Annotated in this window: 45 protein-coding genes (2 of these 45 cut by a window edge); 32 read left to right on the top strand and 13 right to left on the bottom strand. The window is 68.0% G+C overall.

Going from position 1 to position 57671, the window contains the following annotated elements:
- The 3 genes from AB0M22_RS35430 to AB0M22_RS35420 all read left to right on the top strand — a co-directional run.
- Positions 1-11190 carry the 3' portion of an amino acid adenylation domain-containing protein gene (locus tag AB0M22_RS35430; RefSeq protein WP_364736306.1) on the top strand. 5613 nt of this gene lie to the left of the window's left edge, so only the last 11190 of its 16803 coding nucleotides appear in the window; its start codon lies beyond the left edge, outside the window; the stop codon is at positions 11188-11190.
- A gap of 259 nt (positions 11191-11449) precedes the next feature.
- A complete protein-coding gene (locus AB0M22_RS35425; protein ID WP_364736626.1) occupies positions 11450-12442 on the top strand; it encodes an alpha/beta hydrolase family protein in 993 nt (330 codons plus the stop codon).
- Between the two features lie 114 nt (positions 12443-12556).
- Positions 12557-13804 carry an Nramp family divalent metal transporter gene (locus AB0M22_RS35420; protein ID WP_364736303.1) on the top strand — a complete coding sequence of 416 codons (1248 nt, stop codon included), beginning with the start codon at positions 12557-12559 and terminating at the stop codon, positions 13802-13804.
- 1504 nt (positions 13805-15308) lie between these two features.
- Here AB0M22_RS35420 and AB0M22_RS35415 read toward each other — a convergent pair.
- Together AB0M22_RS35415 and AB0M22_RS35410 are read right to left on the bottom strand one after the other, a co-directional pair.
- On the bottom strand, positions 15309-16334 hold the full coding sequence (locus AB0M22_RS35415) for an SDR family oxidoreductase (protein WP_364736301.1): 1026 nt from the start codon (positions 16332-16334) through the stop codon (positions 15309-15311).
- Positions 16335-16386: 52 nt separating this feature from the next.
- Positions 16387-17208 carry an enoyl-CoA hydratase-related protein gene (locus AB0M22_RS35410; RefSeq protein WP_364736299.1) on the bottom strand — a complete coding sequence of 274 codons (822 nt, stop codon included), beginning with the start codon at positions 17206-17208 and terminating at the stop codon, positions 16387-16389.
- A 130-nt stretch (positions 17209-17338) separates the two neighbouring features.
- Here AB0M22_RS35410 and AB0M22_RS35405 point away from each other — a divergent pair, with 130 nt between their 5' ends.
- Positions 17339-18556 (top strand): helix-turn-helix domain-containing protein, encoded by a 1218-nt coding sequence (locus tag AB0M22_RS35405; protein ID WP_364736297.1) that lies wholly within the window; start codon positions 17339-17341, stop codon positions 18554-18556.
- Between the two features lie 104 nt (positions 18557-18660).
- On the opposite strand, the gene AB0M22_RS35400 is transcribed toward AB0M22_RS35405, so the two are convergent.
- Entirely contained in the window at positions 18661-20187 is a 1527-nt protein-coding gene (locus AB0M22_RS35400) for an aldehyde dehydrogenase family protein (RefSeq protein ID WP_364736624.1), read from the bottom strand.
- Between the two features lie 369 nt (positions 20188-20556).
- Here AB0M22_RS35400 and AB0M22_RS35395 point away from each other — a divergent pair, with 369 nt between their 5' ends.
- Genes AB0M22_RS35395 through AB0M22_RS35385 form a run of 3 tightly spaced genes read left to right on the top strand, consistent with a single transcriptional unit; the run spans position 20557 to position 23227 of the window.
- Positions 20557-21540 (top strand): ATP-binding cassette domain-containing protein, encoded by a 984-nt coding sequence (locus AB0M22_RS35395; protein WP_364736295.1) that lies wholly within the window; start codon positions 20557-20559, stop codon positions 21538-21540.
- Positions 21541-21581: 41 nt separating this feature from the next.
- Positions 21582-22361 carry an ABC transporter permease gene (locus tag AB0M22_RS35390; protein ID WP_364736622.1) on the top strand — a complete coding sequence of 260 codons (780 nt, stop codon included), beginning with the start codon at positions 21582-21584 and terminating at the stop codon, positions 22359-22361.
- Positions 22358-23227 carry an ABC transporter permease gene (locus AB0M22_RS35385; protein ID WP_364736293.1) on the top strand — a complete coding sequence of 290 codons (870 nt, stop codon included), beginning with the start codon at positions 22358-22360 and terminating at the stop codon, positions 23225-23227. The genes AB0M22_RS35390 and AB0M22_RS35385 overlap by 4 nt, the downstream gene beginning before the upstream one ends.
- Here AB0M22_RS35385 and AB0M22_RS35380 read toward each other — a convergent pair.
- Positions 23197-24387: a lycopene cyclase family protein gene (locus AB0M22_RS35380; protein ID WP_364736291.1), complete on the bottom strand. Its 1191-nt coding sequence runs from the start codon at positions 24385-24387 to the stop codon at positions 23197-23199. The genes AB0M22_RS35385 and AB0M22_RS35380 overlap by 31 nt on opposite strands.
- 234 nt (positions 24388-24621) lie before the next feature.
- On the opposite strand from AB0M22_RS35380, the gene AB0M22_RS35375 reads away from it, so the two are divergent.
- Together AB0M22_RS35375 and AB0M22_RS35370 are read left to right on the top strand one after the other, a co-directional pair.
- A complete protein-coding gene (locus AB0M22_RS35375; protein WP_364736289.1) occupies positions 24622-25626 on the top strand; it encodes an alpha/beta hydrolase family protein in 1005 nt (334 codons plus the stop codon).
- A gap of 1 nt (position 25627) precedes the next feature.
- Positions 25628-26563: an alpha/beta fold hydrolase gene (locus AB0M22_RS35370; RefSeq protein ID WP_364736287.1), complete on the top strand. Its 936-nt coding sequence runs from the start codon at positions 25628-25630 to the stop codon at positions 26561-26563.
- Positions 26564-26582: 19 nt separating this feature from the next.
- On the opposite strand, the gene AB0M22_RS35365 is transcribed toward AB0M22_RS35370, so the two are convergent.
- On the bottom strand, positions 26583-27059 hold the full coding sequence (locus AB0M22_RS35365) for a hotdog fold domain-containing protein (RefSeq protein WP_150404055.1): 477 nt from the start codon (positions 27057-27059) through the stop codon (positions 26583-26585).
- A 487-nt stretch (positions 27060-27546) separates the two neighbouring features.
- Between AB0M22_RS35365 and rpsJ the strand changes: the two genes are divergently transcribed.
- The 17 genes from rpsJ (at position 27547) to AB0M22_RS35280 (ending at position 38753) form a co-directional block, all read left to right on the top strand.
- Entirely contained in the window at positions 27547-27852 is a 306-nt protein-coding gene (rpsJ, locus tag AB0M22_RS35360; protein WP_003938093.1) for a 30S ribosomal protein S10, read from the top strand.
- Positions 27853-27866: 14 nt separating this feature from the next.
- Positions 27867-28532 carry a 50S ribosomal protein L3 gene (gene rplC, locus AB0M22_RS35355; protein ID WP_040731331.1) on the top strand — a complete coding sequence of 222 codons (666 nt, stop codon included), beginning with the start codon at positions 27867-27869 and terminating at the stop codon, positions 28530-28532.
- Positions 28529-29203, top strand: coding sequence for a 50S ribosomal protein L4 (rplD, locus tag AB0M22_RS35350; RefSeq protein ID WP_364736285.1), 675 nt, complete (start codon positions 28529-28531; stop codon positions 29201-29203). The genes rplC and rplD overlap by 4 nt, the downstream gene beginning before the upstream one ends.
- The gene (rplW, locus tag AB0M22_RS35345) at positions 29200-29505 is read left to right on the top strand and encodes a 50S ribosomal protein L23 (RefSeq protein WP_040731336.1); all 306 of its coding nucleotides are present in this window, start codon (positions 29200-29202) and stop codon (positions 29503-29505) included. Before rplD ends, rplW begins: the two co-directional genes overlap by 4 nt.
- Positions 29506-29538: 33 nt before the next feature.
- A complete protein-coding gene (gene rplB / locus AB0M22_RS35340; protein ID WP_357386115.1) occupies positions 29539-30378 on the top strand; it encodes a 50S ribosomal protein L2 in 840 nt (279 codons plus the stop codon).
- Positions 30379-30393: 15 nt separating this feature from the next.
- A complete protein-coding gene (rpsS, locus tag AB0M22_RS35335; RefSeq protein WP_107654114.1) occupies positions 30394-30675 on the top strand; it encodes a 30S ribosomal protein S19 in 282 nt (93 codons plus the stop codon).
- Positions 30672-31073, top strand: a complete 402-nt coding sequence (rplV, locus tag AB0M22_RS35330; protein ID WP_107654115.1) for a 50S ribosomal protein L22 — start codon at positions 30672-30674, stop codon at positions 31071-31073. The genes rpsS and rplV overlap by 4 nt, the downstream gene beginning before the upstream one ends.
- Complete coding sequence (gene rpsC, locus AB0M22_RS35325; RefSeq protein ID WP_040731339.1) at positions 31074-31877, top strand: 30S ribosomal protein S3; 804 nt, start codon at positions 31074-31076, stop codon at positions 31875-31877. It begins immediately after the preceding gene.
- Between the two features lie 4 nt (positions 31878-31881).
- On the top strand, positions 31882-32298 hold the full coding sequence (gene rplP / locus AB0M22_RS35320) for a 50S ribosomal protein L16 (protein ID WP_025347180.1): 417 nt from the start codon (positions 31882-31884) through the stop codon (positions 32296-32298).
- Complete coding sequence (gene rpmC / locus AB0M22_RS35315; protein ID WP_039822417.1) at positions 32298-32537, top strand: 50S ribosomal protein L29; 240 nt, start codon at positions 32298-32300, stop codon at positions 32535-32537. The genes rplP and rpmC overlap by 1 nt, the downstream gene beginning before the upstream one ends.
- Entirely contained in the window at positions 32534-32806 is a 273-nt protein-coding gene (rpsQ, locus tag AB0M22_RS35310) for a 30S ribosomal protein S17 (protein ID WP_364736281.1), read from the top strand. Before rpmC ends, rpsQ begins: the two co-directional genes overlap by 4 nt.
- A 118-nt stretch (positions 32807-32924) precedes the next feature.
- On the top strand, positions 32925-33179 hold the full coding sequence (locus tag AB0M22_RS35305) for a DUF6364 family protein (protein WP_364736280.1): 255 nt from the start codon (positions 32925-32927) through the stop codon (positions 33177-33179).
- A complete protein-coding gene (locus tag AB0M22_RS35300) occupies positions 33176-33613 on the top strand; it encodes a PIN domain-containing protein (RefSeq protein WP_364736278.1) in 438 nt (145 codons plus the stop codon). Before AB0M22_RS35305 ends, AB0M22_RS35300 begins: the two co-directional genes overlap by 4 nt.
- 115 nt (positions 33614-33728) lie before the next feature.
- On the top strand, positions 33729-34532 hold the full coding sequence (locus AB0M22_RS35295; RefSeq protein WP_364736620.1) for a phosphatase: 804 nt from the start codon (positions 33729-33731) through the stop codon (positions 34530-34532).
- Positions 34533-34692: 160 nt separating this feature from the next.
- Positions 34693-35868 (top strand): MFS transporter, encoded by a 1176-nt coding sequence (locus AB0M22_RS35290; RefSeq protein ID WP_364736276.1) that lies wholly within the window; start codon positions 34693-34695, stop codon positions 35866-35868.
- Positions 35869-36097: 229 nt separating this feature from the next.
- Positions 36098-36532, top strand: a complete 435-nt coding sequence (locus AB0M22_RS35285; RefSeq protein ID WP_364736275.1) for an EXLDI protein — start codon at positions 36098-36100, stop codon at positions 36530-36532.
- 34 nt (positions 36533-36566) lie between these two features.
- Entirely contained in the window at positions 36567-38753 is a 2187-nt protein-coding gene (locus AB0M22_RS35280) for an MMPL family transporter (protein ID WP_364736273.1), read from the top strand.
- 88 nt (positions 38754-38841) lie between these two features.
- Here the strand turns inward: AB0M22_RS35280 and AB0M22_RS35275 are convergent, their stop codons facing one another.
- The 5 genes from AB0M22_RS35275 to AB0M22_RS35255 form a co-directional block, all read right to left on the bottom strand.
- Positions 38842-41160, bottom strand: a complete 2319-nt coding sequence (locus AB0M22_RS35275; RefSeq protein ID WP_364736271.1) for a hypothetical protein — start codon at positions 41158-41160, stop codon at positions 38842-38844.
- Positions 41161-41391: 231 nt separating this feature from the next.
- On the bottom strand, positions 41392-42135 hold the full coding sequence (locus AB0M22_RS35270) for a CPBP family intramembrane glutamic endopeptidase (RefSeq protein ID WP_364736269.1): 744 nt from the start codon (positions 42133-42135) through the stop codon (positions 41392-41394).
- Positions 42136-42342: 207 nt separating this feature from the next.
- Positions 42343-43272: an RluA family pseudouridine synthase gene (locus tag AB0M22_RS35265; protein ID WP_364736267.1), complete on the bottom strand. Its 930-nt coding sequence runs from the start codon at positions 43270-43272 to the stop codon at positions 42343-42345.
- Positions 43273-43332: 60 nt separating this feature from the next.
- Positions 43333-43785 carry a TIGR03667 family PPOX class F420-dependent oxidoreductase gene (locus AB0M22_RS35260; protein ID WP_364736265.1) on the bottom strand — a complete coding sequence of 151 codons (453 nt, stop codon included), beginning with the start codon at positions 43783-43785 and terminating at the stop codon, positions 43333-43335.
- Between the two features lie 37 nt (positions 43786-43822).
- Positions 43823-44017 carry a hypothetical protein gene (locus AB0M22_RS35255; protein WP_364736263.1) on the bottom strand — a complete coding sequence of 65 codons (195 nt, stop codon included), beginning with the start codon at positions 44015-44017 and terminating at the stop codon, positions 43823-43825.
- 428 nt (positions 44018-44445) lie between these two features.
- On the opposite strand from AB0M22_RS35255, the gene AB0M22_RS35250 reads away from it, so the two are divergent.
- Complete coding sequence (locus AB0M22_RS35250) at positions 44446-46293, top strand: ABC transporter ATP-binding protein (protein ID WP_364736261.1); 1848 nt, start codon at positions 44446-44448, stop codon at positions 46291-46293.
- Positions 46290-48026, top strand: coding sequence for an ABC transporter ATP-binding protein (locus AB0M22_RS35245; RefSeq protein WP_364736259.1), 1737 nt, complete (start codon positions 46290-46292; stop codon positions 48024-48026). Before AB0M22_RS35250 ends, AB0M22_RS35245 begins: the two co-directional genes overlap by 4 nt.
- Before the next feature lie 10 nt (positions 48027-48036).
- Here AB0M22_RS35245 and AB0M22_RS35240 read toward each other — a convergent pair whose 3' ends face one another.
- From AB0M22_RS35240 to AB0M22_RS35230, 3 genes are all read right to left on the bottom strand, one after another.
- Positions 48037-49425 carry a hypothetical protein gene (locus AB0M22_RS35240; RefSeq protein WP_364736257.1) on the bottom strand — a complete coding sequence of 463 codons (1389 nt, stop codon included), beginning with the start codon at positions 49423-49425 and terminating at the stop codon, positions 48037-48039.
- 167 nt (positions 49426-49592) lie between these two features.
- Positions 49593-50300 (bottom strand): siderophore-interacting protein, encoded by a 708-nt coding sequence (locus AB0M22_RS35235; protein WP_364736255.1) that lies wholly within the window; start codon positions 50298-50300, stop codon positions 49593-49595.
- A 102-nt stretch (positions 50301-50402) separates the two neighbouring features.
- Complete coding sequence (locus AB0M22_RS35230; protein WP_364736253.1) at positions 50403-50936, bottom strand: hypothetical protein; 534 nt, start codon at positions 50934-50936, stop codon at positions 50403-50405.
- Positions 50937-51076: 140 nt separating this feature from the next.
- Between AB0M22_RS35230 and AB0M22_RS35225 the strand changes: the two genes are divergently transcribed.
- The 4 genes in view from AB0M22_RS35225 to AB0M22_RS35210 are tightly spaced (at most 42 nt apart) and all read left to right on the top strand, a layout consistent with a single transcriptional unit that may run on beyond the window.
- Entirely contained in the window at positions 51077-52363 is a 1287-nt protein-coding gene (locus AB0M22_RS35225) for a SidA/IucD/PvdA family monooxygenase (RefSeq protein WP_364736251.1), read from the top strand.
- Positions 52364-52405: 42 nt separating this feature from the next.
- Positions 52406-53359, top strand: coding sequence for a methionyl-tRNA formyltransferase (locus tag AB0M22_RS35220; protein WP_364736249.1), 954 nt, complete (start codon positions 52406-52408; stop codon positions 53357-53359).
- Between the two features lie 7 nt (positions 53360-53366).
- Positions 53367-57575, top strand: coding sequence for an amino acid adenylation domain-containing protein (locus tag AB0M22_RS35215; protein WP_364736247.1), 4209 nt, complete (start codon positions 53367-53369; stop codon positions 57573-57575).
- Between the two features lie 7 nt (positions 57576-57582).
- Positions 57583-57671, top strand: the 5' end (the start) of a protein-coding gene (locus tag AB0M22_RS35210; RefSeq protein WP_364736246.1) for an ABC transporter substrate-binding protein. The gene runs 901 nt beyond the window's last position; only the first 89 of its 990 coding nucleotides appear in the window; the start codon lies at positions 57583-57585; the stop codon falls past the right edge of the window.

Here is a 57671-nt window from a genome sequence, read left to right as displayed (position 1 = left end):
GGCGACGAGTCCGACCCGGAGTCGATTGCCGCGCAACAGATCCTGTTCTGGCGCAGGCAACTGGCCGGACTGCCGGACCTGCTGGAGTTGCCGACGGATCGACCGCGTCCCGCGATCGCCACCATGGCCGGTGCGCGGGTGGACGTGCGGATCGACGCCGCGACCCATGCCGGTCTCGTGGAACTCGGTCGCGCGCATCGTGCGACCCTGTTCATGGTCGTGCACACCGCGCTGGCGGTGCTGCTGGCCCGGCTGTCGGGTTCCGGCGATATCGCCATCGGCACCCCGGTGGCCGGTCGCGGCGAGCGGGAGCTGGACGACCTGATCGGCATGTTCGTCAACACGGTGGTCTTCCGGGCCACCTTCGACGGCGGCGAATCGTTCGCCGATGTGCTTGCGCGACAGCGTGATACCGATCTCCAGGCGTTCGCGCACGCGGACATTCCGTTCGAGCGCCTGGTCGAGGTGCTCAACCCGCCGCGCTCGACCGCGCACCACCCGCTGTTCCAGGTCGGGTTGTCCTTCCAGAACATCGCGCGCACCGCCCTCGAACTACCCGGTCTCACGGTGGCCGGGGTCGACGCGGATCTCGATGTGTCCCAGTTCGATCTGCACCTCATCGTCGGCGACGGCTACGACGAGTCCGGCACGCCCACCGGCATCGGCGGGTTCTTCACCTACGCCACCGATCTTTTCGACGCCGCGACCGTGCAGGGGTTCGCCGATCGGCTCGCGCGCATTCTCGCCACCGTGGTCGCCGATGCCGCGACGCCCGTCGGCGATATCGACCTGCTCGCGTCCGACGAACGCGACTCGGTCCTGGTGCGCTGGAACGAGACCGCGCACCCGGTCGACGACGCCGCGACGCTGCCGTCGTTCCTGCAACGCGCGGTGCTGGCCGCGGCCCCCGAGGCGGTCGCCGTGGTGGCCGACCTGCCCGACGGCGCCCGCCACGAGCTGAACTACGTCGAGCTGGACACCCGGGTGAATCGCCTTGCCCGGTACCTGATCTCGATCGGCGTCGGACCGGAATCGCGGGTGGCGCTCGCCTTCCGCCGTTCGGTGGACCTGGTCGTGGCGATGTACGCGGTGGCGAAATCCGGTGGCGTGTATGTGCCGGTCGACCCGGACCAAGCCGCCGAACGCACCGACTACATCCTCGCGACCGCCGCACCGGTGTGCGTGCTGACCAACGCGGACGCCGAATTCGACACCGAGATCGCGCCCGTGGTGCCGATCGACGAGCTGGTCCTCGGTTCCTTTGCCAGCGGACCGCTCGCGGACACCGAGCGGGTCGCGCCGCTGCGGCCGGCGAACACCGCGTACGTGATCTTCACCTCCGGCTCGACCGGCCGCCCGAAGGGCGTGGCCGTCTCGCACGCCGCGATCGCCAACCAGTTGCAGTGGAAGACAGCCGAATTCGGGCTGTCCGACGACGACGCCGTGCTGCTCAAGACCGCCGCGACGTTCGACCTGTCGGTCTGGGAGTTCTGGTCGGCGGTGGCCTGCGCGGGCAAGCTGGTGATCGCCGAACCGGACGGGCATCGCGACCCGGCCTACCTCAACGACCTGATCACCCGGGAATCGGTGACGACGCTGCACGTCGTCCCGTCCATGCTGGACGCCCTGCTGGTGCACACCGGCACCGCCGCCGATCCGGAACCGTCGCCGCTGCGGCGCGTGCTCGCCATCGGTGAGGCGCTGCCCGCGGCGCTGGCCCAGCGATTCCGGTTGGCGCACCCCGACGTTCGCCTGGACAACCTCTACGGTCCGACCGAGGCCGCCGTGTCGATCACCCGGCATCGAGTGATCGAGGCGGACCAGGGTTCCGTGCCGATCGGCGCGCCCGAATGGAACAGCCGGACCTACGTGCTCGACGGCCGCCTGCGCCCGGTGCCGGTCGGCACCTTCGGCGAGCTGTATCTGGCGGGCAGTCAGCTGGCCCGCGGCTATTTCGGCCGCCCCGATCTGACCGCGGATCGGTTCGTGGCCGACCCGTTCCAGACCGGCGCGCGCATGTACCGCACCGGCGACCTGGTGACCTGGAACCGCGACGGCGAGCTGGAATACCAGGGCCGCACCGACTTCCAGGTGAAGGTCCGTGGCTTCCGGATCGAGCTGGGCGAGATCGAGGCCGCACTGCTGGCGCTCCCCGAGATCGCGCAGACCGCGGTGGTCGCCAAGTCCGATCTCAAGACCGGCGATCGCCTGGTGGCCTATCTGGTTCCCACCGCTGACGCCGTCGCCCCGGCAGGGCCGGCCGGCTCCTTTGCGGTCCAGGCGGCGGCCTTCGCCGCGCAAGCGGCCGCCGAGGCCGGCGGGCCCGAAGAACCCTCCGGTCTCGATGTGGCACAGGTGAAGTCGGCGCTGAGCGAGGCGTTGCCCTCGTACATGGTGCCGTCGGCGTTCGTGGTGCTGGATGCGTTGCCGCTCAACGTGAACGGCAAGCTGGACCGAAAGGCGTTGCCGGAGCCGGAGTTCGAGGCGCTGGTGTTCCGGGCGCCGTCGACCCCGATCGAGGAGATCGTCGCGTCGGTGTACGCCGAGGTGCTCGGCGTCGAACGCGTCGGCGCCGACGACGACTTCTTCGCCCTCGGCGGTAACTCGTTGCTGGCCACCCAGGTTGCCGCGCGGATCGGCGCGGCCCTCGATTCACGGGTGCCGGTGCGCGCGCTGTTCGAGGCGTCCACCGTCGCCGGGCTCGCGGTCAAGGTCGAGCACACCACGACCGAGCACACCCGCAACCCGCTCGTCGCGCAGCCACGCCCCGACCACATTCCGTTGTCGTCGGCGCAGCAGCGGATGTGGTTCCTCAACCAGTTCGACACCGCGGCCGCCGTCTACAACATCCCCGCCGCGATCCGCCTGTCCGGCGACCTGGACGTGGACGCGTTGCAGCAGGCGGTCGCCGACCTGGTCGCCCGCCACGAGATCATGCGCACCGTCTACCCGGAGACCATGGCCGGTCCGGCGCAGCGCATCGTTGCGCCGCACGAGGTTTCGGTGGATCTGGCGCCCGCGCAGATCGGCGAGGAACGGGTCGCGCACGAGGTGCAGCGCATCGTGTCCGCCGGTTTCGACGTCACCATGGAGGTGCCGTTCCGGGCCCGGCTGTTCCAGCTCGCGGCCAGCGAATACGTCCTGGTGTTCGTCGCGCACCACATCAGCGCAGACGGCTGGTCGATGGGCCCGCTGACCCGGGACCTGATGCTGGCCTACGCCGCCCGCAGCGGCGGCGAGGCGCCGTCCTGGGCGCCGCTGCCCATCCAGTACGCCGACTACGCGCTGTGGCAGCGCAGCGTGCTCGGCAGCGACGACGATCCCGAATCGCTCGCGGGCGCTCAACTCGCCTACTGGACAACCGAACTCGCCGGCCTGCCGGACGAGCTGAACCTGCCGACCGACCGGCCGCGCCCCGCCGCGCAGAGTTTCGCCGGCGGCAAAACGGATTTCGTCATCGACGCCGACGTGCACGCCGCGCTGGTCGGACTGGCCAAGCAGCACAACGCGACGCTGTTCATGGTCGTGCACACCGCGCTCGCGGTGTTCCTGGCGCGCATGTCCGGCACCGAGGACGTGGCCATCGGCACCCCGATCGCGGGCCGCGGCGAGGCCGAACTCGACGATCTGATCGGCATGTTCGTCAATACCCTGGTGCTGCGCACCCGGGTGGCGGCCGACCTCGGCTTCACCGACCTGCTCGCCGCCAACCGGGAGACCGACCTGCGGGCGTTCGCCAACGCGGACACCCCGTTCGAGCGGCTGGTCGAGGTGCTCGACCCGGAGCGTTCCGCGGGCAGGCACCCGCTGTTCCAGGTGGCGCTGTCGTTCGAGAACCTCGCGGCGACCAGCTTCGAACTGCCCGGCCTGAACTTCGCCGCGCTCGATCCGGCCGCCGACACGGCCAAGTTCGACCTGCTGCTGACCATGCGCGAGCAGCGCACCGAGGCGGGCGCCGAGGCCGGCCTCGCCGCCGAATTCACCTATGCCCGTGACCTGTTCGACGAGCAGACGGTCAGCGAGTTCGGCCGTCGCTTCCGCGGCATCCTGGCCGCCGTCGCGCAGGACCCGGCCACCGCGGTCGGCGACCTGGAGATCCTGGACGAGTCCGAGCGGGCCGACCTGGTTTCGCGAGCAGGCGCCGAAGCCGCCGCGCCGCGCAGCCTGCCGGAGCTGATGGCGTCGGCGGTCACCCGCAATCCCACCGGGGCCGCGCTCGTCGTCGGCGGGCGTTCGTTCAGCTACGTCGAACTCGACGCCGCCTCTTCGCAATTGGCGCGCACGCTGATCGATCGCGGTGCGGGCCCGGATGTGCTGATCGCCCTGGCGATCCGGCGGTCGGTGGAATCCTTGCTCGCGCTGTGGGCGATCGCCAAGACCGGCGCGGCGATCGTGCCGATCGACCCGACCTACCCGGCCGACCGGATCGCGCACATGGTGGCCGATTCCGGTGCGGCACTGGGCGTCACACTGACCGCCGAGCTCGGCGGCCTGCCCTCGATGGCGGGCGGGCGGCCCTGGTTCGTGCTCGACGATCGCGACTTCACCTTCGATGTCGCGTCCCGCTCGGACCGCCCGATCAGCCTCACCGAACGCCACGGCCCTATCCGCAGCACCAACGCCGCGTACGTGATCTACACGTCGGGCTCCACCGGCCTGCCCAAGGGCGTGGTGGTCACGCACGCCGGTCTGGCCAACTTCAGCGCTGAGCAGGTGGAGCGCTACGAGCTCGACCAGACCACGCGCGCACTGGCTTTCGCGTCCCCCTCGTTCGACGCGTCGATGCTGGAGCTGCTGCTCGCGCTCGGCTCGGCGGGCGCGCTGGTGGTCGCGCCGCCGCAGACGTTCGGCGGCGACGAACTGGCCGAACTGATCCGGACCGAGGGCGTCACGCACGCGTTCCTGACCCCGTCCGTGCTCGCCTCGCTCGACCAGGACGCGCTGTCCGGCATGCAGGCCATTGTGGCGGGCGGCGAAGCGGTGCCCGCCGACCTGGTCGCCAAGTGGGCGGTGGCCGAGAACCGGCGCTTCCACAACGGATACGGGCCCACCGAGACCACGATCATGACCAACATCAGCGACCCGCTGCGGGCCGGGGAGCCGGTGACCATCGGCGGCCCGATCCGCGGCATGCGTTCGCTGGTGCTGGACCGCAGGCTGCGCCCGGTGCCCGAAGGTGTTGCGGGTGAGTTGTATCTGGGCGGCATCCAGCTGGCGCGTGGCTATCACGCCAGGTCCGGGCTGACCGCCGCGCGGTTCGTCGCCGACCCGTACGGCAGGCCCGGCGAGCGGCTCTACCGCACCGGCGACGTGGTGCGCTGGGCGCGCGCCGAGGGCAAGCCGGTGGTGGAGTATGTGGGCCGCAACGACTTCCAGGTGAAGGTGCGCGGCTTCCGGATCGAACTCGGCGAGATCGACGCCGCACTGACCGCGCAGCCCGGCGTCGAGTTCGCCGCCACCCTCGGCCGCGAATCCGGGGCCGGCGCAACGATGCTCGTCTCCTACGTACTGCCCGCCAAAGGCGCGACGCTCGATGTCGCGGCGCTGACCGAACAGCTCGGCACCACGCTGCCGGAGTACATGGTGCCGACGGCCATCGTGGTGCTCGACGAGATCCCGCTGACCCCGGTCGGCAAGCTGGATCGGCGCGCGCTGCCCGAGCCGGCCATCGAGACCACGGCTTACCGGGCCCCGCAGACCAAGGCGGAGCTGACCATCGCCGAGGTGATCGGCGAGGTACTCGGTATCGACCGGGTCGGGCTCGACGACGACTTCTTCGCCCTCGGCGGCGACAGCATCGTCTCCATCCAGGTGGTGTCGCGCTCGCGCGGCCGCGGCGTGACCTTCACCCCGCGTGACGTTTTCGAGTCGCGCACCGTGGCCGCGCTGGCCAAGGCCGCCGTGGTCGAGGACGGGCCGGGCGACGAGTCGGGCGACCTGCCGCTGACCCCGCACGCGGCCCGGCTGCTCGAGACCGGGGTAGAGGTTCGCGCCATCTCGCTCGACGTGCCGGAGAGCTGCGCCGTCGAGGCGGTGCACACCGCGGTCGGCAAGGTGCTCGATCAGCATCCGATGCTGTGGGTGCGGCTCGATCGGGAGGGCGACGTCCCGGTGCTGCGGATTCCGCCGGCCGACGAGCGCACCGGCGAAGCCTTCCGCCGCCTGGACGCGCAGCACGGCGAAACCACGTTGCCCATCGACGATGTGGTCCAGGCCGCCGCCGCGGCGCTCGATCCCGAGCAGGGCCGCAACATCCACTTCGTGCTGACCGGCGGACCCGAGGGCCGGTCGACCCTGATCGTCGTCGCCAACGGGCTTGTCGTGGACGACATCTCGTGGCGGACCATCGTCGATCAGCTGACCGCGGCGTGGAGCCGCGGCAGGCACGCCGCCCCCGCGGCGCCGGAATCCGGTCTCGGCGTGCTCATCCGCGCCCTCTCGGCCAAGGCCCACGACCTGCGGACCGTCGGCGAATTGGGCTGGTGGGAGCGGGTTCTGGCGACCATCCCGGAGGGAAATGTCGCGGACGGGCGCGATCTGCGTGCGCGCAGCCGGGTTTCGCTGGCCATCACCGCGGAAGGCGCCGCCGCGGTGGCCGCCGCGGCAGCGGCCTATCACGCCACCGTGGACGACGTCCTGCTCACCGCGGTCGCGCTGGCCCTGCAAACCGCGGCCGGTGATCCGGTCACCCAAGCGCTCGGTTCGGTGATCCGGTTGTCCGCCGACGAGCGGTCCGCGACCGCGGCCGACGAGAACATGGTCGGCGGCTTCACCACCGAATTCCCGCTTCCGTTGCGGCTCAGCCGGATCGACGCCGACGACGCGCTCGTCGGTGGCCCGGCCGCGGGCGCCGCGCTCGCGCAGATCAAGGAGCTGCGCCGGTCGGTGCCCTCGCAGGGCGTCGGCTATGGCCTGCTGCGCTACCTCAACGCGGACACCGCCGCCGAACTGAGCGAGCTGGGTCGTGGCCGATTCGCGCTGCGCTACCGGGATCTGCGCCCGGCGCGGGTACACACCGACACTACGGCCGACGACCTGCTGCTCGACCTCACCGTCGACGCCGCGGACGACGGCCTGGTCGCCCGATTCGACTACGCCTCCGCCGCATTCGCCGGCGACGCGGTGAAAACCTTTGCTGAGCACTGGATCTACGCGCTCGGCGGCCTGGCCGAGCACGGGTTGCGCGCGGAGGGCGTCACCTTCACGCCGTCGGACTTCACCCTGGTCCGGTTGAAGCAGGCCGACATCGACCGGCTCGCCGCCACCTATCCGAACCTCACCGACGTGTGGCCGGTGACGCCGTTGCAGTCGGGCATGCTGTTCCACGCGCTGCTCGCCGAGTCCTCGGTGGACGTCTACACCACCCAGTTCGTCCTCGATCTCGGCGGCGACGTCGACCCGGGCCGGATGCACCGGGCCGCGCAGGCCGTGCTGGACCGGCACGACAACCTGCGCGTCGCCTTCGCCGAGGACGCCGCGGGCAATCCGGTGCAGATCGTGCAGGACTCGCTCGAAGTGCCTTGGCGGCTCATCGATCTCAGTCGGCTGGAGCCGGAGTCCGCGACCGTGGAGCTGGCCGAGATCAAGGCGGCCGATCTGGCCGATCATTTCGACATGCGGTCCGCGCCGCTGCTGCGGTTCGCGCTGATCCGTTCGTCGGCCGATGCCTTCCACCTGCTGGTCACCAGCCATCACATCCTGATCGACGGCTGGTCGATGCCGCTGCTGATGAAGGATCTGCTGACGCTGTACGCGCTCGGCGGCAATTCCCGGCATCTGCCCAAGGTTCCGTCGTATCGGGGCTACCTGGCCTGGCTGGTCGCGCAGAAGGCGGACTCGGCACGCGAGGCGTGGCGCACCGCGCTGAGTGGAATCACCGAGCCGACGCCGCTGGCCCCGGTCGATCCGGGCCGCGAAATCTCCGCCGGCGTAGGCGAAGTCGGCTTCGAGCTGGCGCAGTCCGACACCACCGCGCTCACCCGGCTGGCGTCAGGTCTCGGCGTCACGGTGAACACGGTCGTGCAGGCGGCGTGGGGTCTGCTGATCGGGCGCAGTGTCGATCGCGACGATGTGGTGTTCGGCGCCACCGTGTCCGGCCGCCCGCCGCAGCTGGACGGCGTCGAGAGCATGGTCGGGTTGTTCCTCAACGCGATCCCGGTGCGGGTGCGCCTCGGCGCGACCGACACGCTCGGCGGTCTGCTGCGCCAGCTGCAAGGCGAGCAGGCGGGCCTGCTGGATCACCACTACCTCGGGCTGAGCGATATTCAGGAAACCATCGGTGTGGAAGGGCTTTTCGACTCCCTCGTGGTGTTCGAATCCTTCCCGGTCGACCGCGACGGGCTGGACAAGGCCAGCGACATCGACGGTTTGAGCGTCACCGGTGTCGGCGCGGTGAACGGCACCCACTACCCGCTCACCGTGATGGTGGTGCTGGACAGTCAGCTGCGGGTCTCGGTGAAGTACCTGCGCGACCTGTTCGACGAGCCGGCGGCACAGGCGCTCGCGCAACGGCTTTCGGCCTTGATCCGGCGTTTCGTGACCAACCCGCAGGCGCGGATCGCCGACATCGACGTGCTGCTCGACACCGAACGCGCCGAGCTGGCCGCCCGCAACGCCACCGAAGTGCCGGAGCTGCTGGACGACGCGACGCTGCTGTCGCTGTTCGACGCGCAGGTGGCGCGCACGCCGGACGCGCCCGCGGTGCGCTACGGCGACGTCACGCTCAGCTACGCCGACCTCGACCTGCGCTCGCGGGCGCTGGCCGGGGAGATCGGCCGCTGGGGCATCGGCGCGGAATCGCGGGTCGGCGTGGCCATGCGGCGCGGTATCGACCTGCTCGTCACCATCTACGGCGTGCTGCGGGCCGGCGCGGGTTACCTGCCGATCGACCCGGATCATCCGGCCGAACGCAACGAGTACGTGCTGGCCAGCGCCAACCCGGCGTGCGTGCTGACCACCACCGCCGACGCGTTCGAGACCGACACCGATATCGCGGTCGTCGCGGTGGACACGCTCTACCTGCCGCTGGAGTCGGTCGCGTTCACCGACACCGACATCCACCCGGACAACGTCGCCTACGTCATCTACACCTCCGGTTCCACCGGCCGGCCCAAGGGCGTGGTGATCACGCACCGGCAGATGGTCAACCAGTTCCGCTGGGCGCAGCGGGCCTACCCGCACGACACCGGCGACGTGGTGCTGCACAAGACGCCGATCACCTTCGACATCTCCACCTGGGAACTGTTCTGGCCGTTGCAGACCGGCGCCTCGATCGTGGTCGCCGAACCGGACGGTCATCGCGATCCGGTGTACCTGGCCAAGACCATCGCCGAAAACGCGGTCAGCACGGTGCATTTCGTGCCGTCGATGCTGGACGCGTTCCTCGGGCCGGAGTCGGCGGCCGACTACCCGAGCCTGCGTCGCGTGTTCGCGGCGGGCGAGGCGCTCACCGCCGAGACCGCGACCGCCTTCGCCGCCGCGCTGCCGAGCACCGAGCTGGTGAACTGGTACGGACCGGCGGAAGCGACCGTCGTCACCGACTACGCGGTCGAAGACGTTGCCGCCCTGGCGATTCCGATCGGCACACCGGTGGCCAACACCCAGGTGCACGTGCTCGACCGGCAGCTGCGCTCGGTGCCGCCCGGCTCCGCGGGCGAGCTGTACATCGCGGGCGTTCAGCTGGCTCGCGGGTACCTCGGGGCACCCGCCCTCACCGCGGAGCGTTTCGTCGCGCACGAGGGCGGTGTGCGCCTCTATCGCACCGGTGACATCGTCCGCTGGCGGGCCGGTGCGCTGGAGTACCTGGGCCGCAGCGACTTCCAGGTGAAACTGCGTGGGCAGCGGGTCGAACTGGGCGAGATCGAAACCGTGCTGCTCGGCCTCGATTCGGTGCGGCACGCCGCCGTCAGCCTGGTCGGCGGCAGCACCGGCGACCGGCTCGTCGCCTACCTGGTCGCCAGGCCGGGGGAGACCATCGACCAGACCGCGGCCCTGCTGCACGCGCGGGCCGCGCTGCCGTCGTACATGGTGCCGTCGGCGTTCCTGGTCCTGGATGCGTTGCCGCTCAACGCCAGCGGCAAGCTCGATCGCAAGGCGCTGCCGGTGCCCGAACTCGCCGCCCGTCCGTACCGGCCGCCGACCACGCCGCTGGAGCGGACCATCGTCGAGGTCTTCGCCGAGATCCTGGGCGTCGAGCGGGTCGGGCTCGACGACGACTTCTTCGACCTGGGCGGCAATTCGCTGGTCGCGACCCGCGCGGTCAGCCGGTTGCGCACGCTCACCGGCGCCGAGGTCCGGGTGCAGTGGTTCTTCACCGATTCCACCCCGGGCTCGCTGGCCACCCGCATCCTCGCCGCGCTGGCCGGTGACCACGACTACGACCTCGATTCGAACGCCGCGCTCGGCGTGCTGCTGTCCATCCGGACCCGGGTGCCGCACGACATGGCCGCCGCCGAGCCGCTGTTCTGCATCCATCCGATGTACGGATTGTCCTGGTGCTACGCGGGTTTGGCCCGCTACGTGCCGGCCAGCAGGCCGATCTTCGGCTTGCAGTCGCCCGCCTTGTCGGAGGACGGCTACCTGCCGGCCTCGCTGGCCGAGATGGCCGCCCGGTACGTCGCGGAGATCCGCGCCGTCCAACCGCAGGGGCCGTACCGGCTGCTCGGCTGGTCGCTCGGCGGTGTGCTCGCGCACGCCATCGCGACCGAATTGCAGGCCACGGGTGAGCAGGTCGCGCTGCTGGCCATGTTGGACAGTCATCCCGACATCGACGTGACCGACTTCCGCGCGGCTATCCGGGAGGCGCTGAGCGAACTGGGCATCGGCGCGGACGCGCTGCTGCCCACCGACGGCGACATCCACGACCTCAGCGACGAGGCGCTGGCCGCGCTGCACGCCACCATCCCGCCGGACATGGCCGTGCTCACGCCCGAGCGGGTGCGCCGGATCTACCGCAGCGCGGTGCGTTCGGCCGAGCTCATCGCCGAGCATCGCCCAGAGGTGTTCTACGGCAGGCTCGATTACTACAGCGCGGCTGGTCACGACGCCGCGGCAGCCAACTGGCAACCGTTCGTCGACGGTCGTGTCGAAGATCACCCGGTCGGCGTCGCGCATGATCAGATGACCACGCCGGAGGCGCTGGCCGAGATCGGCCCGAGTCTGTCGGACCTGCTCGATCCGCGGGCGCACTAGGTGGGTCGGGCGCGCCCGAAACGGGGTAGCTCAGGCATGATGGGGCAACGCTGCGGTAACGATCACCTCTTTTGCCGCGACAACATAGCCCGTATGGTCTGCCGTGGTGTGTCCAGGGCCTCCGCCGCAGGGCACGTGGGGTAATGCAGATGGAATCTCGAGACGAAGCGAAGGTGCGAAATTGATACGTCGACAGACCCGGCGCAGCGGCCTGCGTGCCGCCGCAGCGATCGCGGCCACTGCGGTCCTCGCGGGAGTGATGACCGGCCTCGGCGTAACCCCCGCCTCGGCCGCTGACCCGATCATCGACGGCAAGAGTCTGCTGGCCAACCCGACCTCGCCCGACGGCTCGAAGATCACCAAGGCCGAGTACAAGGATGCCCGCAACATCCGGCTGTACGTGTACTCGGCGGCGATGGATCAGAAGGTCATCATCGACGTGCAGCGCCCGGCCGACGCGTCGGTCCCGCGCCCGACCCTGTACCTGCTCAACGGCGCGGGCGGCGGCCAGGACGATGCCTCCTGGCAGGCGAAGACCGATGCGCTGGCGTTCCTTTCGGACAAGAACGTCAACGTGATCCAGCCGATCGGCGGCAAGTGGAGCTACTACACCGACTGGATCAAGGACGACCCGACGCTCGGCCGCAACAAGTGGAAGACCTTCTTCACCGAGGAGCTGCCGCCGCTGGTCGACGGTGCGCTGGGCACCAACGGCGTGAACGCGATCGCCGGCCTGTCCACCTCGGGCACCACCGTGCTCGCGCTGCCGATCGCCAAGCCCGGCCTGTACAAGGCGGCCGCGGCCTACAGCGGCTGCGCCCAGACCAGTGACCCGGTCGGCTCGGAGTTCGTCAAGCTCACCGTCGAGACCTGGGGCGGCGGCAACACCGAAAACATGTGGGGCCCGCCGGGAGCGCCGGACTGGGCGGCCAACGATCCGTATGTGCACGCCGAGGGCCTGCGCGGACTCGACCTCTACATCTCGACCGGCAACGGTCTGCCCGGCCAGTACGACACGCTCGACGGCAAGTACGCGCTGCCCGGCGCCTACGGTCTGGCCAACCAGATCATCATCGGCGGCGTGATCGAGGCAGGCACCAACTTCTGCACCAACAACCTCAAGGGCAAGCTGGATTCGCTGGGCATCCCGGCGACCTACAACTTCCGCAACAGCGGCACCCACTCGTGGGGCTACTGGCGCGACGAGTTCCAGCTGTCCTGGCCGGTCCTGGCCCGCGGCCTGGGGATCTGACCGACCCACTAAATACCGACCGACCGCCTGGTTATACCTTCGGGTATGACCAGGCGGTTGCTTTTTACGGGTAGGACTAACGAAAAAGTTCGGGAACCCGTAAAATTCTGTTCTGTGAGTACGACGATGGCGGAGTCCGCTAAAGCTGCGTCCCAGCGGGCCCGTGCGGCCAGCCTCCTGCTCGGCCCTGCCTTTGTGGCGGCGATCGCGTACGTCGACCCCGGCAACGTGGCGTCGAACATCAGCGCGGGCGCGAAGTTCGGGTATCTGCTCGTGTGGGTCATCGTGATGGCCAACGTGATGGCGGGACTCGTCCAATTCCTTTCGGCCAAGCTGGGATTGGTGACCGGCATGTCGCTGCCGGAGGCGGTGCGGGAACGGTCGGGGCGGGGTACCCGGCTCGCCTACTGGGGGCAGGCCGAGACCGTCGCGATGGCCACCGACCTGGCCGAGGTGGTCGGCGGTGCGATCGCGCTCAACCTGCTGTTCCAGCTGCCGCTACTGGTCGGCGGCGTGATCACCGGCGTGGTCTCGATGGGCCTGCTGCTGGTGCAGGACCGGCGCGGGCAGCAGCCGTTCGAGCGGGTGATCACCGGGTTGCTCGCGGTGATCGCCATCGGCTTCCTGGCCAGCATCTTCATCTCACCGCCCTCGGTCGGCGGCACCCTCGGTGGCCTGCTGCCCAGGTTTCAGGGATCGGAGAGCGTGCTGCTCGCCGCGGCCATGATCGGCGCGACGGTGATGCCGCACGCGGTGTACCTGCACTCCGGCCTGGCCAGGGACCGGCACGGGCACCCGCCGGTCGGGCCGCTGCGGGTTCGGCTGCTCAAGATCACCAAGGTCGATGTGGTGCTGGCGATGCTGCTGGCCGGCACGGTCAATCTGGCGATGCTGCTGATGGCGGCGAATACGTTGCGCGACCGCGAGATCGAGACGTTGCAGGACGCGCACACCGCCGTCGGCGACGCGCTCGGTCCGGTCGCGGCGCTGCTGCTCGCCATCGGCCTGCTCGCCTCCGGCCTGGCCTCGACCTCGGTCGGCGCCTACGCGGGCGCGATGATCATGCAGGGCCTGCTGCGCCGCCACATCCCGCTGCTCCTGCGCCGCCTGGTCACCCTGATCCCCGCCCTGGTGATCCTCGGCGTGGGCATCGATCCCACTCGCGCACTGATCATTTCGCAGGTGGTGCTGTCCTTCGGCATCCCGTTCGCGCTGATCCCCCTGGTGCGCTTCACCAGCGATCGGGTCCTGATGGGCAACGACGTCAACCACCGCGTCACCACCATCCTGGCCTGGCTGATCGCCGCCATCATCTCGGCCCTCAACGTAGCCCTGATCTACCTCACGGTCACCGGCGCCTGAAACCCGAACGGCGGCCGAACCATTCGCCGGCAGACGGCAAGTGCAGCCTGCCGCAACACGTCAAGCGGCCGGGCTGAGACTGCACACCCGTTGCCTAAGCTGCACACCCGTTGTAGAGGGTGTGCAGCTTATGTAAACGGTGTGCGGCACCCACTCTCTGCACAGACGCGCGGAATCTGCACTCTAACTATGGATTTGCACTGACTTTAGGGCCCTATTGTCGGTGCGGATCCCGAGAGAGGGTGCGTATGTTGGGGATGTCGGCGAGGGGGAGGTTTCGCGGGCAGGCCTCATCGGTGACGTGACTATCAGCTGCCACGAAAGTGCTGCTGTGGGCGATCCTCGCCCCGCAAACGGCGGAATCCGCACTCTCACTAGGGATCTGCACCGACTTTAGGGCCGTATTCCCGGTGCGGATCCCGAGAGGGAGTGCGGATGTTGGGGATGTCTGCTCGGGGGAGGCCTGCGGGTAGGCCGCACCGGTGACACGACTACCTGTCGCCACGAAAGTGCTGCTGTGGGCAATGAAAATGCTGCTGTGGGCAATCTGGCGATCCTCGCCCCGCCGACGGCGGGATCTGCACTCTCACTAGGGATTTGCACTGACTTTAGGGTCCTATTGTCGGTGCGGATCCCGAGAGCGAGTGCGGATCTTGGGGATGTCTGCGAGGGGAGGTTTCGCAGGCAGGCCCACCGGTGACGTGACTACCAGCCGCCACGGAAATGCTGCTGTGGGCAATCTGGCGATCCTCGCCCGGCCGACAGCGGAATCCGCACTCTAACTCGGGATTTGCACCGACTATGGGGCCCTATTGTCGGTGCGGATCCCGAGAGAGGGTGCAGATCTTCGAGGGGACCGGCTGCAGGGGCGCTTCGCAGGCAGGTTCACTATCTGGACCCCTTTTCGAACCACCACGAAACCGCCGGCCGACCACGCTCTTGTCCGAAGCGCTTGTGACGGGACCACAGCCAGATGACCACGCTGGAACGCGACATCGCGTGCCTGACTGATAACTAAAGCCGGGTACGGCACACGACGTGCTCAGCACTACTTCAGTGAAAACCGGTGTAGGTCTTCAGTTTTACTGGCCAGGTCACTCTGGGATGTCCTTAGTTGTACCTATCGGGTAGGTGTACCTGCTCCAAGGGGAAAGATTCGCGGTGCGGGCCTGGTTCGTAGTTCTGAAGACTTGTCCCAGGTTTTCACTGGAGCAGTGCTGGGCGCGTCAGGTGGGGTACCCGGCTTACCTCCCGCTGTTGGTATGGGCAACGTGGGAGTTCCGGCGTGGTCACTTGGCTGTGGTCCGGTTCAGAGAGGCTTGGGACAAAGACGGCTCGGGTCATGTCGTCGCTGGGTGTATTCGAGGTGAGTCAAATGGTGGTTGGGTGCGTCGAGGGGAGTCATAAGGTCGTTCCAGTTATTGAGGGGAGTCATATGGTTGCTGTTGAAGATCATTTAGCGACCATTTGACTCACCTCGATGGGAGGTGGGCTAGGTTGGGACTCAGACCCAGTTCTCGATCCAGTACTTCCAGATCAGGGGGGCGTAGCCGGCTAGCGGTGGGACCTTGATATCGGTGCCGGACAGGGCGGCGGCGGTGTGGCGGCAGTCGAACCAGCAGCTGAATTCGCTGTGCTCCAGGATGTCTCGGGGGACGCCGACGCGGGGGAGGACCCAGGAGGCGCCGGGCACCTGGCGCACCAGGTCGAGGGTGCGCTTGGGCATCACCTCGACCAGGTGGGGTGCGCCGGCCTCGTCGGCGAACAGGTTCAGGGCGTCGGCGACGGTCTGTCTGCGCGGATCGACCAGGTGGTAGGTCGTGGCGTTCGAGCCGGGTTGGTGCGCAATGTGATCCAGCGCGCGGGCGACGAAATCGACCGGGACCATGTTGGTTTCGCCGAGCTTGGGCACCAGCACCGGCAGGATGCGCGGGAGCTGCGCGCCCATGCGCAGCAGGCGGAAGAAGTAGTAGGGGCCGTCGATTCGGTCGATCTCGCCGGTCCGGGAATGGCCGATCACGATCGACGGCCGGTAGATGCGCCACGGCATGGCGGCGGCGCGGACGATCCGCTCGGCCTCGAACTTGGTTCGCTGCGCCGGCGTGGTCAGCGCCTGGCCCTCGTCGAACATGTCCTCGGTGAACAGGCCCTCCGCCGAACCGGCCACGTCGACCGTCGAGACGTAGTGCAGCAGAACGGCTTTCAGGCTTTCGGCGACGTCGACCAGATGCCGGGTGCCGTCGCTGCGCTCGGCGACGTCGTAGCTGGACGCCAGATGGAAGACATGGTCGATCGTGCCGCGATGCTCGGCCAGCCAGGTCGGATCGATGCCCAGACCGGGCGCGCCGAGATCGCCGGGCACCGGCCGCACCCGATCTTCGCCGCCCCACTCGCGGGCACAGTAGGTGAACCGGTCGGCGGACTCGGTGCCCGGCCGGACCAGCACATGGATGTCACCCCCGCGTTTCAGCAGCTCGGGGATGAGGAACCGACCGATGAACCCAGTTGCCCCGGTAACCAGGTAGCCCATAGCCGAGGAGCTTAGCTGTCCCGCCGCGCCGAGCCCTCAGGCCGGAGCCGTGTCAGTCGCCGAAGACCGGTTTGCGCTTGGTGAGCATGGCGGTGGCGCCCTCGAGGAAGTCGGGGGACGTCAAAAGTTCGGTCTGGCCGGACTTTTCGGCCGCCAAGGCGGGGGCGAGGGCGGTCAGCGTCGCTTGGTTGAGGGCTTGCTTGGTCAGTTCGAGGGCGCGGCGGGGGCCGGTGGCGAGCTTGGCGGCGGCGGCTTCGACCTTCTGGTCGAGTTCGGCTTCGGGGACTACGGCGGTGAACAGGCCCGCCTGTTTGGCGGCGGGGGCGGGGAGGCGTTCGCCGAGCAGAGCCATCTCCGCGGCGAGCGGGCGGCCCGCGGCGGCGGCGATCATCGCGGCGGCGCCGCCGTCTGGCATCAGGCCGATGTTGATGAACGCGAGCAGCAGGTAGGCGTCGTCGCTGGCGTAGACCAGGTCGGCGGCCAGGGCGACGGCCACGCCGACGCCGGCCGCGGCGCCCTTGACCCGGGCGATCACCGGGATGGGGGCGTCGACGATGGCCTGCACCAATCGGTTGGCGGCGTCCATCGTCATGTCGGGGGTGATGCCGCGCTGGGCCTCGCGCACGGTGGCGGAGAGGTCGGCGCCGGTGCAGAAGTCGCCGCCCTCGCCGGTCAGCACGATTACCCGCACCGACTTGTCCTGGGCCGCGTGCACGAAGGTGTCGCCGAGCGCGACCATGGTGTCGTAGTCGACGGCGTTCTTGCGCTTCGGGTTGGCGATGGTCACCCGCAGCACCTTGCCGTCGTGCACCGCCGAAAAGCCGGCCGCAGGCGTGGATGACACGTCTACTGCCGCGGAATCGGTATTGCTCATGTTTGCTCCTACGCTGGAACTCAGCGGCTACCCTGCCATGAATACTGGTTAACTTTGCGAATTGTGGTTAACTTAGGTTCCATTGTCGGGCGCTGTCAACCAGCGGCGCCGCCGGAGAACGGAGAGGTGCATGGTCGCGGATCGCAGCGAGGTCGGCCTCGCTTCCGCGCGACCGGATGCGCCGGTGCGCCGGCGTCCCAAGGATCGCAAAGTGCAGATCATCCGGGCGGCCGCGCGCGCGTTCAGCGATCGCGGGTACTACCCGGTCGGCGTCGACGAGATCGCCGCCGAGGTGGGGATCTCCGGACCCGCGCTGTATCGGCACTTCACCAATAAATACGCGCTGCTCGTCGCGGCCGCCGAAGAGGGCGCCCGGCACCTGCTGAACGTCGCGCGTGCCGCGGACGACCCGCAGCTCGAACCCGAGCAGCGGCTGGACGCGCTGATCCGGGCGATCAGCGAGCACACCATCGAGATCCGCCGCGAGGCCGGGCTGTACCGCTGGGAGCGGCGCTACCTGGAACGCGAAGATCGGGTCCGGATCCGCAAGATCTACGACGACCTGAACGGCACCCTCGCCGAACCGATCGCGCTGCTGCGCCCGGACGCGCCGCCCGCCGACGTGGCGATGCTGGCCGCCGCCGTGCTCAGCGCGGTCGCCAGTATTTCCGCGCATCGCAGCGCGCTGTCCGGGGCCAAGCTGCTGCCATTGCTGCGCGACATGTCCTGGGCGATCCTGCGCGCCGAGCTGCCGCCCGCGCCGCCGGAACCGGATCCGGGACCGGTCACCCGCGGCCTGCCGGTCTCGTCGAAACGCGAACAGCTGCTCACCGAGGCGATCCGGATCTTCGGCAGGCAGGGCTATCACGAGGCGAGCATCGAGGAGATCGGCGCGGCCGTCGGCATCAACGCCTCCAGCGTGTACCGCTACTTCGCCAGCAAGTCCGACCTGCTCGCCGCCGCGTTCTACCGGACCGGCGACCGGGTCGCGCTCGCGATCACCGAGGCGCTGGCCGAGGCGACCAGCCGCGAGGACGCGGTGCGCCGGATCGCCGAACGCCAGGCCCGGCTCACCTTCGCGATGCCGGAGATCATGCCGGTCTACTACGCCGAATTCAGTAACCTCCCGCCGGCCGAGCAGCACAAGCTGCGCGCCATTCAACGGCAGAACGTGCTCGAATGGGCCAATCTGCTGGACGGCGATCCGGTCGAGGCGCGATTCCGCGTGCACGCCGCCATCGGCCAGGTGATCGATGTCGGCCGCCTCCTCCGATTCGACTCCCGCCCAGCGCAATTGGCCCGAGTGACCGCGCTCATGCGGGCCGTCCTGCTCGGCGACAAGGCGTAACCTCCGCCGACGAAATCGGTTCCGCCGCACGCCTTCTGATTTCTCGCACCGGAAATCGCAGGCGATTCCAGGTGCGAGAAATCAAGAAGCGTGCGTGTGGCTTGTCAAGTGCGTCGCCCGTGCCGGATGCGGAAGATGGTCTTGGCCAAGCGCAAATGGCGGGGGTGGCGGTCGAAGGTAGACAGGTTGACCGGGGCTTTGTAGCGCTTACGCGCGATCGCCAGGGTATGGCTGAACTCGCGTAAGCCCTGATCACCGTGGCTATGGCCCTGCCCGTATTCGCCGACCCCGCCGAACGGCAGCGCGGGAATGCCCGCATACGCGGTCGAGGAATTGATGGTGACCACGCCGACGCGTAGGTGCTCGGCGAATGTCTCGATCTCGTGCACGTCCCTGGTGAACACCGAGACCGCGACGTCGTTGCCCACCGCGTTGATCCGCTGCGCGGCCTCCTCCATGCTGCTCACCTTGTTCACCACCAGCACGGGCCCGATGCCCTCGCCGGTGATCGCCAGGCTCTCCTCGGGCACCTCGGCCAGCACCACGGGTTCGATGTACGGCTCGCGAATCGAATCCAGGCCGCCGACCACCGCGCGCCCACCGCGGGCGAGTGCGTCGCGAATCTGCTTGCGCACCACCTCGACCTGCGATTCCAGGATCATCGGGCCGTACGACGCGCGCTTGTCCGCGCCGGGGCGCAGCTTGGCGGCCTGCGCGGCCACCAGCTCCAGGAACGGTTCGTAGACCGACTCGGCGACGTAGGCCCGCTGAATCCCGGTCGCGTTCTGCCCGGCGTTGGCCATCGCGCCGAACACCGCGGCCTCGGCGGCGTCGTCGAGCTTCGCGTCGACGTGCACGACCATGCTGCCCTTGCCGCTGCGCTCCACCACCACCGGCGTCATCGTCTGCGTACACAGCGCGATCACCTCGCGCGCGCCGGAATCCGAACCGGCATAGGCGATCTTGTCCACCTTGGCCCGGCACAGCGCGGAGCCGGTCGCGTGATCGCCGGTAACCACTTGCAGCACCGGCTGATTCGGCGCCAGCCGGGACCAGCTCTCGGCCAGCCAGACACCGACGCCGGTGGTCAGTTCATGCGGCTTGAACACCACCGTGTTGCCCGCCGCCATCGCGTAGGCGATCGAGCCCATCGGGGTGAACACCGGGTTGTTCCACGGGCCGAGCACACCGATCACGCCGAGCGGCAGGTAGCCGACCGAGGCCTGCTGGTTGCGGGTCAGCCAGGTGGAGCCGAGCTTCTGCCTGCCGAGCGCGCGGGCGGCGTTACGGGCGGCCCAGTCGAGGTTCTCGACCGCGAGCATCACCTCGATTGCCGCGTCCGCCTCCGGTTTTCCCGTTTCCTCGGACAGAATCTCGACCAATTCGCCTGCGCGGCGGGCGATGTCGCGCTTCCAGTCGAGCAGCCAGCGCTTGCGACCGCTGAAACCCAGCTCGGCCCACCACTTTTCGGCCGCATGAGCGGCCCGTACGGTGCGGTTGATTTCGCCCGCGCCCATCACGGCGTAGTTGCCGACGGTCTCGCCGGTGCGCGGGTCGTAGGACGTCAGCACGTTCGATCGGCCCGATCCTCCGGGCTGCGCCGCCACTTGTGGCTGCGCGGACTCGGCCATGATCACCTCTCGCAGTATCGAAATCGGCGTGCGGGCCACTTGCGAGGCGGCCGCCGCGGACGAGTGAGTGTGGTTCCCCCAATTAGCAGACTATGGTCGCCGCGACGGGCCGACAAGGCACGTCCGCCGCCACCGCGCTGCCCTTGACAGGGTTCACCAGCGACGATCCGGGCCGCGCCGGACGGATATCCGTGAGTGTGAGTAAGGACACATTTAGTCCGCGCTCCCGTTGGGTAGCGCGCGGGCGACCCGGTACGAACCCTGCGTGCCGGTAACATCACGCCAAGCGCTACGGATCTCTTATGGGGACGTATACGCGCGCGCTCCGGCGGCCCCTGAGTCGTCGCAAATGCCGATAGTGGAGAGTTGATGCCGAGCTTGAACCAAGCAGATCTGCATGCCAGTGAGCCAGCGGTCCGGGTAACGGACGTGCGGAAGTCGTTCGGCGATGTGCATGCACTGCAGGGGGTCAGCTTCGTCGCCGACCGCGCCTCCGTCCTCGGCATCCTCGGACCGAACGGCGCGGGCAAGACGACGATGGTGAAGATCCTGTCCACGCTGCTGCGCCCGGACTCCGGCACCGCCATCGTCGCCGGGCACGACGTGCTCAAGGACGCGGCGGGCGTGCGCCGGTCGATCATGATGACCGGCCAGTACGCCGCGCTGGACGAGAACCTGTCCGGCCGGGAAAACCTGGAACTCTTCGGTCGCCTGATGGGCCTGGCCAAGTCCGCCGCGCGCAAGCGGGCCGACACCCTGCTCGAGGAATTCGACCTGGTGAGCGCCGGCCGTCGCGCGGTGCGGCACTACTCCGGCGGCATGCGCCGCCGGGTCGACATCGCCTGTGGTCTGGTGGTGCGGCCCGAGGTGGTGTTCCTCGACGAGCCGACCACCGGCCTGGATCCGCGCAGCCGGCAAGGCGTCTGGGATCTGGTGAACGCGCTGAAGGCGCAGGGCATCACGGTCCTGCTGACCACGCAGTACCTCGAAGAAGCCGACGTGCTCAGCGACAACATCATCGTCATCGACAAGGGCACGGTGATCGCCGAGGGCACCGCCGACGAGCTCAAGGAGAAGACCGGCGGCAGCTACTGCGAGGTGGTCCCGCTGGACCCGACGCAGCTGCGCCCGACCGCCGCAGCGCTCGGCGACCTGGTGCCCGCCGCGGTGCTGGCCGCGCTCAACGGCGGCGACCGGCTCTCGATTCCGGCGCCGGAGGGTGCGGCCACGCTGACCGAGGCGCTGCGCCGGCTCGACACCGCGGGCATCCAACTGGCCGACATCGCGCTGCGCAGGCCCTCGCTCGACGACGTCTTCCTCTCCATCACCGGACATTCGGGCGGCGCCGCGTGACGACCGCTACCGCTCCGGACCGCGCCGCCGACGCGGCCGCGTTGTTCGCGGACCTACCCGAGGCCCGGCTGTCCTCGTTCGCGCAGTGGCGCGCGCTGTCCGGCCGCATCGTCTGGACCATGGCCACCAAGGGCGAGTTGATCGTCGCGGTGGTGACGCCGCTGGTGTTCACCCTCGGGTTCTATCTGCCGCTGCGCTTCGTGATGAAGTTCCAGGGCATCGATTACGCCCAGTACGTCATGCCGATCATCGTGTTGCAGACCATGGCGTTCACCATGATGTCGAATGCGCAGCTGGCCGCGTTCGAGGCGTTGACCGGGTTGAGTACGCGAATGCAGACGATGCCGATCGGCATGCTGGTTCCGTTGTCCGCGCGTATCGCGGCGGGGTTGGTTCGCTCGATCACCTCGCTGACCGCGGCCGTGCTCTTCGGCTACATGATCGGCTTCCGGTTCGTCGGTGGCTTCGGGCAAGCGGCGTTGTTCTGCTTGTTCTCCTTGGCGATCGGCACCACGCTGGCGCTCGGCGCCGACGCGCTCGGCAGTCTGACCAAGAGCCCGGAGTCGCTGAGCCAGGCGCTGACCCTGCCGACGCTGATCTTCGGCATGCTCTCCTGCGGGTTCGTCCCGGAAAAGAACTTCCCGACCTGGATTCAGGGGTTCGTGCGCAATCAGCCGGTATCCCAGTTCTCCTTCGCCCTGCGCGACATGGCCGCGGGCGGTGTGAGCTGGCAAGTGTTGTGGGTGCCGCTGGTCTGGGTGATCGGGCTCGCGCTCGTGTTCATCCCGCTGGCGGTCTGGGCGAGCGTGAGGCGATCATGAGTTCTGTGCAGGCCCCCGTGGCGCCGATCGATGAGACCGACAAGATCTCGTGGAATACGCCGTTGCCCGAGGTCACGGCGAAACCCGAGAACTCGCTGAGCAACTGGGTCACGCACAGCCTGATCCAGTGCAAGCGGTTGCTGCTGGTGTGGGCGCGCGATCCCGCGACGACCATTCAGACGCTGGTGTATCCGGCGTTGACGCTGCTGATGTTCAAGATCGTCCTGGGCAACGCGATCACCGGCTACACCGGTCAGCCGAGTATCTACGCGCAGATGGCCTTGCTCACGCTGGTCGCGGCGATGTCGGGTGCGGTCGTCAGTGCGCTCGGGTTCAAGGGCGAGAAGATGACCGGCCTGCTCGGCCGGTTCTGGACCATGCCGATTCATCGTGCGGCGGGCTTGACCGGACGCCTGCTGGCCGAGGCCGTTCGTGTGCTGGTCACCACCCTGTTCGTGATCGGCGTCGGGCTGCTGCTCGGCTTCCGGTTCAACCAGGGCCCGCTCGCCGGCCTCGCACTGATCGGTATCCCGGTGCTGTTCGGCGTCGCCTTCGCCGTGCTCGTCACCGCGCTGGCCACCGTCACCGAGGGCGTGATGCTGGTGAACATCATCGGCATCATCAACACCTTGCTGATGTTCTTCAACACCGGTTTCGCCCCCGCCTTCGCCTATCCGATCTGGTTGCAGTCGACGATCAAGAACCAGCCGATGAGCTGTGCGATCGACGCGATGCGCGGGCTGTCCTACGGCGGGCCGGTCGCGGAGCCGCTGATGAAGACGGTGCTGTGGACGATCGGCCTGATCGTGGTGTTCGCCTACCCGGCCGTGCGCGGTTATCGCCGGGCGGCGGAGACCGGCGCCTGATCGAAGTCGTAGTCCAGCCAGCGGTTGCGGTGGGTCCAGCCGACCAGGTCGTAGCGCCAGCGGAACGGCCAGGTGTGGGCGACGGTGTTGAACAGGACCGCGCCGAGGGCGGTGTAGTCGTCGTGGGCGGACAGCAGGGCGCGCTGTCCGCGCGGCGAGGCGGTGAAGAACGCGTCGAACATGGCCATCGACTGTTCGGTGGTGAGGCGGCCGAGGCCCCATAGGCCGCGCATCCGCATCCAGTAGACCAATCGGGCTCGGGACGGCCACAGTTCGGCGATCGGGTCGCGGCCCTGCTGAAGTGCCTCGATCGCGGTATCGACCAGCGCGAGCGAGTCGGCGACGCTGTAGCCGGTGCAGGGGTGCATCATCCCGCCGCGGGAGCCGAACGGAACCGCTTGCGCGGTGCCTTTTTTCGGCGGCGGCTGATCCAGCGGATAGTGCGCGGCCTCGGTCGGCTCGTCGCCGGTGAGCCGGATGCCGTGCGCGGCAAGCCGATTCAACGTGCGTTTGCGCAACTCACGCTGCGGCATGCCGCCGCGCAGGCCGAGGCTGGTCTCCTCGAAGATCACCGTGCCGTCGCCGAGCGGCACCGAGTAGAGGAACGACGGCGGCTCGTCGGGGCCCGCGCCGTTCTCCGGCCGCCAATCCAGCAGCAGCCCTTCGCCGTCCTCGACCATCGGCGCGGCCGTCTCGGCGGCGACGAAGATGCCGTGTGCGCTGGCGGCCCGGCGCCGGCCGAGGGTGGGCAGGCCGCGGGTGTCGAAAACCGTGGCCGCGTTGATGGTGGCGCCGTCGGCCAGTTCGACGACGTGCGCGTCGACCCGGGTCGCGCGCCCGGTGCGCACGGTGGCGTCGTCCAGCGGGAGCGCCTCGCGCAGGCCGGTTTTGGACAACACGCAGTACGGGCGATCGATGCGGTGCTCGGACTTGGCCCAGACGGTCGGCCGCGGAATCGTGCTCGCGATCGCGGTCGACGGCAGCCAGTCCGGCAGCTCGTCGATCCAGCAGGAATAGGTGGGCGGCCACAGCCGATCCGGTCGCGGATCGACGGCGGTGACGCGGAGCCCGGCCAGCATCGCGCGATGGGCCAGCGCCCGGCCGGTCGGCCCGAGCCCGACCACACATACATCGACATCCCGGACCGCGCTGACACCCATGAGGGCATTCAATCCGCTGTGGCCGGGCCGACGCAACTATCCGAGCCCGCCGAGCCCCAAGAAATCGGGTCTCGGAACAAGCCCGACAAAGTGAAAGCAAGCACTTCGAGAATTGCACGAAATCGTGCCCCCAGAATTGGTGGCCCAGCAACTTCAGTGATGAAAAAGGGTTGTTTCGCCCCGTAGTCTTGGCGCCGTACGCGGGTGGTTTCCGCGTTCCGGAGAAGGGGAATCATGAGTGGCAACAACCGCGGCTGGCTCAGTGTGCTCGCGGTCACAGTGGGCGCAGCGGTTATAGCGATTATGCCTACACCGGCGCACGGGGCGCCGGCCGAGTCATCGATTGTCGCGGTGCAAGAGCACGACGCGCGAAAGCTGACGTTGACAATTCATTCCGCGGCGATGGATCGCGATATCCAGGTGGAGACGCAGCGCGCGGCCGACACCAGCGCGCCCCGCCCGGTTCTCTACCTGCTCCAGGGCGCCGGCGGCGGCGAGGACGGCGTCACCTGGGAAACCGAAACCGATGCCATGCAGTTCCTTTCGGCCAAGAACGTGCACGTCGTCTCGCCGATCGGCGGCATGTTCAGCTACTACGCGGACTGGGTGAACGACGATCCCCGGCTCGGTCGGCAGAAGTGGAAGACCTTCCTGACCCGCGAACTGCCGCCGCTCATCGACAAATACTTCGCGACCAGCGGGCGCAACGGGATCGCCGGGTTCTCCATGGCGGGCACCACCACCCTCGCGCTGGCCGCCACCAGCGGCAACCTCTACTCCAGCGTCGCCGCGTACAGCGGTTGCGCGCAGATCAGCGACCCGGTCGGCCAGGAGTTCGTCCGGCTGACCGTGGAGACCTGGGGCTGGGCGAACCTGGAGAACATGTACGGCGCGGCCAACGACCCGCGCTGGGCGGCCAACGATCCGTACGTGCAGGCCGAGGGGCTGCGCGGTAAGTCGATCTACATTTCCAGCGGCGGCGGACTGCCCGGAAAGTACGACGAATTGAACGGCAAGTATTCACTGCCCGGCGTCGACGGTTATGCGGCGCAGCTCATAAAGGGCGGTGTCATCGAGGCGGGCACGAATTACTGCTCGCGCAATATGCAGACCCGCTTGAATACCCTTGGCATTCCGGCGACTTATGACATTCACCCGGACGGCACCCATTCGTGGGGTTATTGGGAAGACGCGTTGAAGAACTCGTGGCCTGCGCTGTCTGCACCGTTGGGAATTTGAGATGTGGATTCGGAAACAGGCCGCGCGCATCGCCGGCCTGGTACTCGCTGCCGCCGGCGCGGCCGTATTGCAGGCGCCGGCCGCGGTCGCCGTGCCGCCCATCCCGGCATTCGCGGGCGCCAACGACTGGGCCTGCCGCCCGTCGGCGGAGCGGCCGCAGCCGGTAGTGCTCGTGCACGGCTCCGGCACCGACGCACCCAATAGTTTCGCCCTGCTCGCGCCGCTGCTGCGCGGCGAGGGCCACTGCGTGTTCGCCGCGGATCTCGGGCCGACGCCCGGCGTGCGGGACGTGGTGAGCGGCCAAGCCGGTTCCGGCTCAATGGGTATCGGCCCGGTCGGCGCCGCGATGCTCGGCCGCACCATCTACGGCGTCGCGGACATTGATCGGATGGCCACCGAGTTGAACGAGGTCGTGCAGGCGGTGCGCAATGCCACCGGCGCGCGGCAGGTGGCGCTGGTCGGCCACTCGACTGGCGGCACGGTGATCCGGCAGTACCTGCGCGCGCAGGGCGCGGACGCGGTCACGCAGGTGATCACCCTCGGCACCCCGTATCGGGGCTCGACCTGGGCCGGACTCCGGACGAACTATCCGGATCTGGCCTCCCTCGGCCTGGAAAACGCGCAGATCGCGGCCCAGGTCTTCGGAACCCCGGGACAGCAGCAGGTGGTTGGGTCACCGCTGCTGAACCGGCTCAACGCGGGAGGCGAGACCGTGCCCGGTGTCCGGTACACGGCGCTCGCCTCCCGCGCCGACGAAATCATCACCCCGCAGGAGACCGCGTTGCTCGCCTCGCCCACCGGCGACAACCGCAACATCTGGCTGCAAGACGGCTGCCCGACCGATATCGCGAATCACAGTGGCCTGCTTGGTGATACGCGTGCGGCAGCGGCGGTGCTCAGCGCGCTGGCCAACGACAACCGCGCCCTTCCCTGTTAGCCGGGCGCGGCCGGGGGGCTTACTGCGGGGTGACCCAGGTGGTGATGTCCGCGTGCACGACCTCCAGGCCGTGCTTGTCGTAGACCGACACCGGCACGATCAGGTTCTGCCCCTCGGTGATCGTGCTGAAGTCGGGGATCTCGGTCAGCTTCGCCACGGCCCGCAGGCTGGTCTCGGCCTTGGCCAGGTACTGCACGTTCATCGCCTTCGGGATCCAGCGATGGGTGCTGGGCACGGTCGCCTCGCTCAGCATGCCCATCGCCACCTCGGCCAGGTTGCACGCCGCGATGGCGTGGTAGGTGCCGAGGTGGTTGTGGATGCCGAACCACTTCGGCGAGGTCACCTCGCACAGGCCCGGCTCGAGCCGCACGACGCTCGGCAGCACCGTGCCGAAATACGGCACCCGCGCCACCATGCCCAGCGAGAACAGGGTGTGGCCCAGCCGGTTGTCCGGCAGCTTCTTCCAGCTGCGGAGGGTGGCAGTCTCTTTCGTCATGCGCCCATCTTACTGCCGAGTAAGTTCTTGTCATCAGGAGACCTTGCTGTCTCCGTTGTCATGCCTATGACCTGGGCGGAGCAGCTCGCGGGGGCCGGATTTGAAGTAGGCGACCGCGTCGGGCATACTGTTCGGGTTGCCTTGTACCAGTGCCGTGCCTGTTTCCGTGTGAGACGGGATGGCTAGGCGAGGCGAGTACCAACAATCGTGTACCTCATCGGGTCAACCGGTGTGGGTACGTCCGGGAACACGGTTCCAGGCCGGAGATGAAGTTCTATCCGGGGCCGAGGAATGAGCGGATGGGCGACACGCCCGACCGCGTGGACCGGAGAACCATGACAGATGAACAGCGGCGAGGGTTAGGCATGCGTGCCTGATCGCGGTCTCTCGTGAGACGTCTTCGTGTGTTCGGGCTGTGCAAATTGAGGGTGGTACGGAAGCCAGCTTCCGGATCACGAAGGTATAAGCGGAGAAAAGGACACTTAGCGTGGCGGGACAGAAGATCCGCATCAGGCTCAAGGCCTACGACCACGAGGCGATCGACGCGTCAGCGCGCAAGATCGTTGAGACGGTGACCCGCACTGGGGCCCGTGTCGTCGGGCCGGTGCCGTTGCCGACCGAGAAGAACGTGTACTGCGTCATCCGTTCGCCGCACAAGTACAAGGACTCGCGCGAGCACTTCGAGATGCGTACGCACAAGCGGCTTATCGACATCCTCGACCCGACGCCGAAGACGGTCGACGCGCTGATGCGCATCGACCTGCCGGCCAGCGTCGACGTCAACATTCAGTGACGGGGACTGGAGATATGACTGACAACAAGAACAGGCCCGCGGCGGGCATCCTGGGCACCAAGCTCGGGATGACCCAGGTGTTCGACGAGAAGAATCGCGTCGTTCCCGTGACCGTCATCAAGGCCGGACCGAACGTAATCACCCAGATCCGCACCGTGGAGCGCGACGGCTACAGCGCCGTCCAGGTCGCTTTCGGCGCCATCGACCCGCGCAAGGTGAACAAGCCGGTCTCCGGCCAGTTCGCCAAGGCCGGTGTCACACCGCGCCGGCACGTTGCCGAGATCCGCGTCGCCGACGCGTCCACCTTCGAGGTCGGCCAGGAGATCAATGCCGACGTCTTCGAAGAGGGCACCTACGTCGACGTGACGGGTACCAGCAAGGGCAAGGGCTTCGCCGGCACCATGAAGCGTCACGGCTTCGCCGGTCAGGGCGCTTCGCACGGTGCGCAGGCTGTGCACCGTCGCCCCGGCTCCATCGGTGGCTGCGCCACCCCCGGCCGCGTGTTCAAGGGCATGCGCATGTCGGGTCGCATGGGTAACGACCGCGTCACCACGCAGAACCTCTCGGTTCACAAGGTCGACGCCGAAAACGGCCTGCTGCTGATCAAGGGAGCGATCCCGGGTCGTCGCGGCAACGTCGTGATCGTCAAGAGCGCAGTGAAGGGTGGTGCGCACGCATGACCAGCCTGGAGAAGAAGGCCAACCTGAGCCTGCCGGTCAAGGAATTGGGCGGCAAGACCAATGGCACCGTCGAACTCCCCGCGGAGATCTTCGACGTGACCGCGAACATCTCGCTGATGCACCAGGTGGTCATCGCGCAGCTGGCCGCGGCCCGCCAGGGCACGCACTCCACCAAGACCCGCGGTGAAGTCCGCGGTGGTGGCAAGAAGCCGTACCGGCAGAAGGGCACCGGCCGCGCCCGTCAGGGCTCGACCCGCGCGCCGCAGTTCACCGGTGGTGGCGTCGTGCACGGCCCGCAGCCGCGCGACTACAGCCAGCGCACCCCCAAGAAGATGATCCGCGCCGCACTGCGTGGAGCACTTTCGGACCGGGCGCGTAACGAGCGCATCCACGTGATCACCGAACTGGTTGCCGGGCAGGACCCGTCGACCAAGACGGCCAAGAGCTTCCTCGCGGAGCTGTCGGACCGCAAGAAGTTCCTCCTCGTCCTCGGACGTGAGGACGTCGCGGCCTGGAAGAGCGTGCAGAACCTCGAGTTCGTGCACCCGATCGCGCCGGACCAGCTCAACACCTATGACGTGCTGGAAAGCGACGAGGTCGTGTTCAGCGTGGAGGCACTCAACGCCTTCGTGCACGGCCCCGCCGAGGCGGCACAGGAGGAGAGCAAGTGACCACCATCGCCGACCCCCGCGACATCCTGCTGGCGCCGGTCATCTCGGAGAAGTCCTACGGACTCATCGAGGAAGGCACCTACACCTTCATCGTGCACCCGGATTCCAACAAGACGCAGATCAAGATCGCCGTCGAGAAGGTCTTCGGTGTCACGGTTACCAGCGTCAACACCGCCAACCGTCAGGGCAAGCGCAAGCGGACCCGCTTCGGTTACGGCAAGCGCAAGAACACCAAGCGCGCGCTCGTGACCATCTCGGCCGACAGCAAGCCCATCGAGATCTTCGGAGGCCCGGTCGCGTAAGCGCCTGGGACTCCAGAAAGAAGAGAAGAACTCATGGCAATTCGTAAGTACAAGCCGACAACCCCCGGCCGCCGCGGGTCGTCCGTTTCGGACTTCGCTGAGATCACTCGGTCGACCCCCGAGAAGTCGCTGATCCGTCCGCTGCACAGCAAGGGTGGTCGTAATGCGCACGGTCGCATCACCACCCGGCACCGCGGTGGCGGCCACAAGCGCGCCTACCGTCTGATCGACTTCCGTCGACTGGACAAGGACGGCATCCCGGCCAAGGTCGCGCACATCGAGTACGACCCGAACCGCACGGCGAACATCGCGCTGCTGCACTTCGTGGACGGCGAGAAGCGCTACATCATCGCGCCCAAGGGCATCGCGCAGGGCACCCCGATCGAGTCCGGCCCCACGGCCGACATCAAGCCGGGTAACAACCTGCCGCTGCGCAACATCCCGACCGGTACCACCATCCATGCGGTGGAGCTGCGTCCGGGTGGCGGCGCGAAGATGGCCCGTTCGGCCGGATCCAGCATCCAGCTGCTCGGTAAGGAAGGCACCTACGCCACGCTGCGTATGCCCTCCGGCGAAATCCGCCGCGTCGACGTGCGCTGCCGCGCCACCGTCGGCGAGGTCGGCAATGCCGAGCAGTCGAACATCAACTGGGGCAAGGCCGGCCGTATGCGCTGGAAGGGCCGTCGCCCCACCGTCCGTGGTGTCGTGATGAACCCGGTCGACCACCCGCACGGTGGTGGTGAGGGCAAGACCTCCGGTGGTCGCCACCCGGTCTCGCCCTGGGGACAGCCGGAAGGCCGTACCCGCAAGCCCAACCGTCCGAGCGACAAGCTCATCGTCCGCCGCCGCAAGTCCGGCAAGAACAAGCGCTGAAGGAGGAGGTAAGAAATGCCACGCAGCCTCAAGAAAGGCCCGTTCGTCGACGACCACCTCCTCGCGAAGGTGGACGTGCAGAACGAGAAGGGCACGAAGCAGGTCATCAAGACCTGGTCGCGTCGTTCGACCATCATCCCCGATTTCATCGGTCACACCTTCGCCGTCCACGACGGTCGCAAGCACGTGCCGGTGTTCGTCTCGGACAACATGGTCGGGCACAAGCTCGGTGAGTTCGCGCCGACCAGGACGTTCAAGAGCCACATCAAGGACGACCGGAAGAGCAAGCGGCGATGACGACTGACACTCAGAATCCGACTGCACGCGCGACGGCCAAGCACGTTCGCGTGACCCCGATGAAGGCTCGCCGTGTCGTGGACCTGGTCCGCGGCAAGCGAGTCGAGGACGCCCTGGCGATCCTGAAGTTCGCGCCGCAGGCCGCGAGCGAGCCAGTTGCCAAGGTCGTGGCCAGCGCCGCGGCGAACGCCGAGAACAACCTCGGCCTGAACCCGGCCACCCTGGTCATCTCGACGGCCTACGTCGACGAGGGTGCGACCATGAAGCGGTTCCAGCCGCGTGCCCAGGGTCGTGCGTTCCGCATTCGCAAGCGCACCAGCCACATCACCATCGAGGTCGAGAGCATCCCCACCGCCGGTGGAGCAACTCGCAACCGCCGGAAGGGAGGGGCAAAGTAAATGGGACAGAAAATCAATCCCCATGGCTTCCGCCTCGGTATCACCACCGACTGGAAGTCGCGTTGGTACGCGGACAAGCAGTACGCGGACTACGTCAAGGAAGATGTCGCCATCCGCAAGCTCCTCGCCACCGGCATGGAGCGGGCGGGCATCTCCAAGGTGGAGATCGAGCGCACCCGTGATCGGGTTCGCGTCGACATCCACACCGCTCGTCCGGGCATCGTCATCGGTCGCCGTGGCGCCGAAGCCGATCGCATCCGGGCCGAGCTGGAGAAGCTCACCAAGAAGCAGGTGCAGCTGAACATCCTCGAGGTCAAGAACCCCGAGTCGGATGCGCAGCTGGTTGCTCAGGCCGTGGCCGAGCAGCTGTCGAACCGCGTGGCGTTCCGTCGTGCGATGCGTAAGGCCATCCAGTCGGCCATGCGTTCGCCGAACGTCAAGGGCATCCGCGTGCAGTGCTCGGGCCGCCTCGGTGGCGCCGAAATGTCGCGCTCGGAGTTCTACCGCGAGGGTCGCGTCCCGCTGCACACGCTGCGTGCCGACATCGATTACGGCCTCTACGAGGCCAAGACCACCTTCGGTCGCATCGGCGTGAAGGTCTGGATCTACAAGGGCGACATCGTCGGTGGCAAGCGTGAGCTCGCCGCCGCCAGCGCACCGGCCGGCGATCGTGATCGTCCGCGCCGCGAGCGTCCGTCTCGCCCGCGTCGGTCCGGCTCCGCCGGTACCACGGCGACCAGCACCGAGGCCGGGCGCGCCGCCACCGCGGTGGTGGACGCTCCGGCAGAGACACAGGAGGGCTGACGCAATGCTGATGCCTCGTAAGGTCAAGCACCGCAAGCAGCACCACCCCGGTCGTTCCGGCATGGCCAAGGGCGGCACCTCGGTGGCGTTCGGCGAGTTCGGGATCCAGGCGCTGGAGCCGGCTTACGTGACCAACCGGCAGATCGAGTCGGCACGTATCGCGATGACCCGCCACATCAAGCGTGGCGGCAAGATCTGGATCAACATCTACCCGGATCGCCCGCTCACCAAGAAGCCTGCCGAAACCCGCATGGGTTCCGGTAAGGGTTCGCCGGAGTGGTGGATCGCGAACGTCAAGCCCGGCCGCGTGATGTTCGAGATGAGTTACCCCAATGAGGAGATCGCTCGCGAGGCCCTGCGCCGCGCGATGCACAAGCTCCCGATGAAGTGCAGGATCGTGACCAGGGAGGAGCAGTTCTGATGGCTACCGAAACACCGGCCGCAGAGCTCCGCGAGCTCACCGAAGAAGAGTTGGTGCAGAAGCTGCGCGACTCCAAGGAAGAGCTGTTCAACCTGCGCTTCCAGATGGCGACGGGTCAGCTGGACAACAACCGTCGGCTGCGCGTGGTTCGTCACGAAATCGCGCGCATCTACACGGTCATGCGCGAGCGCGAGCTCGGTCTGGCCTCCGGACCCGCTGACAAGGGAGATGCGGCATGAGCGAACAGAAGGAAGAGCAGCGCGCCAGCCGCAAGGTTCGGGTCGGTTACGTTGTCTCGGACAAGATGACCAAGACGATCGTCGTCGAGCTGGAAGACCGTAACCGGCACAAGCTCTACGGCAAGATCATTCGCACCACCTCCAAGGTGAAGGCGCATGACGAGAACGAGATCGCCGGCATCGGCGACCGCGTCCAGCTGATGGAGACCCGACCGCTGTCGGCGACCAAGCGCTGGCGTCTGGTCGAGGTGCTGGAGAAGGCCAAGTAGCCTTCCCGGTCTGAATGTCGAAGGCCCGCTTCCCGTTTCGGGGGGCGGGCCTTCGCCGTTTCCGGCCGGGCGGTGAAGTCCACGTGATTTCCACGTGGACCACGTGATAGCCTGTGGCATGGCCAAAAGGAACCTGACGCTTCAGTTGGATGAAGAGGTGATCACCTCCACCAAGGTGATCGCAGTACAGCGGGGCACGTCGGTCAGCGCGATGGTGGCGCAGTATCTACGCGAGATCGCTCAGGATGCCGAGCGCTACGAGTACGCGAAACAGCAGGCCCTCCAGTTGATGGCGAACGCCGAAGGGCACGGCGGCCACATCGATTGGCGTCGGGAGGATCTGTACGACCGAGGGGAGCGGAGGTACGCGTGACCGAGGTCGAGCGCACCTTCATCGATACCAACATCCTGGTCTATGCGCACGATATCGACGCAGGCCAACGGCACCGCATCGCACAGGACGTACTCGCGGATCTGTGGTCTCGCGGCGCGGGTGTGCTCAGCCCGCAGGTGCTTCAAGAGTTCTACAACACCGCAACTCGCAAGTTGTCGCCCCGGATGAGCCCCTCGAAGGCCCGCCGCGTCATCGCGATCTACAGCGAATGGTGCATCCGGGACACGGATCCGTTGATCGTCATGAATGCCTCATTCCTCGCGGAACAACACACGGTCTCCTGGTGGGATGCGTTGATCATCGAAGCCGCGTGTCAGTCGGGCGCGAAATATCTACTGTCGGAAGATCTTCAGCACGGCCGCGACTTCCTCGGCCTCGAGGTCCGAAACCCTTTTCTCGAGCCGGCGAACTAGTCGGACATCCGCAGCCGGTCCAGTCCTGCTTGTAGTGTCGTGTTGACGGCGAACGAAGACTGCGTCCGTGCATCTGGCTCGGTGGCGGTCGGCCGATGCGGAGGTGGGATTGTTGGTGCAGCCATATGATCGGGCGCTGTTGCGGAAACATCTGCTCCAGACTCGGATAGCGGGGGATGTCGCGACGCCACGCGAGGGGAACCTGGCGCACTACCGGCGGATGGTCGCGAAGGACCCCGGGTATCAATTCGGGCTGACGCTGAAGGATTGGACGTTCGACGAGACGTTGGACATGATGGCCCGGCTGTGCGGAGTCAATCCCGATCCGCGGCACCGGCAGGGGGCCGACACCATCGGCGTCGACCTGACCATCGCGGCGCTCGACGAGATGGGCGCCAGAATCGGGCAGGCCGCGCGCGAGCAGCAGACGGTGCTGCTGGCGACCGGTCATCCGGGGCCGCTCATGGGCGTTTACCGTGCCGTCGAAGACGCGCTGCACGCCGCGGGCTGCACGATCCTGACCCCCGCGGCCGGCTGGTCGTACCAGGTCATCACCGCCAACGGTTCGCGGGTCCGCGAAATCGTCTACACCTCAGGCGTTGCCGCGCTCAGCACCGGCAGCCGGTTGCAGCACACGCACGACCCGAACCCGATGCAGGCCATGCTGCAAGAACTGCGCGACAGTCCGGAACCGCAACCCTGGCCCGACCTGGTCATGGCCGACCACGGCTGGGCCGGCACCGCGGGCGAGGCCGGAATCGACACCGTCGGATTCGCCGACTGCAACGACCCCGCGCTGTTCGCCGGCCACGCCGAGGGCAAGATCGCGGTCACCGTTCCGCTCGACGACGGCGTCTTCCCCGAGTACTACGAACCCATGATCGACTACCTGCTCGACCGCGCCGGACTCGCGAGCTGAGCATCCGGCCGAAACATGAACCACCGCTTGCGTGTCCGGCGGTGAGAAGGGCCTTCCCCGGGCCGGGAAAATTCATGGGATAAATCGCTGGCGGGTTGTCGGTGGGGCATGACAAGCTCGGTTGGTGCGGTCCTATCGGGTGGTTTTGTCGAGCGCGGCGGTGCGAAATGTACTGCTGCTCGGGGCCTTGGTGCGCATCCCGTTCTTTGCCGGGGCCGTGCTGCTCGCGCTGCACGTCGTGCAGACGCTGCACGGATCGTACGTGCAAGCCGGTGCGCTGAGCACGATCGTCACGGTGTGCATCGCGCTGAGCGGACCGTGGCGCGGGCGGCTGCTCGACCGGTTCGGGCTGCGCCGCACCATCGCGCCGTCCATCCTGGTCGGCGCGGTGTGCTGGTCGATCGCGCCGTTCGTCGACTACGTCCCGCTGCTCATCCTCGCCGCTATCGCCGGCCTGTTCGACGTTCCGATCTTCACCGTGGTCCGGCAGGCGGTCATCGCCGCGACCACCGAGCAGAACCGCCAGCCCGCGCTCGCGCTGGAGGCGGTGTCCGTCGAATGCGCCTTCATGGTCGGACCGATCGTCGGTGTCGCCGCGGCCGGTATCTGGTCGACCACCATGGTGTTGTTCTTCGTCCAAATGACTTTGGTGCTCGCGGGCATTCTGCTCTGGGTCCGCAACCCACCCCTGCGCTCCGCCGCGGACGCCGACCGCGAAAGTTCGGTCGCCGTCCCGCGCCGCAGCTGGTTCCGCCTCGAATTCGTCGCCCTGTGCGTCGGCGCGAGCGCGGCCATCGCGGTCCTGGCCGGCTCCGAACTGACCTTCGTCTCCGCCATCCGCGAGTTCGACGCGCAGCGGTGGCTCGGCGTGGTCTTGGCCGTCTGGGGCTTCGGCTCGGTCGTCGGCGGCCTCATCTACGGCGCGCTGCACCGCCCCATCTCCACCTATCTCCTGCTGGCCGGCCTCGGCGCGGTCACCATCCCGATGTGCTTCGCCATCGGCCCGATCTCCCTCGCCATCACCGGCCTCGTCGCCGGATTCTTCTGCGCCCCAACCATTACCGCCTCCATCGATCAGATGAGCCGAGTGGTCCCCGAGGGCGGCCGCGGCGAAGCCATCGGCTGGCACAGCGCCGCCCTCACCCTCGGCAACGGCATCGGCAGCTCCCTGGCGGGTATCGCCATCGATGCGGGCGGCTTCCCGGCCGGCTTCGGCGCCGCCGCGGCCCTCGGCCTGATCATCGGCCTCGGCATCCCGCTACTCCTCCGCCTGCGCGAACGCCGCCGTCCCGCGAACCAGAAGGAACCGGCGACCGCGAGCCAAGTCGGCACCTGATCTCCTCGGGCCGACCCCGCTGTAGTGCACCGATGAATCGGGCATCAACAGGGTCTTGCGCTATACGTATACATCTACATATAGTTGGCCGAGACGGAACGCCCCGACGCGGGCGGTTCGGCGCAATGAGATGAACGGCAGATCTGTGGGGGTCGGCGGGAACGCATGAGGGGTTCGCCGACTGCTGGGTCTATGCGCACATGCGCACCAACTTATGAATGGAGTCATCATGGACGCACCGCACGTGGTGGATGAGGTTGTGAGTTTCGAGAAGGGGGACTCCGAGGGATTCCGTGAGGTCGTGGTGAAAGTGGGGCCCGGGGGTGGGCGAGCGCAGCGGTTCACCGGCCGCCTGCTGGGCGAGTCGACGCAGTTCACCAGGGCCGGAGTGGAGCAGGTCCGGGTCTATCTGAGCCGCAAGGGCAAGTACGCGGTGCACAAGCAGACCACCGACTGGACCGACTTCTCCGTGGTGACCGACTGGGTCAAGGACCTGAAGAAGGACTGGCGCAACGGTTTCGACCTCGATGATCAGAGTTGGGGCGATGCCACCCTGGAGGTGGTGGATTCAGTGGCGGAACTGCGCGACCGGGTTCCGCTGAAGATCTACCGCACCCTCGTCGACGTCACCGAACACCCGCCCATCGAGGATCTCGACATCTGAGCCGCGGCTCGGATACCGAAAGGACTTGTCCCCCATGTTTGCTCGCCTCGGGCAGTTGGTCGTGCACCATCCGTGGAAGGTGATCGGCCTATGGCTGCTCATCATCGTCGGCGTGGTCGCGGCGGCGCCGCAGCTCACCTCGACCACCGACCAATCCGATTTCCTGCCTTCGCATTACGAGTCGATCCAGGCACTCGAGCTGCAGCAGAAGGCTTTTCCGCAGAGCGCGGCGCCCTCGGCGCTCATCGTCTTCGCCCGTTCCGACGGGGCGCCGCTCAGTGACGGCGACGCGGCCGCGGTCGCCTCGATCGGCGCCAAGCTCACCGACGCCAAGATCAAGGATGTCCTCGGCCTCCAGGCGATTCCACCTTCGGAGAACCGGCTGATCCAGGTCATCGCGGTGCAGTTGACCAAGGCGACCAGCGCGAGCGACACGACCCAGAGCGACGCGGTCAAGGCGTTGCGCAGCTCGTTGCAGGATCAGGTGCGCGACACCGAACTGAAGGCGGGCATCACCGGTCAGGCGGCGCAGTTGCTGGATCAGGTGGAGTCGAGCAACAAGGGCATGGCCATCATCGGCGCCGCGACCATCATCTTGATTCTGGTGCTGTTGCTGATCATCTTCCGCAGCCCGGTGATCGCGCTGCTGCCGATCGTCACCATCGGTGCGGTCTCCAGCGTCGTCACCGGCCTGATCGCCATGGTGGCCAAGGCTTTCGACCTCAAGATAGACAGTTCGGTCAACGCCATCCTGCTGGTGGTGCTGTTCGGCGTCGGCACCGACTACATCCTGTTCCTGATGTTCCGCTACCGGGAACGGCTGCGGGCGGGGGAGGACCCGAAGACCGCCATGGTCAGCGCCGTCACCCGGGTCGGCGAGGCGATCACCTCCGCGGCGGCCGCGGTGATCATCGCGTTCATGGCGCTGACCCTGTCCACGCTCGGCATGTTCCGGGCGCTCGGTCCGGCGTTGGCGATCGCGGTCGCGGTGGCGCTGCTGGCCGGGCTCACGCTGATTCCCGCCGTGGTTTCACTGTTGGGTACCAAGGTGTTCTGGCCGTCCAAGGCGTGGCAGTCCGAGCCGAAGGGCGCGCGGTTCGGTGCGATCGGCGCGGCGCTCGGGCGGCGTCCCGCGGCGTTCGCCCTGATCTCCGGCGGCGTGCTGGTCGCGCTCGGCGTCATTGCCGTCGGGTTCAATCCGACCTTCGATCTGAGTTCGGGCTCGACCTCGAACGCGTCCGAATCGGTGGTCTACAACAAGGAACTGCTCAAGGGCATGCCGGCCGGTGCGACCCAGCCGTCGGACGTGCTGCTTCGCTCGACCGAGGGTGCGCTGACCAGCGATCAGCTCACCACCTATCGGGCGGCGCTGACCGCGGTGCCCGGTGTCGGTCAGGTGGGCGAGCCGCTGTTGTCCGCGGACAAGGCCATCGCCAATTTCCAGGTGACGCTCAGCTCCGCACCCGAATCGGACGCCGCGATCGAGACGGTTCGCGGTCCGCTGCGCGACGCCGCGCACGCGGCGGTGCCGGCCGGAACGACCGCGGCCGTCGGCGGCATGACGGCGGTCTTCGTCGACTTCCAGGATGCGATGAACCACGACTACGCCATCGTGTTCCCGGTGGCGGCCATCATGATCATGATCGTGCTGGGGCTGCTGCTGCGCAGTCTGGTCGCGCCGTGGTACCTGATGGCGTCGGTGTTCCTCGGGTTCGCCGCCACGCTCGGCGCTTCGGTGCTGGTGTTCCAGCATATTCAGGGTGAGACCGGGCTGATCTTCACGCTGCCGGTGATCATGTATCTGTTCGTGGTGGCGCTCGGCACGGACTACAACATCCTGATGGTGGCGCGCTTGCGGGAAGAGGCCCGCGAGGGCCACGACCCGAAACAGGCTGCGGCACTTGCCCTGCGGCATACCGGACCGACGGTTGCCGCGGCGGGCCTGATCCTGGCCGGCACGTTCGCGTCGATGATGCTGGCGGGCAACAACGTGCTGTCGCAGATGGGATTCGCCATCTCGGTCGGTATCGCGATCGCGGCCTTCGTGATGGCGATGTTCTTCACGCCGGCGCTGACCGCGCTGCTCGGGCACCGCGCGTGGTGGCCGGGGCATGGGGATGAGAAGTCCGGTGGGTCGCCTGAGTCGCACGACACCGTGCGAGGTGATGGGGTGCTGACCGTGCCCAGTGGGGGTTGGTCCGACACTGGTCAACGGCGGTAAGTAGGACGTCGGTAAGTAGGACGAAAAGGGCTGCCCCTCCGGTCATTCCGGAGGGGCAGCCTTTCGGTGTCTCGGGTTTGCTGAGTCGTCAGCCGCTGATGGCGTAAGGGCGGCGCACCTTGATTCCCGCCTCGACCGCGCGGGCTACGGCGGCGCGGGAGACGCCGACCTCGTTGGCGATGCCCGGCGTCAGCCAGGATTCGTCGGCGAGCCGGAAGATCTGGGTCAGCTGCTCGACGGACAGGTTCGACATTCCGCGCCGCGCGATCTCGTGTGCGAGAGCGGTGATTTCGTCGTCCTCATCGATCTCGTCCTCGTCGTCCAGCGGCTCCGGCTCCACCGGCGGCTCGGCGCGGACCCGGGCGACGATACCGACCGGCTCGGTGCGCACGGCAGGGCTGGACGGCTCGGTGCGCACAATGGGATCGGACGGTTCCGGCGTCGCCTCGAAGGCGAGTTGTTCGATCTCGGCTTCGGGAGCGGCCGGCTTCCGGCGGCTCGTGCTGGGACGGGAAACGGTTTCGCCCGAGATTGCCTGTGCGACAGTGTCGGCGATGGTTGCGGCGGCCTTACGTATGGGGTCACCAGGATGAGGCTCTTCTGGCTCGTCGCCGCGATGGGCGTCGGTGGTGGTGTCGGGCGCCGGGGTGACGGTGCCGGGATCGGTGCGCTCGGGTGCGAGATCGTTAACCGGAAACAGCGGCATGGCATGGCCGTTCGGCGCTGTGTGACCGTTGGTTTGTATGGTGTCGCCGCCGGCCGGGGTGGTCCGGTTGATCCCGTTGACCGGCTTGCCATTCGGCGGTACCGACCGGGCGGTGCCGTTGACCGCATGGCCGTTGGTGCCTGCGTGGCCGTTCGCGGTCGCCTCGTCGTTTGTGACCGGGTGGCCATTGGATTGTGGAGTGTTGCCGTTTACGGGGGTGGTGCGGTCGATGCCGTTGACCGGCTTGCCATTCGGCGGCGCGGGCTGGGTGATGTCGGTGATCGCATGGTCGTTCGTCACCGGACGGCTGTTCGTCCCTTCGTCGCCGTTCGCGACCACGTGGCCGTTCGGGACTACGTGACCATTTGCAACTGCGTGGCCGTTGGTAACCGGGTGGCCGTTTGTGGCCGCGTGGCCGTTGGCCGGCCGAGGGTGACCGTTGGTGCGTGCAGACCGGGCCGGTGCCTCGGTGGTGCTGGGCTCGGCCGTGGCGTCGTGGTGCGCGGACGGGTCGGGCTGTATCGCAAAGCCATTGGTCGAGCGGCCGTTGTTCACCGGCGCTGCGGAGTGCGGGTCATGCGGCTCGACCGGCAGCGGATGACCGATGATCGCCGAGTACGGCACCGTGACATGGCCGTTGGTGGAGTTGCGCGGCGGCTGCTCGTCTGCCGCGACTGGTTCGTGGTGATCGCCGACCGGAACCGCCTGCACCGCATGCCCATTGGTTGCCGCAACGACCGGTGCCGGGTGATCGATCCGCGGACGATCCTTTAGCTCATCGACATTCTCCACCGGACTCGCCTCAGCCGGCCGAGTAACCGCCGTTGCCGCATACGGATCCACTCCGCTGAGCATCCAGCGCCGATCATCCGGCGCATCGACCGTGAGCCCGACCGGCGAATCCCGGTCGCTGACCCGATGCCGGACCACCGTCGCGTCCCGATCCACCACCGGCGCCCCATCGATGAGCAGCGCGTACCGCGCGGAAACCCAGGCGTGCAACCAGATCACGACCCCGACCATCACCGGTGCGATCGCGTATTCCGCGGCCTTCCCGAGCGATCCCGAGGCCAGGTGCGGCCCCGCGTTCAACGCGATGGTGGTGCCGAGCAACGCGGTCTCGAAGAACACCACCTTGCCCCGCGCGAGCTCGCGCCCCCAGCGGGCGGCGGTGGTCGCGGCGACCATGATGGTGATGATCGGGATCGAGATCATCGCCTCGATCCCATAGCTCAGCCAGTACAGCGGGTCGGTCATGTCCCCGCTCGGCACCAGGTTGTGCTGCACGTTGACCCCGGCCCACACCATGCCGAGCACGACAACCGCGATCAGAGCCCGCGACGACCATTCGGCCCGTCGATACAGCTGCGCCAGCCGCGCGTCCTCGCTGGATACCCGCCGTCGCGCGGCCAGTGCACGCCGATGCCACCGCTCGTCCGCCTCGTCGGCGCGCCGGATCGCGGCCGCGCTGCGCCGGTCTCGTTTCTCGGCGGCCAGCTCTTCCTCGACCGCCCGTCGCCGCTGCATCCGCCGCTGCGCCCGAACCCATTCGGCGAGTTCGCGTTCCGCCCCGATTTCGCGCTCGGACAACACCTCGAACAGCGCGGCATCGTGCTGCAGCGGCAATTTTCCGCGGGCCGTCTCGACCCGCTGCGCCAACGCGGCGATCTCGGAACTACCGGTGGATTGTTCGTCGCGCATCGCGAGCCTTCCCGGAGCAGATCGTCAGCAGACCTACTTGCTCGAACGTATGTGTGATCGCACTGAGGCTAAACCGGCCACCGGCCGAGGTCAATGCCGACGCTCGAAAACCAGTGCGAATATCTCGCGTGATCTTGGGACACGCCGATTTGGGCAACACGCCGTCGATGGCGGTGCCGAATGCGCCCGCAATACACCGGGAATTCCGATGGGCCGCGCACGTTTTCGAGGTCAGCTGAGCGTCGTATGCCAAACGATCGCGGCGGCCAGCGCACCCGCGCCATTGACCGACCAATGCAACGCAATCGGCGCGAGCAGGCTCCCACTGCGCCGGCGCAACCAGGTGAACACGACACCCGCCCCCGCGGTGGCGACAACGGCCAGCAGAATGCCGACGATCTGCCCCGCGACCCCGCCGCCGACAAACCCGGAAAGCCCTCGATTACTACTGGTCAACCCGAGCGACGAGGCGATATGCCAAAGCCCGAAAAGCAAAGATCCGGCGGCGAAAACCCCGCGCACGCCATAAACCCGATCGAGCGTGCCGTGCAGAACTCCGCGGAAAGCCAGTTCCTCGGGAATCACCGTCTGCAATGGAATCACGATCATCGACGCGATCAGCGCGCCGGAGATGGTGGCATAACGATCGGCCAGGAAGAACGGACGGGTGATCGGCAGCAGCGCGCCGATGGCGACCGCGGCGAGCACGATCCCGACCGCGCCGAGCGCGTAGACCGTCCCGCGCCGCCACTGCCGCGGCGAGAGGCCGAGTTCATGCCAGTGCAGTCCGCGCCGGCGCATCAGCGCCAGCAGCACCACGGCGGCCACCGGCACGGTCACGATGCTGGCCCAGGCGGTGGTGAAGTGCGCGATCAGGTTGGTCCCCGCGAGGACGACGACAACCACGGCCACATCCGCATACGCATGCAATTTGCGGCGGGGCGCAGCCGTTTCCTCGAGGTCCTGTGCGAGCATCCCGCCCAGTGTACGGATGGGTGCCGGGGCCGCCGCTCGAGTAGTCATCTGGGTGTCGTCTACCCGAATTCGCCGGATATACGGGTCTCGATGTGGCGTCGGCCCGCACGGGTTACTCTGACTGGAACCTGTTTCAGTTCCAGGAGCCGCGCCCGGTGTGGCCTGAGCCCCGCGGCGGGCGCATGGGCCGGCTGACCTCCAGTGCCGTCAGCCGGCCCACCCCGCCGGATCCGTCCAGGCCTGCAACGTGCGAGTGGTGTCGAAGCGCCGCGGTTCGTGGCTGATCGGGTCGGTGAACTCCAGCGACGCGGCCAGCAGTTGCAGCGGGCGGGTGAAATCATCGACCGGTTTGTCGGTGATCACCGGATAGAAGTCGTCGCCGAGAATCGGGACGCCGAGGCCGTTCATATGCAGCCGCAGCTGATGGGTGCGCCCGGTCAGCGGCCGCAGTCGATAACGCCCGAGCCCGTCGCGCTGCTCCAGCAACTCGATCGAGGTCTCCGCGTTCGGCTCGCCCTCGACCTCCTGCGCCGCGAGCACATGCTTCTCCTTCATGATCCGGCTGCGCACGACCCGCGGCAGGGTCAGCTCGGGATCGACCGGCGCGATCGCCTCGTATTCCTTACGCACCGTGCGTTTGTGGAACATCGTCTGATACGCCCCGCGCCGCGCCGGATTGACGATGAACAGCACCAGCCCCGCCGTCACCCGATCCAGCCGATGCGCCGGAATCAGGTCCGGCAGTTCCAGTTCCCGGCGCAACCGCACCAGCGCCGTCTGCAAAATGTGCTGCCCGCGCGGGATGGTCGCGAGGAAGTGCGGCTTGTCCACGACCAGCAGGTCGGCATCGCGATGCACGATGGTGAGGTCGAACGGCACCGGCGTCTCGATCGGCAGATCCCGGTGGAACCACACCGCGCTGCCCGGTGCATACGGCGCGTCCGGCGCGATCGGACCGTCGAGATCGACGATCCCGCCCGCGCGCAGCAGCTCATCGATGCGGGCCGGATCCACCCGGGGTAGTCGCTCGACCAGGTGGTCGCGAATCGTCGCCCAGTCGCCGTCCTCCGGCAGCCGGAGCCGGGCCGGGTCCAGGCCGTGCCGCTTGGGCAACGGCGGTTTCTGCCGCCTTCTCATCGGCATCGACCCTAGTCGCCGGCCATTTCCCCGCCCGCGCTCGGGCTGATGCGCGCCGCGTCAGAAGCCGCGCAGGCGATCCGGGCGAATCCGGATGATCGAGGAGTATTCCGCGAAGAACTGCTCGGCGGTCAGCTTGATGTCCTTCAGGCCGTCGACGTATTTCGTTGCGTACGCGGCGATTTCGTCCGGCGTCGCGGCGACGTCGTCGATCCGTGCGGTACCCGTGAACACGGCGACCTCGCTGCCCCACTCGGTGCTGTTGAAGTTCAGCGAGACCCGGGGATTGCGCGCCAGGTTGCGCAGCTTGGCCTGGTCGGGCTTGCTGAACAGCAGGAACTCGTCGTCGCGCCACTGGAACCAGACCGGGTTGGGTTGCGGGGTCCCGGTGGATCCGACCGTGGTCAGCCAGATCACCGGCTCCTCGGCGAGACGGGCGGCGACCTTGGCGCCGAAGGCGGTGCTCGGGTCGAGGACGGGCGCGGCGGAGCGGTCGGATGCCGTTGTGGTCATGTGGGGGACAACACCACGACAGCCCGTGGGATTCCACCTAGGGCGTCGCCCGCTCATCGAGCACCATGCGCCGCGCCTCGACCAGCGTCCGGCGCGCACGCCGGCGCACCCGGCACACATCCACGCTGCAATTCAAATGCACCTGCATCGCGCGGTGCGCCTGTTTCGGCGTCAACTCACCGGGGTCGACCGAACAACGCGAGATTGTGGAAATGACTTGTGTAACAAACATATTCGCGACTCCGTACGCCGTGTTTCCGTATGGATTCGAAACTAGCGATGTATGTGCGCTATCGGAGCTGGTCGGCCGTTCGTTCACGGAGCATTCCCCGGCGCGATGGGCGGCTGAAAGCCTCGGGTATTGCGGCGTTTTCGCAGATGTCGGGAACAAGTCCACAGTGCGACAACCAATTCGGCGATGAACACGGGCATTTCTGAATGGGGCCGGATGGATGCGAACCGTGCCCGAGACCGCGCTTCGATACGCCGGGTAGGCGCTGGGGCCTGCCCGGTCTACGTCGTCGAGGCTGCGACCGGCCGGAAACGGGTAGCACCCCGCTCGCGTCATGGATAACTTAGGCTAACCTACATTCCGGTCTGATCTTATGTGAGGATGAGTCCGGCCGGGGGAGGCACAACGATGGCGAGAGGCAGCAACTTATGACGGTGGAGGTCGCGCCGCTTCCGGCGGACGAGGCGGGGAACCGGCCGCCCAAGGCGGTGCAGAAGGCGCGCAAGCAGCAGGAGGCGCAGGCCCGCAAGGAGATCCTGGCGCCGGTCCGGCGCACCCTCACGCTGGCGAGCCTGATCATGGCTGTGGCCTCGGTGTGCACCGTCGTGCCCTTCGTGCTGATCGTCGAGGCCTGCCGGGAGCTGCTCGCCGAGCAGGTCGATACCGATCGGGTCTGGCGGCTGGTCTGGATCGCGATGCTCGTGCTGCTGATCCGCGGGCTGTTGCAGGCGGTCGCGCTCACCTGGTCGCACCTGGTGGACGCCGGCTACCAGCTCACCGTCCGGCGCGCGCTCGCGGCCAAGCTGACCAGGGTGCCGCTCGGCTGGTTCGGCGAACGCACCTCCAGCGAGGTGAAGAAATACCTCCAGGACGATGTCGAGGCCCTGCATTATCTGGTCGCGCACGCGCGGCTGGAGTTCGTCGGCGCGCTGATCGTGCCGGTGGTCACCCTCGGTTACCTGGTGACCGTCGACTGGCGGCTCACCCTGGTGCTGTTGATTCCCTTGCTGGCGTACGCGATCTCGCTCAGCAAGATGATGGATCAGGACAGCCGGGATCGGCTGGCCGTCTACAACCGGTGGGAACACCGGGCCCAGGAGGCGACCATCGAGTTCGTCGACGGCATCCAGGTGGTGCGCGCGTTCGGCCAGGCGGGCAAGGCGCACAGCGTATTCCAGGACGCGGTGGACGGTCAGGCACGCAGCCTGGATCGGTGGAAGACGCCGATGATCCGGCTGCAGTCCGCCTCCGACGTCGTGCTCGCCCCGGTGTTCGTGATGCTGCTGATCGTGCTCGCCGGGCTCGTGGGGGTAGGGCTCGACTGGTTCACCCCGCTCGACGTGCTGCCGTTCCTGCTGGTCGGTCTCGGTCTGGGCAGCTCGCTGCTCGGGCTCGGCTATGGCGGTCAGGCGCTACGTGCGGCCGGGGCCGCGGCCCTGCGGCTGCACGAATTGCAGCAGACACCCGAATTGGCCACCGGGACAGACACTTCGCCGGTGACGGCGGCGGAACAAGGTGTGGTTCGTTTCGAGTCGGTCGGCTTCGGCTACCGCACCGACCACCAGGTCTTGCACGATCTCGATCTCGAGCTGCGGCCGGGCACCCTCACCGCGTTGGTCGGGCCGAGCGGCTCGGGCAAATCGACCCTCGGCAAGCTGCTTCCGCGCTTCTACGATGTCGACTCCGGTCGAATCACCATCGGTGGGCGCGATATTCGCGACTACTCCACCGAAGAGCTCTATCGCACGGTCGGATTCGTCTTCCAGGACGTGCGGCTGATCCGCGGCACGATCCGGGAGAACCTGCGGCTGGCCGATCAGAGCGCCGACGACGAGGCCTTGGAACGGGCGGCGCGGGCCGCGCAGATCCACGACCGGATCATGGCGTTGCCGCGCGGCTACGACTCCGAGATCGGCGTCGACGCCAGCCTGTCCGGCGGTGAGGCGCAACGGCTTTCGATCGCCCGCGCGTTGCTCGCGGACAGCCCGGTGCTGGTGCTCGACGAGGCGACCGCGTTCGCGGACCCGGAGTCCGAGGCCGCGGTGCAGGACGCGCTCGCCGTGCTCGTGGCCGGCCGCACCGTGCTGGTGATCGCACACCGGCTGCACACCATCACCGGCGTGGACCGAATCCTGGTGCTGGAGAACGGAACCATCGTCGAGCAGGGCGACCATCTGAGCCTGCATACCGCCGGCGGCACCTACCAGCGGCTATGGGAAATCAACGAGGCGGCGCTCGGCGCCGTCTCCCTCATCGAAAAGGAGGCGGCGCGATGATTCGCAAGGTTCTCGGGCTCGTCCCCGACGAGTTCGCCCCGCTGACCCCGAAACTGTTCGCCGCGATCACCGCGCAGGCGTTGAGCCAGGCGGCCGCCTATCTGCTGCTGGTTCCGGTGCTGGAGTCGCTGTTCGATCGCGATCTCGGCCGGGCCTGGTTCTGGGCGTTGCTGATGATCGCCGCGGTCGCGGGCGTCGCGATCTTCGGCTATCTGCAAGCGGTGCTCGGCCTGCGCATCGCGGTCGGCATGCAGCTGCGGCTGCAGACCAGGATCGGTGATCACCTCAACGCGCTCCCGCTCGGCTGGTTCGAAACCGCCAATGCCGGAAAGCTGTCCAGGATTGCCGTGGAGAACGTGCGCGAAATCCAGGGCACCGTCGCGTATCTGCTCGCGAAGGTGCTCAACAGCGTGATCGTTCCGCTCGGTGTCGCGGTGGGCATGCTGTTCATCGATTGGCGGATCTCGCTGGCCATGCTGGTCTCGGCCCCCGTGCTGTTCGTGGTGAACAGTCTGGCCAACCGGGCCTACACCAGGTCCGACGAGCGGGTGCACGCCGCCGCGTCCGAGGCCGACGCGCGGGTGGTCGAATTCGCCCAGGCGCAGCCGGTGCTGCGGGCGTTCGGCGCGGTCGGTGCGGGCAACCGCGCCCTCGATTCCGCACTGCACCAGCAGCGTTCGGCGATCACCCGGATGGTGTTCACTGCGGTGCCCGGCCTGATCGTGTTCGCGCTGTTCGTGCAGGCCGTTTTCCTCGTGCTGGCCTACGTCGTGGTCGGCAGGTTCACCGACGGCGCGGTCTCGGCCGCGGCCGCGGTGGCGTTGATCGCGGTCAGCTCGCGGTTCATCGAGCCGTTGAATCAGGCCGCCCAGCTCGCGAACGGACTGCGTGCGGCGGCAGGCGCCGTCGGCCGGGTCGGCGGACTGCTCGACGAGCCGGTGCTGCCCGAGGCGAAAACCGCTGTCTCGCCGGGGCTTCCGGTGGTCGAGTTCGACAACGTGAACTTCGGTTACCGGCCGGGTGAGCCGGTGCTCGCCGACCTGACGTTCACCGTGCCCGCCGGCACCACCACCGCGATCGTCGGTCCGAGCGGCGCGGGCAAGACCACGCTGCTCCGGCTCGCGGCGCGCTTCAACGACGTGGACGCGGGCCGGGTGCTCGTCGGCGAGCACGACGTGCGCGACCAGCCGTCGGAGACGCTGCTGGACCAGCTGTCGCTGGTCTTCCAGAACGTCTATCTGTTCAATCGTTCGGTGGCGGACAACATTCGGATCGGCAAGCCCGATGCCACCGACGACGAGATTTGGCAGGCGGCGCAGGCGGCCAGGGTCGACGAGATCGTGGAACGACTGCCCGAGGGCCTGGACGCCGCGGTCGGCGAGGGCGGTGTCGCGCTCTCCGGTGGTGAGCGGCAACGGGTTTCGATCGCCCGCGCGCTGCTCAAGAACGCGCCGATCGTGCTGCTCGACGAGGCGACCAGCGCCCTCGACCCGCATAGCGAGGCGGTGGTCGTGCGCGGAATCCACCAGCTCACCAAGGACAAGACGGTCATCGTGGTCGCGCATCGCCTCGCGACCATCGCGCACGCCGACCAGATCCTGTTCCTCGATGGTGGCCGGATCGTCGAACGTGGCACGCACGCCGAGCTTTTGGCGGCGGGCGGGCGGTACGCCGACTTCTGGAACGAGCGTTCCCGGGCGGCCGGGTGGCGGCTGGAGCCGGTCGCGGTCTGACCGGACGGCCCTAGCGCACCGGACCGCCGTGGATGTCCCGGTAGTGCGCGGCGGCGGCCTCGACATCGCCGCGACCGCCGCCGAGCGGCTCCCGCAGGAACGCGGTCAGAATGTCGTTGGTCGCCCGCTGCGTTTCCCTGGGACCCCTGGCGCCGCCGATCATCTCGGCCATCAGCAACCTGGCCGGATCGGCGAGGAAGCGCGGGGCATCGGTGAAGCTGTAGTGATTGGCCTCGGCGATCTCGTAGCGGAAACCACCCGCCTGTAGGCGGTCGAGCAGTGCGCGATTGCCGTCCAAATAGGGTGCGCCGTGGCCGGTTTCCGCGTGATCGCTTTCCAGCAGGAGAAACGGTTTGGTCAACGACTGTTGCGGCAGCGTGCCGTACAGCGTGCCGTCGATGTTCGCGGCCGCTTTGATCCGTGCGTCGGTCGCTACGGCCGCGGCCGCGGCCGCGCCGCCGAACGAATGCCCGATCGCGGCAACATGTTCGGTGTCGAGGCGTCCGGAAAGCCTGGGGCCCATGATGTCCGGCCGTTGGAGCTGATCGACCACGAAGCGCAGATCGGCGGTGCGCACGTCGAGTTGCCCACTCATATAGCGGGATTGGTCCGGATCGTCGTCCAGAAAATGCTCCCGCGTGGTCGCGATGGTGCCATCGGCGAGTTCGGTGACCGCCACCTCGTACGGGTGGTCGACGGTGAGCACGATGAATCCGCGACTGGCCAGGTCGGCGATCAGCCCGGTGTAAAAGGCGCGCGGCGCACCGTATCCGGGGGAGAACAACACCACCGGCCAGCGCGACCGGTCGGAGTTGACCGGCACCTCGAGCAGGGCGTGCGTGTCGATCCGGTCATACCCGCGCATCAAGGCGCCGGGCAGCACGGTGACCCGCTCCGGCAGCCGGCCTTGGCCATCGATGTAGGCCGACCGCTTTCCATGCGCCGCGGGATCGGCCGGATACCAAGCCTGCACAACGACATTGCGGTGATCGTCCGGCGCGTCGGTGGCCGGTTCCGGCCGGTTCGGATCGACCAGCCGAAGGATCTCGGTGCCCACGGCATAGGACCCGGTCGGCCGAGGGAGATCGGGAACAGGAACCATCGCCCAGGCCAGCGCGGCAGGCGCCAGCAGGAGCGCGACGCCCACCCTTGCGACCGTCGTCCACCCGCTGACCCGCCATTTCGCCTGCCAGACAACGAGTCCGGTCGCCGCGCCGAGCAACAGATACGTCGGCGCGAACTGCCAATAGAACCCCTCGACCAGCCACTGCGCCAGGCACCCGGCCAGCAGCACGGGCAGCGCGACGGGTGCGATGCGCCGCGCGAGCGGTGCGGTGGCGACCGCCGTCACCGCGAATGCGACCGCGGCGAACCCGAGTACCGCGTCCAGGATCGACATGCCAGTTGACCTCCGCTCCGGCACCGGGCCGCGCAGGTGCTGCGCGAGCGGCTTCGAATCCGAGTTACAGCCTGGCGGACGAGGGTGTCGGCGCGCGTCGACAGCAGGTCGCGATCCGGGTCATCCTCTGGGATGAACCGACCCCCGCCGAACGGCGGACCGGCGGCTCACTTCCAGTAGGCGCGTGATTTGATCGCGGTTTTCGGCAGGCCGTGGGTGGTCTTGAGGGCCTTCACGATGGACCGCGTCGTGTGGCCGTCGCAGGCCACCCAGCCGTAAGCGTCCTTCGCGCAGGAGATCTCGTGCGCCTGCTCACGCAGCAGCCTGCCGTTGTCGACGCGCTGCACCCAGGTGACCTGGTGGTGCGGCTTATTGCGTACCGGCAGCGCGGTGTCGGATTCGTACTGCCATTCCAGCCAGACCCGCGCCGGGGTGTCGCCGATCGCGTCGAGCAGCGAGTTGACCGCGGGCAGCGAGGCGGTATCGCCGAACACGACGTACTCGCTCGGCGTCGTCTCGGGCAGCGTGAAGTCCGAGCCGAGCACGCAGGCCTCGATCTCGTCGCCGACCTGGGCCCGCTGCGCCCACGCGCTGGCCGGCCCGCCGTGCAGGGCGAATTCGATGTAGAAGTGGTCGTTCTCGGGATCCTGATCGACCAGCGTGTAGCCGCGCTGGTAGAGCTTGTCGCTCTCGGCGTCGGGTACCCACAGCCGGATCCACTGCGTGGGGTGCACGGGGTGCGCCGCCAGCAAGCCACCGGCGGTGAAGCCGATGCGCTGGTACTTGTCCGTGATGCTCTCGATCGAGGTGACCCGGAAGCTGTAGTCGTCCGCCCGCCAGGCCTTCAGGATGAGGCCATTGGCTCCTTTACCCATGCGAATAAGGCTAGCCTAAGTAAAGTAGAAAGTCGCGCGGTAGCCGGACGAGAACGGGCCCCGCGCGTTGCACGGGGCCCGATGTCGTTGCGGCGCGGACGATCAGCGCTGCTGGCCCGCGTAGTAGGCGATGGTGTCGACCGACTCGCTGGTCAGCTTCCAGGTGCCGTCGATCTGCCGCCAGGCGATCTGGATCGGCGGGAAGGTGCCGTAGCCGGGGACGGTGACCATCAGGTCGGCGTTGAGGGTGTCGCCCGCGGCGTTCGCGTTCTGCACGGTCCAGGTCAGGCCGGGCACGCTGCCCATCACGCCGCCGACCCGTTCGACGACCGCGAGATCGGCTTCGCCGCCTTCGAGTTCGGCCGCGCGGGCGGAGCGCGAAGCGCCGGAGTTCAACACCAGTGAGAGCTTGGAGTGCAGCTCGCCGGCCGACGGTGCGGCGGTACGCACGATGGATGGCGCTGCGGTCGCGGGAGCGGCGATGGCCACCGCGCCGAAGGCGCCGAGAGCGGCGGCGGTGAGGGCGATTGCTGCGGTGGCCGCGTGGGCTTTGCGCTTGATCATCTGCATTTCCATTCCGTTGGGGCGTGGTGGCGCCGGGCCTGGGTTCTTCACCACAGGGCTGGCACTGCCCATGAATATAAGGTAAGCCTATGCATATATGGGGCGGGTCGCCCGCCCGGCGTCGTGAGTTTCCGGACGCCGCCGACCGTCGCCGCAGCTGACGGCCCGATCCGATAGCTGTGCGGTGGCTGGAATCACAGATGGGAGAACCGGTGGACAGACTTCTCGTGGTCGGAGCTGGTCCGAAGGCGATGGCGGTCGCGGCGAAAGCGCACGTGCTGCGCGAGCTGGGCTTGCCGGCGCCGCAGGTCATCGTTGTGGAATCGCAAGCGGTGGGCGGCAATTGGTTGCCCAGCGGCGGCTGGACCGACGGTCAGCATCGGCTCGGCACCAGCCCGGAGAAGGATGTCGGTTTCCCGTATCACTCGACCTGGGCGCGCGGTCACAACCACGCGATCAACGAGGCCATGATGGCGTTCAGCTGGACGTCGTTCCTGGTCGAACGTGGTACCTACGCCGAATGGGTCGACCGTGGCCGCCCGAGTCCGTACCACAACATCTGGGCCAAGTATCTGCAGTGGGTCTCGCGCAAGACCGATCTCGAACTGGTGCTCGGCACGGTCGGCAAGATCTCCCCGACGGCCGACGGCTGGTCGGTCTCGGTGGCCGACGCGGACGGCTCGATCAGTGAGATCGAGGCCGACCGGTTGATGATCACCGGTCCTGGGCACTCGCGCCGCGCACTCGCCGAGCATCCGAAAGTGCTGAGCATCGCGGACTTCTGGGATCTCGTCGGCAAGCGCAGCCTGCCCGCCTCGTCGCGGGCCGCGGTGATCGGCGGTGGCGAGACCGCCGGATCGGCGATGGACGAACTGGTCCGCCACGACGTGCTCACGGTGTCGGTGATCTCACCCGCCGCGACCATCTACACCCGTGGCGAGAGTTACTTCGAGAACGCTCTGTACAGCGATCCGGCGAAGTGGCGTGCGCTGAGCATCCAGGAGCGGCGCGATGTCGTCCGGCGCACCGATCGCGGGGTGTTCTCCGTGCGCGTGCAGGAGAACCTGTTGGGCGACAGCCGGGTTCATCACCTGCAAGGCCGGGTGGTGCGGATGGCCGAGCAAGGGGAGGGAGTCGCGCTCACGCTGCGCAACGAGCTACGTCCCGACCAGGTGCACACCTTCGATCTCGTGGTCGACGCAACCGGCGGGCAACCGCTGTGGTTCCTCGAGCTGTTCGATTCCGACGCGGCGGATCTGGTCGAACTCGCCGTCGGCGGGCCGATCACCCAGGCGCGGATCGAGGCGTCGATCGGTCATGACCTCGCGGTCTCCGGTCTGGATGCGAAGCTCTACCTGCCCAATCTCGCCGGCCTCGCGCAGGGCCCCGGCTTCCCGAACCTCAGTTGCCTCGGCGAACTCTCGGATCGAGTGCTCGCCCCGGCGCCGACTCCGCCCCGGTTGATTCCCCAGGCCGCGATACAGCGAGCAAACCAGTAGGCTAGGCTAGCCTTACTTATATTCGAGGATGGGGTTCGGTTCATGCGCATCGTGTCGTTCGGCTTCCAGACCTGGGGCCGCAAAACCCTGCAGGCGCTGCTCGATTCGGAACACGAGGTGGTGCTCGCGGTTACGCACCCGGCCAGCGAACAGTCGTACAAGGCGATCTGGTCGGACTCGGTCGAGGAACTCGCTCGCGAGCACGGCATCCCCGTGCACCTGACCGAGCGGGCCGATGCCGCGACGATCGATCTGGTCAAGCGGGCCGAGCCGGACGTCATCGTGGTGAACAGCTGGTACACCTGGATGCCCGCGGAGCTCTACGCGATGCCGCCGTACGGCACGCTCAACCTGCACGATTCGCTGCTGCCGAAATTCACCGGGTTCTCGCCGGTGCTGTGGGCACTGATCAGCGGCGAGTCCGAGTTCGGGCTGACCGTGCATCGGATGGACGAGCAGCTCGACACCGGCGACATCCTGGTGCAGCGCTCGCTGCCGATCCCGCCGGACGCCACCGGAACCGAGTTGGTGCTCGCCGGGATGGACCTGATTCCGGGCGCGGTGCACGAGGCGCTGAGCCTGCTCGAGTCCGGCAACGCGGACTGGCGGCCGCAGAACAAAGCCGAGCGCACCTACTTCCACAAGCGTTCGGACCGGGACAGTCAGATCGATTGGCAGCGCAGCGCGGTCGACCTGGAGCGTTTCGTGCGCGCCCTGTCCGAGCCGTACCCACGGGCGTTCGCCTGCTATCGCGGTGAACGGATCGAGGTGCTCGCCGCCTCGGTCTCCTCGGCCTGCTACGGCGGCACCGCGGGCCGGGTCGTCGTGCAGGAGGGTGGCGGGGCCGTGGTGTGCGGGCCGGACCCGGTGCGTGGACACAACCGCGGCCTGGTGCTGACCCGGATCCGCACGGCCGACGGGGTCGAACACGACGGCGCCGAATTCTTCGCGCGCGGCGGCTATCTCACCGCCGTCCCGGAGTCGGCCTTCCGCTGAAGGAATCATGTCGACCATTGCGAACTCTCCGAATCGCCTGCCGGACAGCCGATCCGATCGGCCATCGGAGGAAAACATCGAGGGTGCGCGGTATCCGCTGTCGGCGGCGCAGCGGCGGGCCTGGTTCCTGCAGACCCGTGATCCGGCGGACACCACGCTCAATATCTGTATCGCGTACCGCCTGACCGGGCCGTTGGCCGTCGCGCGCTTGCGCGCCGCGGTCGACGCCGTCGTCGCCCGGCACGACATTCTGCGCACCACTTATGGATTGGGCGCGGACGGCGAGCCGTTCCAGCGCGCCCGCCCGGAGCTGACGCCGTCCTGGCAGGAACACGATCTGTCCGAGCTGGCCGAACCCAGCCGGGCCCGGCGGCTGGAAGTGCTGGCGCGCCGCGCGTTCGGCCGCCCGTTCGCGCTGGCCGACGAGGCTCCGCTGCGTATCACCCTGGTGCGCACCGGATCCGACGAGTTCGTCTTCATTCTGGTCGCGCACACGATCTGCTGGGACGACGATTCGTGGAGCGTGCTGCGCGCGGAGTTGAACGCCGCGTACAACGGCGCCGCGCCGTCCGGCCGCGCCACCCAGTTCGTCGAGGTCGAGGTGCTGGGCAACGACCCGCAGTCGGCCGAGCCCGGCGACGCCGCGGTCGACTACTGGCGCGGCACGCTGCGCCCGCTGCCGGAGTCGCTCGAGCTGCCCGGCAAGCCGAACGCCGCGGACACCGAGACCCGCCGTACCGGGCGCTGTGTGCTTCCGGTTCCGACTGAGCTGCTCTCCCGGGTGTACGCGTTCGCGGGCGAATACGACTCGACCCCGTTCGCGGTGGCGCTCGCCGCCTTCCACGCGCTGATCCACCGCTACACGGCAGCGACGGATTTCCTTGTCTCGGTACCGGTCTCGACCCGCGACGCGTCTGCCGTGTCGGTGATCGGCTACTTCGGCAACACCGTGCTGCTGCGGGCGGCGGTCCGGCCCGAGGACACCTTCGCGAATTTCGCCGCGGGCGTCCGCGACACCTGCGCCGCCGCGTTCGCGCATCAGGAGGTCGGCATCGATCGGGTGATCCGCGAGATCAACCCGGACCGCGGCAACGGCAGGGACGGCCTGGAGCAACTGGTGCGGGTCGGCTTCGGTGTGCGCGAGGCGCCGCGTGGCTTCGAGTTCGACGGCGTCACCGCCACCGGACTCGACCTGGTTCGCTCGGCGCCGCAGGTTCCGCTGCGGGTCACCACCGTCTTCGACGCGCAGGGCGCGCACGCCGAGGTCGAATACTGGGCCGACGAGGTCGAACCCGGACTCGCCGAGCAACTGCTCACGCACTACGTTCAGCTGCTCGACCGCGCGTTGTCCGCGCCGGACGAGCGGGTCGGCGATCTCGATATGTATGGCCCGCAAGATCATTCGCGGCTGCTGACCCAGTCGCACGGCGCGCTGGTAGACACCCCGGCGACCACGCTGGTCGCGCTGTTCGAACACGCCGTCTCGGCCACACCCGACGCGCTCGCGGTGGTGGCGCCCCGGCACGACCACGCCGCCGACGTGTCGATGACCTACGACCAGCTCGATCGACGCGCTAATCGGTTGGCGCATTGGCTGATCGGACAGGGCATCGGCGCCGAGGACGCGGTCGCGCTGCGGCTCGGCAACTCGGTCGAGTTCGTGGTCGCGGTGATCGCGGTGCTCAAGGCCGGCGGCGCCTACCTGCCGATCGACCCGGATGATCCGGACGAGCGCATCGAGGAGTTCTATCGCGACTCGACCCCCCGGTTGGTGTTCGGCATGGTCGAGTTCGCCGCCGCGGAGGAGTCCGCGGTCGAGCTGCCCGACCGCGCGCCGACCGATGCGGACCGGGTACGCCCGCTGCGACCCGGCAATCTCGCCTACCTCATCTACACCTCGGGATCGACCGGAAAGCCCAAGGGCGTGGCGGTTTCGCATGCCGCGATCGCCGAGCACCTGGAGGGCTTCCGCGCGGAATGGGGGATGACCGCCGACGATCGGCTGCTGCAGTCCTCGCCGGTCAGCTTCGACGCCTCCCTGCTGGATATCTTCGTCACCCTGACCGTCGGTGCGCGCCTGGTGATTCCGAAGCGCGGCGCGTTCCGCGACATCCCATACGTCGCCGATCTGATCACCCGCTGCGGAATCACCGTGCTGCACATGGTCCCGTCGACGCTGAGCACCTTCCTGCTGCTGCCCGAAGTGAGCGAATGGCGTGCGCTGCGGCACGTTCCGGTCGGTGGTGAGGCCTTGCTCGGCGAGATGGCCGACCGGTTCTCCGGTGTTTTCGACGCCGAGCTACGCAACCACTACGGGCCGACCGAGGCCGTGGTGTCCGCGACCCACATGCCGGTCGACGGCCCGCAGGGCACCCGGATCGTGCCGATCGGCGTGCCCAACCGCAATGTGTACTGCTACCTGCTCGACGAGCGACTGCAACTGGTCCCGCACGGCGTGGTCGGCGAAATCTATCTCGGCGGTGCGCAATTGGCCCGCGGCTATCTGCACCGGTCCGGGCTCACCGCGGAGCGCTTCGTCGCCGATCCGTTCCTGCCCGGTGCACGGCTCTACCGCACCGGGGATCTGGCGCGGCGCACCGCGGACGGGGTGCTCGAGTTCGTCGGCCGCGCCGACGCGCAGGTGAAGGTGCGTGGCTATCGCATCGAGCTCGGCGAGGTGGAGGCCACCATCGCGGCGCATCCCGGTGTCGGGCACTGCGCGGTGGTCGCGGTGGCGGATCGGTCGATCGGGATGATGCTCGCGGCCTACGTGGTGCCCGCCGCGGGCGAGCTCGACCTCGATCAGGTGCGGGCGCGGGTCGCCGCGAGCCTGCCCGAGTACATGGTGCCGTCGGCGTTCACGCTGATCGACGAGATCCCGCTGACCAAGCACGGCAAGCTCGACCGCAACGCGCTGCCGGAGCCGGTCCGGCTCGCCCGCGGCTATCGAGAACCGGGCACCGCCACCGAGATTCGGCTCGTCGAGCTGTATCAGGAGATCTTCGGCCTCGACCGGGTCGGCGCCGACGACTCGTTCTTCGACCTCGGCGGCCATTCGTTGCTGGCCAATCGATTGGTGCCGCGGTTACGCGCCGAGTTCGGGGTGGAGATCGACGTGCGGGTGGTCTTCGACCACCCGACGGTGGCCGGCCTCGCCGCGGTCATCGAGGCGACCCCCGTGGTGCCGCCGGAGGAGTTGACTACCGCCGAACGTGAGCGGCTGCTCGGCGAGTGGTCCACCGGCGTCGAGCTGTCCGATGTGGCCGATCTGGCCGAGGTCATCCGCCGCGGTTACGAGTTCCCCGGCGCTCGCCCCGCGATCCGTTGCGGGGCAAAGGCATTGACCTATGGTGAACTTTTCGAACGGCTCGCTGCCGGGCGACCCGACGAGGTCACGCCGGCCACCGATCTGGGTGACCGGTTGCTCCGGCTGGTCACGACGCTGGTCGGGCCGGCGAACGAATCCATCGACGGTACTTGCGATTTCGCCCTGCCTGCCGCCGAAGCGCTGGCGGTGGCCGTCGCGGACCGTCGAGCGGTGGCCGCGGACCGCCGTTGCGGGCGCACCGATCCGGCCTACAACGCGCGCGACGTCCGCCTGCTCGCGGTGCGGCGCATCGACGCGCGCGCGGCGGTCGAGCTGTTCGCCGCGCTGGCCGACGGCGCGCTGCTGATCGTGGCGACCGAGGCGCAACGGACCGATCCCGCCGAATTGGCCGCGCTGATCACCGAATTCGCGGTGACCCACGTGGTCACCGATCCCGGGACCGCGGCCGCGCTCGCGCAGGCCGCCGACCCCGGCTCGATGACCGTCTGCCGCTGGGACATCGCCGGAATCGACACTCCGGCAACCCTTCCCGCTTTGCTCGCGGCGACCGCACCGGGCTCGGTGGGCACGATCGCCTACGCGGTGCCGGAATACGTCGGCGCAGTCGCGCGCGGGCCGCTGGATGGCACCGGCCGGGTGCGCCCGATTCCCGGCGCGCGGGTGCTGGTGCTCGACGAACGAGGCAGGCCGGTCCGGCCGGGTGTCCTCGGCGAGGTTTTCATCGGCGGCGCGGCACTGGCTCGAGTTGGCGACGCGGCGACGGGACCGTTCCTGGCCGATCCGTTCGCGCCGGGATGGTTGGTGCGCACCGGTGATCGAGCGTCCTGGACCGACGACGGCTGGCTGGTCTTCGGCTCGACCAGGGGCGATTCGCGATATGAGGAGTAACGGAATGATGCTGGGCCGAAGAACGGCGGGACGAGGCCGTGGCGTGGTCGGCCGGGCTGTCGCGGTGCTGGCGGTGGGTCTGTTGCTCACCTCCGC

Source organism: Nocardia sp. NPDC051756 (genome assembly GCF_040681495.1).
Classification (GTDB): domain Bacteria; phylum Actinomycetota; class Actinomycetes; order Mycobacteriales; family Mycobacteriaceae; genus Nocardia.
Note: the sequence above shows the minus strand (reverse complement) of the source record. Positions and strands in the feature narration are given on the sequence as shown.

What these genes read in the sequence shown, in the direction of transcription:
- AB0M22_RS35425 (WP_364736626.1), top strand. Translation starts at nt 11,450, where the DNA reads ATGACCGGCCTCGGCGTAACCCCCGCCTCGGCCGCTGACCCGATCATC.
- AB0M22_RS35415 (WP_364736301.1), bottom strand. Translation starts at nt 16,334, where the DNA reads ATGGGCTACCTGGTTACCGGGGCAACTGGGTTCATCGGTCGGTTCCTC.
- AB0M22_RS35410 (WP_364736299.1), bottom strand. Translation starts at nt 17,208, where the DNA reads ATGAGCAATACCGATTCCGCGGCAGTAGACGTGTCATCCACGCCTGCG.
- AB0M22_RS35405 (WP_364736297.1), top strand. Translation starts at nt 17,339, where the DNA reads ATGGTCGCGGATCGCAGCGAGGTCGGCCTCGCTTCCGCGCGACCGGAT.
- AB0M22_RS35400 (WP_364736624.1), bottom strand. Translation starts at nt 20,187, where the DNA reads ATGGCCGAGTCCGCGCAGCCACAAGTGGCGGCGCAGCCCGGAGGATCG.
- AB0M22_RS35395 (WP_364736295.1), top strand. Translation starts at nt 20,557, where the DNA reads ATGCCGAGCTTGAACCAAGCAGATCTGCATGCCAGTGAGCCAGCGGTC.
- AB0M22_RS35385 (WP_364736293.1), top strand. Translation starts at nt 22,358, where the DNA reads ATGAGTTCTGTGCAGGCCCCCGTGGCGCCGATCGATGAGACCGACAAG.
- AB0M22_RS35380 (WP_364736291.1), bottom strand. Translation starts at nt 24,387, where the DNA reads ATGGGTGTCAGCGCGGTCCGGGATGTCGATGTATGTGTGGTCGGGCTC.
- AB0M22_RS35375 (WP_364736289.1), top strand. Translation starts at nt 24,622, where the DNA reads ATGAGTGGCAACAACCGCGGCTGGCTCAGTGTGCTCGCGGTCACAGTG.
- AB0M22_RS35370 (WP_364736287.1), top strand. Translation starts at nt 25,628, where the DNA reads ATGTGGATTCGGAAACAGGCCGCGCGCATCGCCGGCCTGGTACTCGCT.
- AB0M22_RS35365 (WP_150404055.1), bottom strand. Translation starts at nt 27,059, where the DNA reads ATGACGAAAGAGACTGCCACCCTCCGCAGCTGGAAGAAGCTGCCGGAC.
- rplC (WP_040731331.1), top strand. Translation starts at nt 27,867, where the DNA reads ATGACTGACAACAAGAACAGGCCCGCGGCGGGCATCCTGGGCACCAAG.
- rplD (WP_364736285.1), top strand. Translation starts at nt 28,529, where the DNA reads ATGACCAGCCTGGAGAAGAAGGCCAACCTGAGCCTGCCGGTCAAGGAA.
- rplB (WP_357386115.1), top strand. Translation starts at nt 29,539, where the DNA reads ATGGCAATTCGTAAGTACAAGCCGACAACCCCCGGCCGCCGCGGGTCG.
- rpsS (WP_107654114.1), top strand. Translation starts at nt 30,394, where the DNA reads ATGCCACGCAGCCTCAAGAAAGGCCCGTTCGTCGACGACCACCTCCTC.
- rplV (WP_107654115.1), top strand. Translation starts at nt 30,672, where the DNA reads ATGACGACTGACACTCAGAATCCGACTGCACGCGCGACGGCCAAGCAC.
- rpsC (WP_040731339.1), top strand. Translation starts at nt 31,074, where the DNA reads ATGGGACAGAAAATCAATCCCCATGGCTTCCGCCTCGGTATCACCACC.
- rplP (WP_025347180.1), top strand. Translation starts at nt 31,882, where the DNA reads ATGCTGATGCCTCGTAAGGTCAAGCACCGCAAGCAGCACCACCCCGGT.
- rpmC (WP_039822417.1), top strand. Translation starts at nt 32,298, where the DNA reads ATGGCTACCGAAACACCGGCCGCAGAGCTCCGCGAGCTCACCGAAGAA.
- rpsQ (WP_364736281.1), top strand. Translation starts at nt 32,534, where the DNA reads ATGAGCGAACAGAAGGAAGAGCAGCGCGCCAGCCGCAAGGTTCGGGTC.
- AB0M22_RS35305 (WP_364736280.1), top strand. Translation starts at nt 32,925, where the DNA reads ATGGCCAAAAGGAACCTGACGCTTCAGTTGGATGAAGAGGTGATCACC.
- AB0M22_RS35285 (WP_364736275.1), top strand. Translation starts at nt 36,098, where the DNA reads ATGGACGCACCGCACGTGGTGGATGAGGTTGTGAGTTTCGAGAAGGGG.
- AB0M22_RS35280 (WP_364736273.1), top strand. Translation starts at nt 36,567, where the DNA reads ATGTTTGCTCGCCTCGGGCAGTTGGTCGTGCACCATCCGTGGAAGGTG.
- AB0M22_RS35275 (WP_364736271.1), bottom strand. Translation starts at nt 41,160, where the DNA reads ATGCGCGACGAACAATCCACCGGTAGTTCCGAGATCGCCGCGTTGGCG.
- AB0M22_RS35270 (WP_364736269.1), bottom strand. Translation starts at nt 42,135, where the DNA reads ATGCTCGCACAGGACCTCGAGGAAACGGCTGCGCCCCGCCGCAAATTG.
- AB0M22_RS35265 (WP_364736267.1), bottom strand. Translation starts at nt 43,272, where the DNA reads ATGAGAAGGCGGCAGAAACCGCCGTTGCCCAAGCGGCACGGCCTGGAC.
- AB0M22_RS35260 (WP_364736265.1), bottom strand. Translation starts at nt 43,785, where the DNA reads ATGACCACAACGGCATCCGACCGCTCCGCCGCGCCCGTCCTCGACCCG.
- AB0M22_RS35255 (WP_364736263.1), bottom strand. Translation starts at nt 44,017, where the DNA reads ATGTTTGTTACACAAGTCATTTCCACAATCTCGCGTTGTTCGGTCGAC.
- AB0M22_RS35250 (WP_364736261.1), top strand. Translation starts at nt 44,446, where the DNA reads ATGACGGTGGAGGTCGCGCCGCTTCCGGCGGACGAGGCGGGGAACCGG.
- AB0M22_RS35245 (WP_364736259.1), top strand. Translation starts at nt 46,290, where the DNA reads ATGATTCGCAAGGTTCTCGGGCTCGTCCCCGACGAGTTCGCCCCGCTG.
- AB0M22_RS35240 (WP_364736257.1), bottom strand. Translation starts at nt 49,425, where the DNA reads ATGTCGATCCTGGACGCGGTACTCGGGTTCGCCGCGGTCGCATTCGCG.
- AB0M22_RS35235 (WP_364736255.1), bottom strand. Translation starts at nt 50,300, where the DNA reads ATGGGTAAAGGAGCCAATGGCCTCATCCTGAAGGCCTGGCGGGCGGAC.
- AB0M22_RS35230 (WP_364736253.1), bottom strand. Translation starts at nt 50,936, where the DNA reads ATGGGCAGTGCCAGCCCTGTGGTGAAGAACCCAGGCCCGGCGCCACCA.
- AB0M22_RS35220 (WP_364736249.1), top strand. Translation starts at nt 52,406, where the DNA reads ATGCGCATCGTGTCGTTCGGCTTCCAGACCTGGGGCCGCAAAACCCTG.
- AB0M22_RS35215 (WP_364736247.1), top strand. Translation starts at nt 53,367, where the DNA reads ATGTCGACCATTGCGAACTCTCCGAATCGCCTGCCGGACAGCCGATCC.